This window comes from Microbacterium sp. NPDC007973, from assembly GCF_042958465.1.
Taxonomy (GTDB): domain Bacteria; phylum Actinomycetota; class Actinomycetes; order Actinomycetales; family Microbacteriaceae; genus Microbacterium; species Microbacterium galbum.
The window spans coordinates 599,413-657,083 of record NZ_JBIBJJ010000001.1; the positions used below are offsets into that span (position 1 = coordinate 599,413).

Annotated in this window: 47 protein-coding genes (1 of these 47 running past the window's edge); 26 read left to right on the top strand and 21 right to left on the bottom strand. The window is 70.6% G+C overall.

What is annotated here, in order from left to right; all coding sequences use genetic code 11:
- Positions 1-135: 135 nt before the first annotated feature.
- The 8 genes from ACFZA2_RS03035 to ACFZA2_RS03070 form a co-directional block, all read right to left on the bottom strand.
- Positions 136-1,248, bottom strand: a complete 1,113-nt coding sequence (locus ACFZA2_RS03035) for an adenosine deaminase (protein ID WP_391400427.1) — start codon at positions 1,246-1,248, stop codon at positions 136-138.
- Positions 1,249-1,274: 26 nt separating this feature from the next.
- A complete protein-coding gene (locus ACFZA2_RS03040) occupies positions 1,275-2,576 on the bottom strand; it encodes a thymidine phosphorylase (protein ID WP_391400430.1) in 1,302 nt (433 codons plus the stop codon).
- A complete protein-coding gene (locus ACFZA2_RS03045) occupies positions 2,573-2,974 on the bottom strand; it encodes a cytidine deaminase (protein WP_058231121.1) in 402 nt (133 codons plus the stop codon). Before ACFZA2_RS03045 ends, ACFZA2_RS03040 begins: the two co-directional genes overlap by 4 nt.
- 43 nt (positions 2,975-3,017) lie before the next feature.
- A complete protein-coding gene (locus tag ACFZA2_RS03050) occupies positions 3,018-4,313 on the bottom strand; it encodes an ABC transporter permease (protein WP_391400434.1) in 1,296 nt (431 codons plus the stop codon).
- On the bottom strand, positions 4,310-5,674 hold the full coding sequence (locus ACFZA2_RS03055; protein WP_391400437.1) for an ABC transporter permease: 1,365 nt from the start codon (positions 5,672-5,674) through the stop codon (positions 4,310-4,312). Before ACFZA2_RS03055 ends, ACFZA2_RS03050 begins: the two co-directional genes overlap by 4 nt.
- Positions 5,671-7,191, bottom strand: coding sequence for an ABC transporter ATP-binding protein (locus ACFZA2_RS03060; protein ID WP_391400440.1), 1,521 nt, complete (start codon positions 7,189-7,191; stop codon positions 5,671-5,673). The genes ACFZA2_RS03055 and ACFZA2_RS03060 overlap by 4 nt, the downstream gene beginning before the upstream one ends.
- Before the next feature lie 163 nt (positions 7,192-7,354).
- Positions 7,355-8,461 (bottom strand): BMP family ABC transporter substrate-binding protein, encoded by a 1,107-nt coding sequence (locus tag ACFZA2_RS03065; RefSeq protein ID WP_315993378.1) that lies wholly within the window; start codon positions 8,459-8,461, stop codon positions 7,355-7,357.
- 210 nt (positions 8,462-8,671) lie between these two features.
- Positions 8,672-9,790, bottom strand: coding sequence for a mannose-1-phosphate guanylyltransferase (locus tag ACFZA2_RS03070; RefSeq protein ID WP_076674157.1), 1,119 nt, complete (start codon positions 9,788-9,790; stop codon positions 8,672-8,674).
- A 227-nt stretch (positions 9,791-10,017) separates the two neighbouring features.
- On the opposite strand from ACFZA2_RS03070, the gene sdhC reads away from it, so the two are divergent.
- The 15 genes from sdhC (at position 10,018) to ACFZA2_RS03145 (ending at position 26,221) form a co-directional block, all read left to right on the top strand.
- On the top strand, positions 10,018-10,452 hold the full coding sequence (sdhC, locus tag ACFZA2_RS03075; RefSeq protein ID WP_074615813.1) for a succinate dehydrogenase, cytochrome b556 subunit: 435 nt from the start codon (positions 10,018-10,020) through the stop codon (positions 10,450-10,452).
- Positions 10,452-10,910 (top strand): succinate dehydrogenase hydrophobic membrane anchor subunit, encoded by a 459-nt coding sequence (locus ACFZA2_RS03080; protein ID WP_391400445.1) that lies wholly within the window; start codon positions 10,452-10,454, stop codon positions 10,908-10,910. The genes sdhC and ACFZA2_RS03080 overlap by 1 nt, the downstream gene beginning before the upstream one ends.
- A 46-nt stretch (positions 10,911-10,956) precedes the next feature.
- A complete protein-coding gene (gene sdhA / locus ACFZA2_RS03085) occupies positions 10,957-12,786 on the top strand; it encodes a succinate dehydrogenase flavoprotein subunit (protein ID WP_391400448.1) in 1,830 nt (609 codons plus the stop codon).
- Between the two features lies 1 nt (position 12,787).
- Entirely contained in the window at positions 12,788-13,573 is a 786-nt protein-coding gene (locus ACFZA2_RS03090) for a succinate dehydrogenase iron-sulfur subunit (RefSeq protein ID WP_391400450.1), read from the top strand.
- Between the two features lie 201 nt (positions 13,574-13,774).
- The gene (locus ACFZA2_RS03095) at positions 13,775-14,974 is read left to right on the top strand and encodes a YihY/virulence factor BrkB family protein (RefSeq protein ID WP_391400451.1); all 1,200 of its coding nucleotides are present in this window, start codon (positions 13,775-13,777) and stop codon (positions 14,972-14,974) included.
- A 68-nt stretch (positions 14,975-15,042) separates the two neighbouring features.
- Complete coding sequence (locus ACFZA2_RS03100; protein ID WP_391400453.1) at positions 15,043-15,891, top strand: exodeoxyribonuclease III; 849 nt, start codon at positions 15,043-15,045, stop codon at positions 15,889-15,891.
- Positions 15,892-15,934: 43 nt separating this feature from the next.
- Positions 15,935-16,939, top strand: coding sequence for a tryptophan--tRNA ligase (gene trpS, locus ACFZA2_RS03105; protein ID WP_391400456.1), 1,005 nt, complete (start codon positions 15,935-15,937; stop codon positions 16,937-16,939).
- Positions 16,940-17,120: 181 nt separating this feature from the next.
- Positions 17,121-17,984, top strand: a complete 864-nt coding sequence (locus tag ACFZA2_RS03110; protein WP_391400459.1) for an Fpg/Nei family DNA glycosylase — start codon at positions 17,121-17,123, stop codon at positions 17,982-17,984.
- A 420-nt stretch (positions 17,985-18,404) separates the two neighbouring features.
- Complete coding sequence (ribD, locus tag ACFZA2_RS03115; protein WP_391400462.1) at positions 18,405-19,478, top strand: bifunctional diaminohydroxyphosphoribosylaminopyrimidine deaminase/5-amino-6-(5-phosphoribosylamino)uracil reductase RibD; 1,074 nt, start codon at positions 18,405-18,407, stop codon at positions 19,476-19,478.
- Complete coding sequence (locus ACFZA2_RS03120; protein WP_391400465.1) at positions 19,478-20,134, top strand: riboflavin synthase; 657 nt, start codon at positions 19,478-19,480, stop codon at positions 20,132-20,134. Before ribD ends, ACFZA2_RS03120 begins: the two co-directional genes overlap by 1 nt.
- A complete protein-coding gene (gene ribA / locus ACFZA2_RS03125; protein WP_391400468.1) occupies positions 20,131-21,399 on the top strand; it encodes a GTP cyclohydrolase II in 1,269 nt (422 codons plus the stop codon). The genes ACFZA2_RS03120 and ribA overlap by 4 nt, the downstream gene beginning before the upstream one ends.
- Entirely contained in the window at positions 21,399-21,872 is a 474-nt protein-coding gene (ribH, locus tag ACFZA2_RS03130) for a 6,7-dimethyl-8-ribityllumazine synthase (protein WP_391400472.1), read from the top strand. Before ribA ends, ribH begins: the two co-directional genes overlap by 1 nt.
- A gap of 156 nt (positions 21,873-22,028) precedes the next feature.
- A complete protein-coding gene (locus ACFZA2_RS03135) occupies positions 22,029-22,382 on the top strand; it encodes a Fe-S protein (protein WP_391400474.1) in 354 nt (117 codons plus the stop codon).
- A gap of 204 nt (positions 22,383-22,586) precedes the next feature.
- A complete protein-coding gene (locus tag ACFZA2_RS03140; RefSeq protein ID WP_391400477.1) occupies positions 22,587-24,038 on the top strand; it encodes an MFS transporter in 1,452 nt (483 codons plus the stop codon).
- Between the two features lie 308 nt (positions 24,039-24,346).
- Positions 24,347-26,221, top strand: a complete 1,875-nt coding sequence (locus tag ACFZA2_RS03145; RefSeq protein ID WP_391400480.1) for an ABC transporter ATP-binding protein — start codon at positions 24,347-24,349, stop codon at positions 26,219-26,221.
- A 139-nt stretch (positions 26,222-26,360) separates the two neighbouring features.
- Here the strand turns inward: ACFZA2_RS03145 and ACFZA2_RS03150 are convergent, their stop codons facing one another.
- On the bottom strand, positions 26,361-28,250 hold the full coding sequence (locus tag ACFZA2_RS03150) for a phosphoenolpyruvate carboxykinase (GTP) (protein WP_391400483.1): 1,890 nt from the start codon (positions 28,248-28,250) through the stop codon (positions 26,361-26,363).
- A 116-nt stretch (positions 28,251-28,366) separates the two neighbouring features.
- Here ACFZA2_RS03150 and ACFZA2_RS03155 point away from each other — a divergent pair, with 116 nt between their 5' ends.
- Complete coding sequence (locus ACFZA2_RS03155; protein WP_391400486.1) at positions 28,367-29,806, top strand: helix-turn-helix domain-containing protein; 1,440 nt, start codon at positions 28,367-28,369, stop codon at positions 29,804-29,806.
- Between the two features lie 294 nt (positions 29,807-30,100).
- Here the strand turns inward: ACFZA2_RS03155 and ACFZA2_RS03160 are convergent, their stop codons facing one another.
- Positions 30,101-31,573 carry an NAD-dependent succinate-semialdehyde dehydrogenase gene (locus ACFZA2_RS03160; protein ID WP_391400489.1) on the bottom strand — a complete coding sequence of 491 codons (1,473 nt, stop codon included), beginning with the start codon at positions 31,571-31,573 and terminating at the stop codon, positions 30,101-30,103.
- Positions 31,574-31,828: 255 nt separating this feature from the next.
- Complete coding sequence (locus tag ACFZA2_RS03165) at positions 31,829-33,667, bottom strand: FAD-dependent monooxygenase (protein WP_391400492.1); 1,839 nt, start codon at positions 33,665-33,667, stop codon at positions 31,829-31,831.
- A gap of 97 nt (positions 33,668-33,764) precedes the next feature.
- Here ACFZA2_RS03165 and ACFZA2_RS03170 point away from each other — a divergent pair, with 97 nt between their 5' ends.
- The 4 genes from ACFZA2_RS03170 (at position 33,765) to ACFZA2_RS03185 (ending at position 38,548) form a co-directional block, all read left to right on the top strand.
- Positions 33,765-34,469 (top strand): IclR family transcriptional regulator, encoded by a 705-nt coding sequence (locus ACFZA2_RS03170; protein ID WP_391400495.1) that lies wholly within the window; start codon positions 33,765-33,767, stop codon positions 34,467-34,469.
- 100 nt (positions 34,470-34,569) lie between these two features.
- Complete coding sequence (locus ACFZA2_RS03175) at positions 34,570-36,591, top strand: primary-amine oxidase (protein WP_391400497.1); 2,022 nt, start codon at positions 34,570-34,572, stop codon at positions 36,589-36,591.
- A gap of 291 nt (positions 36,592-36,882) precedes the next feature.
- The gene (locus tag ACFZA2_RS03180) at positions 36,883-37,476 is read left to right on the top strand and encodes a TetR/AcrR family transcriptional regulator (RefSeq protein WP_391400500.1); all 594 of its coding nucleotides are present in this window, start codon (positions 36,883-36,885) and stop codon (positions 37,474-37,476) included.
- Between the two features lie 115 nt (positions 37,477-37,591).
- Positions 37,592-38,548: a helix-turn-helix domain-containing protein gene (locus ACFZA2_RS03185; protein WP_391400503.1), complete on the top strand. Its 957-nt coding sequence runs from the start codon at positions 37,592-37,594 to the stop codon at positions 38,546-38,548.
- Position 38,549: 1 nt separating this feature from the next.
- Here the strand turns inward: ACFZA2_RS03185 and ACFZA2_RS03190 are convergent, their stop codons facing one another.
- Both ACFZA2_RS03190 and ACFZA2_RS03195 read right to left on the bottom strand, forming a co-directional pair.
- A complete protein-coding gene (locus ACFZA2_RS03190; protein WP_391400506.1) occupies positions 38,550-39,353 on the bottom strand; it encodes an SDR family NAD(P)-dependent oxidoreductase in 804 nt (267 codons plus the stop codon).
- A 44-nt stretch (positions 39,354-39,397) separates the two neighbouring features.
- Positions 39,398-40,129, bottom strand: a complete 732-nt coding sequence (locus tag ACFZA2_RS03195) for an SDR family NAD(P)-dependent oxidoreductase (RefSeq protein WP_391400510.1) — start codon at positions 40,127-40,129, stop codon at positions 39,398-39,400.
- Between the two features lie 157 nt (positions 40,130-40,286).
- On the opposite strand from ACFZA2_RS03195, the gene ACFZA2_RS03200 reads away from it, so the two are divergent.
- Both ACFZA2_RS03200 and ACFZA2_RS03205 read left to right on the top strand, forming a co-directional pair.
- A complete protein-coding gene (locus tag ACFZA2_RS03200) occupies positions 40,287-41,768 on the top strand; it encodes an APC family permease (protein ID WP_391400513.1) in 1,482 nt (493 codons plus the stop codon).
- An 80-nt stretch (positions 41,769-41,848) separates the two neighbouring features.
- Positions 41,849-42,667 (top strand): MoaF C-terminal domain-containing protein, encoded by an 819-nt coding sequence (locus ACFZA2_RS03205; RefSeq protein ID WP_391400516.1) that lies wholly within the window; start codon positions 41,849-41,851, stop codon positions 42,665-42,667.
- A gap of 458 nt (positions 42,668-43,125) precedes the next feature.
- Here ACFZA2_RS03205 and ACFZA2_RS03210 read toward each other — a convergent pair whose 3' ends face one another.
- The 7 genes from ACFZA2_RS03210 to ACFZA2_RS03240 form a co-directional block, all read right to left on the bottom strand.
- Positions 43,126-44,130 carry an ABC transporter permease gene (locus ACFZA2_RS03210; protein ID WP_391400519.1) on the bottom strand — a complete coding sequence of 335 codons (1,005 nt, stop codon included), beginning with the start codon at positions 44,128-44,130 and terminating at the stop codon, positions 43,126-43,128.
- Complete coding sequence (locus ACFZA2_RS03215) at positions 44,127-45,644, bottom strand: sugar ABC transporter ATP-binding protein (RefSeq protein WP_391400522.1); 1,518 nt, start codon at positions 45,642-45,644, stop codon at positions 44,127-44,129. Before ACFZA2_RS03215 ends, ACFZA2_RS03210 begins: the two co-directional genes overlap by 4 nt.
- Positions 45,645-45,701: 57 nt before the next feature.
- Complete coding sequence (locus tag ACFZA2_RS03220) at positions 45,702-46,706, bottom strand: sugar ABC transporter substrate-binding protein (protein WP_391400525.1); 1,005 nt, start codon at positions 46,704-46,706, stop codon at positions 45,702-45,704.
- Positions 46,707-46,814: 108 nt separating this feature from the next.
- On the bottom strand, positions 46,815-48,464 hold the full coding sequence (locus ACFZA2_RS03225) for an amidohydrolase (protein ID WP_391400528.1): 1,650 nt from the start codon (positions 48,462-48,464) through the stop codon (positions 46,815-46,817).
- A 205-nt stretch (positions 48,465-48,669) separates the two neighbouring features.
- A complete protein-coding gene (locus ACFZA2_RS03230; RefSeq protein WP_391400531.1) occupies positions 48,670-50,145 on the bottom strand; it encodes an aldehyde dehydrogenase family protein in 1,476 nt (491 codons plus the stop codon).
- Positions 50,146-50,279: 134 nt separating this feature from the next.
- Positions 50,280-50,792 carry an RNA polymerase sigma factor gene (locus ACFZA2_RS03235; protein WP_391400534.1) on the bottom strand — a complete coding sequence of 171 codons (513 nt, stop codon included), beginning with the start codon at positions 50,790-50,792 and terminating at the stop codon, positions 50,280-50,282.
- Positions 50,786-51,493, bottom strand: a complete 708-nt coding sequence (locus tag ACFZA2_RS03240; RefSeq protein ID WP_391400537.1) for a hypothetical protein — start codon at positions 51,491-51,493, stop codon at positions 50,786-50,788. The genes ACFZA2_RS03235 and ACFZA2_RS03240 overlap by 7 nt, the downstream gene beginning before the upstream one ends.
- A gap of 235 nt (positions 51,494-51,728) precedes the next feature.
- Here ACFZA2_RS03240 and ACFZA2_RS03245 point away from each other — a divergent pair, with 235 nt between their 5' ends.
- The 3 genes from ACFZA2_RS03245 to ACFZA2_RS03255 all read left to right on the top strand — a co-directional run bounded on the left by ACFZA2_RS03245 (position 51,729) and on the right by ACFZA2_RS03255 (position 55,533).
- Positions 51,729-53,381, top strand: coding sequence for a thiamine pyrophosphate-binding protein (locus tag ACFZA2_RS03245; protein WP_391400540.1), 1,653 nt, complete (start codon positions 51,729-51,731; stop codon positions 53,379-53,381).
- The gene (locus tag ACFZA2_RS03250) at positions 53,378-54,847 is read left to right on the top strand and encodes an FAD-binding oxidoreductase (RefSeq protein WP_391400543.1); all 1,470 of its coding nucleotides are present in this window, start codon (positions 53,378-53,380) and stop codon (positions 54,845-54,847) included. Before ACFZA2_RS03245 ends, ACFZA2_RS03250 begins: the two co-directional genes overlap by 4 nt.
- A 185-nt stretch (positions 54,848-55,032) precedes the next feature.
- Positions 55,033-55,533 (top strand): hypothetical protein, encoded by a 501-nt coding sequence (locus ACFZA2_RS03255; RefSeq protein ID WP_391400546.1) that lies wholly within the window; start codon positions 55,033-55,035, stop codon positions 55,531-55,533.
- A gap of 71 nt (positions 55,534-55,604) precedes the next feature.
- Here the strand turns inward: ACFZA2_RS03255 and ACFZA2_RS03260 are convergent, their stop codons facing one another.
- Entirely contained in the window at positions 55,605-56,987 is a 1,383-nt protein-coding gene (locus tag ACFZA2_RS03260; RefSeq protein ID WP_391400549.1) for an MFS transporter, read from the bottom strand.
- Positions 56,988-57,105: 118 nt separating this feature from the next.
- On the opposite strand from ACFZA2_RS03260, the gene ACFZA2_RS03265 reads away from it, so the two are divergent.
- A protein-coding gene (locus tag ACFZA2_RS03265; RefSeq protein ID WP_391400552.1) for a fumarylacetoacetate hydrolase family protein crosses the window boundary here: on the top strand, positions 57,106-57,671 show its 5' portion. The gene runs 982 nt beyond the window's last position; the window shows 566 of its 1,548 coding nt (coding positions 1-566); the start codon lies at positions 57,106-57,108; the stop codon falls past the right edge of the window.

The window sequence follows — 57,671 nt, forward strand, 5'->3', positions numbered from 1 at the left end:
GCGCCGGCGGCGCCTCCCCCGGCCCCCCCCCCCCCCCCCCCGCCCCCCCCCCCCCCCGGGGGGGGGGGGGGGGGGGAGGGCGCCGCAGGACGACGTGGCGCGCACCCGCGGGTACGCGCCACTCGACGCCGCGACTCAGCGCTGGAAGCCGTCCGAGATGATCTCGATGAGCTCCTCGCGCTCCTCCACCGGGAGGAACGCCCCGGCAGCGGCGTTCAGCTGGAAGGCCTCGAGATCGTCGAGGCCGTACTCGAACGCCTCCGCCAGCAGCCCCAGCTCGCGCGTGAGCGTCGTCGCACTCATCAGGCGGTTGTCGACGTTCACCGTGACCGAGAAGTCGAGCTGGTACAGCAGGTCGAAGGGGTGGGCGTCCATGGTGTCGCCCCAGGCTTTGACGGCACCCGACTGCAGGTTCGACGTCGGCGACAGCTCGAGCGTGATCTCGCGGTCGCGCACCCAGCGCGCCAGGTCGCCGAATGTGACCTGCACGTCTTCTCCCTCGCGGGACACGACGTCGAGGTCGTTGGCGATGCGCACACCGTGGCCGAGGCGGAGGGCGCGCCCGTCGATCAGTGCGGAGCGGATGGATGCCAGGCCGGCGCCCTCCCCCGCGTGCACGGTGGTCGGGAAGAACTGCTCGGCGAGGTAGTCGAACGCGGCACGGTGGCGGCTGGGGAGGAACCCGTCCTCCGCCCCCGCGAGGTCGAACCCGACCACGCCCCGCCCGCGCCACGCGACGGCGAGCTCGGCGATCTCGCGCGAATTGTCGGTGTGGCGCATCGCGGTGAGGAGCTGACCGACGCGGATGTCGTGTCCGCGGGCGTCTGCGGCATCCTCTCCCTCCTCGATGCCCTCCTGCACGGCGTCCACGACGTCGTCGAGGCTGAGACCGCGGGTCAGGTGCTGCTCGGGCGCCCAGCGCACCTCGCCGTACACGACGCCGTCGGCGGCGAGGTCTTCGACGAACTCCTTCGCGACGCGCACGAGACCCTCGCGCGTCTGCATGACGCCTACGGTGACGTCGAACTTCTCGAGGTAGTCCTCGAGCGAGCCGCCGTCGATGTGGTCGCTGAACCAGGCCTTCAAGCCCTTCGCATCGTCGGCGGGGAGGTCGAGGTCGATCTCGTCCGCGAGCTCGAGCACGGTCTGCGGACGCAGTCCCCCGTCGAGATGATCGTGCAGCGACACCTTCGGGAGGTTCTTCACCTTCACGCCGTCGACGCGGAAGTCCTCGGTGGCTGTGCCCATGGGGGTGCTCCTCTTGCTGGATGCCATCACGCGGTGATGCGTTCGCGCACGATCGACGTCGCCGCCGGGGCGGTGTCGCCGATCTCCCACGCACCGTCGACCGCGTCGAGGGCGCGCGCGAAGCGCGTCTCATCGTCGGCCGACAGGGTGAACAGCGGCTGGCCGGCGGCGATGGACTGGCCCACCGTCACGTGCAGGTCGATACCCGCCGCGTGCACGACGGCATCCTCCGCCCGCGCGCGACCCGCGCCCAGACGCCAGGCCCCGATGCCGAAGGGCAGGGCGTCGACGCGCGTGACGACACCGGAGCGATCGGCGACGACCGTGTGCGTCTCGCGCGGGGTGGGGAGGGCCGCATCGGGGTCGCCGTCCTGGGCGCGGATCATGCGCTTCCATACGTCCATCGCGCGACCGTCGCGCAGCGCCGCCTCGACGTCGGCGTCGGGCCGGCCCGCCAGCGTGAGCATCTCGCGGGCGAGGGCCACGGTCAGCTCGACCACGTCGGCGGGTCCGCCTCCCGCCAGCACCTCGACCGACTCGCGCACCTCGTTGGCGTTGCCGATGGCGAGGCCCAGCGGGGTGTTCATGTCGGTGAGCAGCGCGGTGGTGTTCACACCCGAGTCGGTGCCGAGCGCGACCATCGTCTCGGCGAGCTCGCGCGCGCGGTCGATGTCCTGCATGAAGGCACCCGAGCCGAACTTCACGTCGAGCACGAGCGAGTCGGTGCCCTCGGCGATCTTCTTCGACATGATGCTGGAGGCGATGAGCGGAATGGCCTCCACTGTGCCGGTGACGTCGCGAAGCGCGTAGAGCTTCTTGTCGGCGGGCGCGAGGCCCGTGCCCGCGGCGCAGATGACCGCGCCCACGTCACGCAGCTGGGCCATGATCTCGTCGTTCGACAGCGCCGCACGCCAGCCGGGGATCGACTCGAGCTTGTCGAGAGTGCCACCGGTGTGGCCGAGCCCCCGGCCCGAGAGCTGCGGCACGGCGACGCCGAAGGCTGCCACCAGCGGCGCGAGCGGCAGGGTGATCTTGTCGCCCACGCCTCCCGTCGAGTGCTTGTCGACGGTCACCTTGCCGAGGGAGGAGAAGTCCATGCGCTCGCCCGACGCGATCATGGCGTCGGTGAGCACGCGGATCTGGTCGCGACCGAGGCCGTTCAGCAGCACCGCCATCGTGAACGCCGACATCTGCGCGTCCATGACGTAGCCGCGCGTGTAGGCGTCGACGAGCCAGCGGATCTCGCCCTCGGTGATCGCGCGTCCGTCGCGCTGAGCGCGGATGATGTCGACGGCGTCGTACGACTCCACCGATCCCTGAGCGCTCATCGCGCCGCCTCCTCGAGGTCGCGGGGCCCGAACGCGTCGGGCAGCACCTCGTCGATCGTCCGGATGCCGCTGACCGTTTCGAGCAGCATCCCGGGGATCGCGTGTTCGAAGAGCAGCTGACGGCAGCGACCGCACGGCATGAGGGTGCGTCCCTCGCCGTCGACGCACACGAAGGCCACCAGCTGACCGCCGCCCGACATGTGCAGCTCGGAGACCAGGCCGCACTCGGCGCACAGCGTCACGCCGTACGAGGCGTTCTCGACGTTGCATCCCGAGACGATGCGCCCGTCGGCGACGAGCGCCGCGGCGCCCACCTTGAAGCGGGAGTAGGGCGCGTAGGCGCGATGCATGGCGTCCGTCGCGGCGGAACGGAGTTCGTCCCAATCGATGTCGGTCATCGTGGTGCGGAGGGTCCTCTCGTGAAGGGGGAAGCGGGCTGGGTCAGCCCTTGATGTACGGTTTGCCGGCGGCCGCGGGTCCGCGGACCTTTCCGACGAGACCGGCGACGGCGAAGATCGTCACGACGTACGGCAGCATGAGCATGAACTCGCTGGGCACGGGCGATCCGATCACGCCGAGGGTGTTCTGCAGGTTCGATGCGAAGCCGAACAGCAGAGCCGCGAGCGTCGCCCGGATCGGGTCCCACTGGCCGAAGATGACCGCGGCGAGGGCGATGTAACCGGCACCCGCCGTCATCTCCTTGTTGAAGGCGCCGACCGAGCCGAGCGTGAAGAACGCGCCGCCGAGGCCCGCGATGGCCCCGCCCAGCGAGACGTTCCAGAAGCGCGTCTTGGCGATGTTGATGCCGACGGTGTCGGCAGCCTGCGGGTGCTCGCCCACCGCGCGAAGGCGCAGGCCCCAGCGCGTGTGGAACAGCCCGAGGTAGACCAAGGCGACCGTGACGTACATCAGGTAGACGATGACCGTCTGGTTGAACAGCATCGGTCCGATGATCGGGATGTCGGCCAGGAAGGGGATGGGCAGACGCGGGAAGCGGGGCGGCGAGTTCAGCGTCGCGGCGTTGGGCGCGAGGACCTGGGAGAACAGGAAGCTCGTCAGGCCCACCACGAGCACGTTGAGCACGACACCGACGATGACCTGGTCGACGAAGTACTTGATCGCGAAGGCCGCCAGCACGAACGATACGAGCACGCCGGAGACTCCGGCCGCGAGCAGCCCGATGAACGGGTTGCCCGTCGCGGTGGCCACGATCGCGGAGGTGAACGCCCCCGCGAGCAGCTGGCCCTCGATGGCGATGTTCACGACGCCGACGCGCTCGCTGAGCACACCCGCCATGGCACCGAAGATGAGCGGAACCGACAGGCTGAGTCCACCGGCCAGCAGACCGGTCAGCGGGATCACCGAGGTGGTCGCCCCCGCGGCCGCCCAGGTGAGGAAGCCGACCATGAAGACGAGGGCGAAGATCACGGCGAGCCAGATCGGGGGGCGACGGTGCGCCCGCACCATCATCGCGCTCGCGAGCGTGACCACGGCGAGCAGCACCGTGCAGACGATGCCTGTGACGACGCCGCCGAGGACGACCTCGGGCAGTTGCAGGAACTCACCGGGACTCGAGATGCGGAAGACGGCATCGCCGTCCTGACGGGCGACGATGAACAGCACGGCGGCCAGCACCGTGATGACGCCGTAGACAATGGGCGCCTTCCAGCTGACGACGACAGCGGTGTCGAGCGCCTCCGGAGCCGTGGCCTCGGGGTGTGCGGCGGTGGTGCTCACCGGGCCGCCTCCTTCTTCTTGGCGGCGCGCACCTTGGGCTGGCGCGCCCCGGGGGCCGGCAGACGGAAGATCGCGCGCACCAGCGGCGGCGCCGCGATGAAGAGCACGATGAGCGACTGCACGACCAGGACGATGTCGACCGGAACGCCGTTGGCCGCCTGCATGGCGAAGCCGCCGGCCTTGAACGCGCCGAACAGGATGCCGGCGACCAGCACGCCGACGGGGGTGGAACGACCGAGCAGGGCCACGGTGATGGCGTCGAAGCCGATACCGGCGTCGATGCCGCTCGAGAAGCCGGTGGTCACCGTGCCGAGCACCTGGTCGACGCCCGCGAGGCCCACGAGGGCTCCCGAGATGAGCATCGCGTAGACGTACATCGACTTCACGTTGATGCCGGCCACGCGCGCCGCGTTCGGGTTCAGGCCCACGGCGCGGAAGCGGAAGCCGAGCGACGAGCGCTCGAGGATCCACCAGACCACCGCGACGGCGACGAGCGAGAGCACGAAACCGAAGTGCAGGTTGTACCCGGAGCCGAAGAGGTCGGGGAACACCGCGGTGTCCTTCATCGGAGGGGTCGTGGGGTTGTTCGATCCCGGTGCCTGCAGCAGCCCGGGGGTGCGCAGGAGGTAGTACACGATGTAGAACGCGACGTAGTTCAGCATGATCGTCACGATCACCTCGTGCGCTCCGGTGCGCGCCTTGAGCACACCGGCGATACCGGCCCAGACGGCTCCCGCGACGACACCCGCGACGAGGGCGACGATCATGTGGATGCCCCACGGCAGGTCGAACGCGAAGGCGACCCATCCGCCGGCAGCGGCGGCGACGAGCATCTGGCCGCGGCCACCGATGTTGAACATGCCGACGCGGAAGGCAAGGGCGACACCGAGACCGGCCGCGATGAGCGGCGTGGCGAAGGTGAGCGTCTCGGTCAACGGCCGGATGCCGGTGGCGAACTCCGGACGACGGAAGTTGTAGATCGCGCCCTGGAAGAACGACGAGTACGCACCGGAGACCGACTGCCAGATGGCGGCGAGGGTGTCGCCCGGTCGCGCGAAGAAGTACCCCGCTGCGGCCTGCACGTTCTCGTCGGTGGCGGCGATCATGATGGCGCCGACGAGCAGGGCCAGGATGACGGCCAGCACCGAGATGATGGCGTTGCCGGTGGCGATCTCGCGGAGCGCCCGCCGCCAGCGGTTCTCGTCGTCCGCCGGTTCGGGGGCGACCACGCGTGCCTCCGTGGCGGGATCGATGCGGGATTCGCCCTCGAGGGCGAGGTCGGCCTGACCGGCCTCGGCGACCTCCGCGGCGCGCTCGGCGCGCGCGGCGGTCGGGTCGTGCGGGCTGTGCGGATCGCTCACGCCGCGACTCCTTCGTTCTGGGGCGCTTCGCCGGCCATCATGAGGCCCAGCACGTCGCGCGAGGTGTCGCCGGGGACGATGCCCACGACGCGACCGCGGTACATCACCATGATGCGGTCGGCGAGGGCGGTCACCTCGTCGAGCTCGGTGGAGACCACGATGACGGGGACTCCGGCGTCGCGCGTCTCGATGACGCGCTTGTGGATGAATTCGATGGAGCCGACGTCGACGCCACGGGTCGGCTGGGCCGCGACGAACAGGCGCAGGTCACGGCTCAACTCGCGCGCCAGCACGACCTTCTGCTGGTTGCCGCCCGACAGACGCCCCACGGGGGTCTCGATCGAGGGAGTGCGCACATCGAACTCGGTGACCTTCTCGCGCGCGAAGTCGGCGAGGGCGGACAGCTGGATCGCGCCGCCCTTGACGAACGGCGCGCCGTCGGCGCGGTCGAGCATGAGGTTCTCGGCGATGGAGAACTCCCCCACCAGGCCGTCTTCCTTGCGGTCTTCGGGGACGAAGCCCACTCCCGCGTCGAGGACCGCGCGCACGCTCCGTCCGTTCAGCTCCGTCCCGTCGAGAACGACGGAACCCTCGACGCGCTCCTGCAGCCCGAGCAGCGCCTCGGTGAGCTCGGTCTGACCGTTGCCCTGCACACCGGCGATGGCGAGCACCTCGCCCCGACGCACGTCGAAGCTGACGTCGTTGACGACGAGCTGTCCGATGGGGTCGACGACCGTGAGGTTCGACACCGAGAGGCCGACGTCGCCGAGCGTCGGCTCCTCCTTCTGCACGGTGAGCTCGACCGCGCGGCCGACCATGAGCGAGGCCAGCTCGGCGTTCGAGGCGCGCGGGTCGGCCTCGCCCACGACCTTGCCGAGGCGGATGACCGTGATGCGGTCTGCGACCTCGCGTACCTCGCGGAGCTTGTGGGTGATGAAGACGATCGAGGTCCCCGCGGCCTTGAGCTGGCGCATGATCGCCATCAGCTCGTCGGTCTCCTGCGGGGTGAGCACGGCCGTGGGCTCGTCGAAGACGAGCACCTTGGCATCCCGGGAGAGGGCCTTGATGATCTCGACGCGCTGCTGCACGCCGACGGGCAGGTCGTCGACGAGGGCGTCGGGGTCGACGTCGAACCCGAAGCGATCGGAGATCTCGCGCACTTTCGCGCGGGCGGCCGTGAGGTCGAGGCGACCGCCGACCTTGGTGGGCTCGTGGCCGAGCATGACGTTCTCGGCCACCGTGAAGACGGGGATGAGCATGAAGTGCTGGTGCACCATGCCGATTCCCGCGCGCATCGCGTCGCCGGGACCGGAGAAATGCTGGACGGCGTCGTCGAGCAGGATCTCTCCCCCGTCGGCCTGGTAGAGGCCGTAGAGGACGTTCATCAGGGTGGACTTGCCGGCACCGTTCTCGCCGAGCAGGCAGTGGATCTCTCCGGCCTCGACGGTGAGGTCGATGTGATCGTTCGCCACCAGGGACCCGAAGGTTTTCGTGATCCCGCGGAGTTCGAGCTTCATGTTCCCGATCCTAAGTTCTGTGGCATCGGACGAGGGAGGCGTCCGACGAGACCGACCCGCCTCGTGAGCGGATCGGCGTCTGGGGAGGAGGGGCGCAGGGCGCCCGCTCCATGAGGAGGGGAGGCCGGCATCGCGCCGGCCTCCCCTGGAGAGTGGAGTTCTCTCAGCCGGCCAGGTAGGACTCGACCTTGATCTTCCCGCTGATGACGTCGGCCTTCAGCGCGTCGACCTTCGACGACAGGTCGGCCGGGACACGGTCGGACCAGTCGTGGAACGGGGCCAGGCCCACGCCGTCGTTCTCGAGCGTGCCGACGAACGGGGCGGTGTCGAACGAGCCCTCGCCCGCGGCGACGATCGCGTCCTTGGTGCCCACGTCGATGCCCTTGAGGATCGAGGTCAGCAGCAGGTCGCCGATGCCGGGGTCGGTCTCGTACACGTCGGCGTCCACGCCGACGAGCGCGATCTCGCGGCCGGAGTCCTGGATGGCGACGGCGGCCGACTGGTAGATCGGGCCACCGACGGGCAGCAGCACGTCGACGTTCTGGTCGATGATCGCCTGCGCGGTCTGGCGCGCGGTGTCGTTGGCCTCGAAGCCACCGGTGAACGAGCCGTCCTTGGCGGTGCGGTCCCACCCGACGACGCGCACGGACGCGTTGTTGTCGGTGTTGTACTTCTCGACGCCCTGGGCGAAGCCGTCCATGAAGATCGTCACGGTCGGGATGTTCATGCCGCCGAAGGTGCCGACGACGCCGGTCTTCGACGTGCCCGCGGCCAGGTAGCCGGCGAGGTACGCCGCCTGAGCGGTGTCGAAGATGATCGGCTTGATGTTCGGGGCGTCGGTGGTGCCGTCGAAGTTCTGGTCGACGGTGTCGTCGATCGAGACGTACTGCAGGTCGGGGTTCGCCGTGGCGGACTCCAGTGCGGCGGGGGCGAGCAGGAAGCCGACGGTGATGATGGTGTTGCAGCCCTGGTCGACGAGGTTCTGCAGGTTCGACGCGAAGTCGGTCTCGGACTGCGACTGCACCTCGATGGGCTTCTTCGAGCCGAGCTCGGAAGCGGCGGCGTCGAGGCCCTCCTTGCCGAGCTGGTTGAACGACTTGTCGTCGAATCCACCCGAGTCGGACACCATGCAGGGCAGGTAGTCGCTGGCGCCGGCGGCGGCACCACCGGATGCGCCGTTGCTCTCGGGTGCGGCGCCGCAACCGGCGAGCAGCGCCGCGGCGCCGATCATGGCGAGGCCGCTGACGACGGCCTTCTTCGTGGTCTTCACGAATGGTCCTCCAAGACGGATGCCCCCAACGGGTTCGGGGGACGATCCCGTCACGTTACCTACTGTGTCGGCGGGCTTGCGTCCACGAGAGCCCCGCGCGCATCAATGGTTACAAAGACGCAATCTCGCGTCACGCGACCGCCACACGCCGCAGCGAGCTAGACACTGGATGCCACGCGGCACGGCATCCGGTGTCAACGGCATCCGCTGTCAGAGGACGTCGCCGCGGCCGGTGAGCTTGAGGGCGTCGACGACGCCCTTCACGCGCTGCGCGTTCTCGCTCGTGGTCACCAGGAGCGCGTCGGGGGTGTCGACCACGACGATGTCGCGCACGCCGATGAGGCTGATCACGCGCTTGGTCTGCGAGACCACGATGCCGCTGGAGGCGTCGGAGAGCACGCGGGCGTCCTCACCCAGGATCGCCAGCTCGTTGCGTCCGCCCGAGGAGTTCAGTTTCGACAGGCTCGCGAAGTCGCCCACGTCGTCCCAATCGAAGTGCCCCGGGATGACCGCCAGGCGCCCCTTCTCGGCGGCCGGCTCGGCGACGGAGTAGTCGATGGCGATCTTCTTCAATCCCGGCCAGATGCGGTCGACCGCGGGGCCGCGACGATCGCGGTCGTCCCACGCCTCGGCGAGCTCGAGCAGCCCCGCATGCAGTTCGGGCTCGTTGACGGCGAGCTCGGCGAGCAGCACGTCGGCGCGGGTGATGAACATGCCCGCGTTCCAGAGGTACGCGCGGTCCGAGAAGTACTCCTTCGCGGTGTCAAGGTCGGGCTTCTCGACGAAGCGCTCGACCATGTACGCCTCGGGAGCGTCGTCGACGATGAGCTCGTCGGACTGCTTGATGTAGCCGAAGCCGACGGAGGGCTCGCTCGGCTGGATGCCGATGGTGCAGATGTATCCGGCCCGTGCGACGGCCACGGCCTGACGAACGGCGAAGTCGAACTGACGCGTCTGGCGGATGACGTGGTCGGCGGCGAACGAGCCGATGATGACGTCGGGCTCGCGGCGCACGAGGATGGCGGCGGCGAGACCGATCGCCGCGGAGGAGTCGCGCGGCTCCGATTCGAGGAAGACGTTGTGGTCGGGGACGCCGGGGAGCTCGCGTTCGACGGCCGCGCGGTGGGCACGGCCCGTCACGACGGCGATGCGGTCGGCACCCGAGAGCGGGGCGAGGCGATCCCACGTGTCGCGCAGCAGCGTCTGGCCCGACCCGGTGAGGTCGTGGAGGAACTTGGGGGCGTCGGCGCGCGACAGCGGCCACAGGCGGCTGCCGATCCCACCGGCGGGGATAACGGCGTAGAAGTCGTCGATAGCGATGTCGGCCATGGCTCCGACCCTACTGCCCGCGCGCACGCGTGCTTTTCCGCGCGGTGACGGGTGATCGACGGCACCGGAACGCGACGTCGGCGGCCTCCGAAGATATCTCGATGTCGAGAGAGTCTTAGGCGGCCCTAATCCCCGCCGTTCATAGGCCGGACGTAGTATTCGATGGCGCCCGTGTGACGCTCGGACCCGCGTGGGTCCCACACCGTGTTCGATCAGGGAGGACGACCGTGTCAGCACCAGCACGTGCCACGCCGTCGGTGAAAGAGACCACTTCGAAGAGGCCTCGCGGCACTCTCTACCGCGGCCGTGAGGGCATGTGGTCGTGGGTCCTTCATCGCATCACCGGGGTGGCGATCTTCTTCTTCCTCCTCGTGCACATCCTCGACACGGCGCTCATCCGCGTTTCGCCCGAGGCCTACGACGCCGTCATCGGCACCTACAAGAACCCGGTCATGGGTCTCGGCGAGGTGGCTCTGGTCGGCGCGATCGCCTACCACGCGTTCAACGGCCTGCGCATCATCCTGGTCGACTTCTGGCCGTGGGCCACGCGCCACCAGCGTCAGCTGTGGTGGGGCGTGCTCGGCCTCTGGGTCGTCACCATGCTGGGATTCACCCCGCGCCACCTGATCAACGTCTTCAGCGCCGTCACCGGGAGCCACTGATGTCCGTCGCCCAAGAAGCCGCCACGATCCCCGCGCCCCGCACTCCTGCCGTGCGCAAGAAGGGCACCAACCTCGAGAAGTGGGGCTGGATCTACATGCGCGCCTCCGGCGTGCTGCTGATCGTCCTGATCTTCGGCCACCTCTTCGTCAACCTCATGACGGGCGAGGGCATCCACCAGATCGACTTCGCGTTCGTCGCGGGCAAGCTCGCCTCGCCGTTCTGGCAGTGGTGGGACGTGCTGATGCTCTGGCTGGCCCTCATCCACGGCGCCAACGGCATGCGCACGATCGTGAACGACTACGTCACGAACGCCCGCATCCGCACGATCCTCGTGGGCTCGCTGTGGGTGTCGGCCGGGTTCCTCATCCTGCTCGGCACGCTCGTCGTCTTCACCTTCGACCCCTGCCTCGGCGTGACCGAGAGCAGCTCCCTGTGGGACGTGTGCCAGGCGGCCTGAGCCGACGGCATCCCTTCTTTCCCCTGACAGCAGAGGTATCGCACACGTGAGCACTCAGACCAGCTCGGACTCGATCGTCAAAGACGGCGTCCACTACCACCAGTTCGACGTCGTCATCGTCGGCGCGGGCGGCGCAGGAATGCGCGCGGCCATCGAGGCCGGCCCCGGCGCGAAGACCGCCGTCATCTCGAAGCTCTACCCCACGCGCTCGCACACCGGTGCGGCGCAGGGCGGCATGGCCGCGGCGCTCGCGAACGTCGAAGAGGACTCCTGGGAGTGGCACACCTTCGACACCATCAAGGGCGGCGACTACCTCGTCGACCAGGATGCCGCGGAGATCCTCGCCAAAGAGGCCATCGACGCCGTCATCGACCTCGAGAACATGGGCCTGCCCTTCAACCGCACGCCCGAGGGCAAGATCGACCAGCGCCGCTTCGGCGGTCACACGGCCGATCACGGCAAGACCCCCGTGCGCCGCGCGTGCTACGCCGCCGACCGCACCGGCCACATGATCCTGCAGACGCTCTTCCAGAACTGCGTCAAGCTCGGCATCAACTTCTTCAACGAGTTCTATGTGCTCGACCTCATCACGGTGAAGGATGCCGCCGGCAAGACGCAGATCGCCGGCGTCGTGGCCTACGACCTCGCGACGGGCGAGCTGCACGTCTTCCAGTCCAAGGCCGTGGTGTTCGCGACCGGCGGCTTCGGCAAGATCTTCAAGACCACCTCCAACGCGCACACCCTCACCGGTGACGGCGTCGGCATCGTGTGGCGCAAGGGCCTGCCGCTCGAGGACATGGAGTTCTTCCAGTTCCACCCCACCGGCCTCGCCGGTCTCGGCATCCTCCTCACCGAGGGCGCCCGCGGTGAGGGCGCCATCCTGCGCAACGCCAGCGGCGAGCGCTTCATGGAGCGCTACGCCCCCACCATCAAGGACCTCGCTCCCCGCGACATCGTCGCCCGCTGCATGGTCCAGGAGGTGGCCGAGGGCCGCGGCGCCGGTCCCCACCGCGACTACGTGCTGCTGGACTGCACGCACCTGGGTGCCGAGGTGCTCGAGACCAAGCTCCCCGACATCACCGAGTTCGCCCGTACCTACCTGGGGGTCGACCCGGTCGTCGAGCCGGTGCCCGTCATGCCGACCGCGCACTACGCGATGGGCGGCATCCCGACCAACATCAAGGCCGAAGTGCTCGCCGACAACGACACCGTCGTCCCGGGCCTGTACGCGGCCGGCGAGTGCGCGTGCGTCTCGGTGCACGGCTCGAACCGTCTGGGCACCAACTCGCTGCTCGACATCAACGTCTTCGGCAAGCGCGCCGGCCGCAACGCCGTCGAGTACGTCAAGACCGCCGAGTTCGTGCCGCTGCCCGAAGACCCCGCCGCCGAGGTGCGCGGCCTGATCGAGGGCCTGCGCAGCAACAGCGGGACCGAGCGCATCGCGGTGCTGCGCAAGACGCTGCAGGACGAGATGGACAAGGGCGCGCAGGTGTTCCGCACGCACGAGTCCCTCGCGCACGTCATGGATGTGATCGCGGACCTCCGCGAGCGCTACAAGAACATCCACGTCGACGACAAGGGCAAGCGCTTCAACACCGACCTGCTCGAGGCGGTCGAGCTCGGGTTCCTGCTCGACCTCGCCGAGGTCGTCGTCTACTCGGCGCAGAACCGCGAGGAGAGCCGCGGCGGTCACATGCGCGACGACTTCCCCACGCGCGACGACGAGAACTACATGCAGCACACCATGGCGTACCTGTCGGGCGACCCCCACTCGTCGCACCCCGCCGACCACATCGAACTCGGCTGGAAGCCCGTGGTCTTCACCAAGAACGAGGCCGGGGAGCTGCGCTACCCGCCGCTGGAGAGGAAGTACTGAGATGGCATCCACCGTCATCGAGCAGGTCGACACCTCGGAAGAGGTCGAGCAGACTCCTGAGGACACCGGCATCCAGTCGTTCCTCGTCACCTTCAACATCCGCCGCTTCGACCCCGAGGTCGACGACGAGCCCCGTTGGGTCGACTACGACGTGGAGCTGTACTCCACCGACCGCGTGCTCGACGCCCTGCACAAGATCAAGTGGGAGGTCGACGGTTCGCTGTCGTTCCGCCGCTCGTGCGCGCACGGCATCTGCGGATCGGATGCCATGCGCATCAACGGTCGCAACCGTCTCGCCTGCAAGACCCTGATCAAGGATCTCGACATCTCGCAGCCGATCTACGTCGAGGCGATCAAGGGCCTGCCCCTCGAGAAGGACCTCATCGTCGACATGGAGCCGTTCTTCGCCTCCTACCGCGAGGTGCAGCCCTTCCTCATCTCGAACTCGAAGCCCGAGGCGGGCAAGGAGCGCATCCAGTCGATCGTCGACCGCGAGGTCTTCGACGACACGACCAAGTGCATCCTCTGCGCCGCGTGCACCTCGTCGTGCCCCGTGTTCTGGACGGACGGGCAGTACTTCGGCCCCGCTGCGATCGTCAACGCGCACCGCTTCATCTTCGACTCGCGCGACGACGCGGGCGACGTGCGCCTCGACATCCTCAACGACAAAGAGGGCGTGTGGCGCTGCCGCACCACCTTCAACTGCACCGAGGCGTGCCCCCGTGGCATCGAGGTCACCAAGGCCATCGCCGAGGTCAAGCAGGCCGTCCTCCGCGGCGGTCGCTGACCCCTCCCCTCTCGAACGGCGGGTGCGCGCAGGCGGACCCGCCGTTCGGCGTTCGTGGCGCCCCTCTCTCGCGTGTTTCGCCGGAAGTCGTCGCGTCGATGCCCGCGGAAGCGACAGACCCTGTCGACTCACGCAGGGGCGGGCGGATGACGTGGCCCGGGGGACGCCGAGGCCTCGGCATCCCTTCAGTAGGCTCGACGGGTGACCGAGACGCACGCCGACCCGCGACCGCTGCCCGCGGTGCGCGGCGACGACCCGTCACTGCGCAACAGGTTCGAAGCGGCGCAGGTCGCCGTGCGGGAGCGGCTCGATCAGCCGATCGCGCGCGCGGCGAAGATCGCGCAGTGGTTCCCGATCCGGGTGTGGCGGCACTTCCTCCAGCACAACGGCTTCCTGCTCGCCGCGGGGATGAGCTACCAGGGGTTGTTCGCCGTCTTCTCGGCTCTGTACCTCGCATTCGCAGGGGTCGGGATCTGGTTGGGCGGAAGCAAAGCCGCGATCGACGGTCTCATCCGCATCATCAACAGCTACATCCCGGGGCTGATCAGCGAGAACGGTCTCGTCGACCGCGATCAGGTCGAGTTGGCCGCTCAGGACAGCGGGCGTCTCCTGACCATCACCGGGATCGTCGCCGTCGTCGTCGTGGTGTGGACGGCCATCGGCTTCGTCACGTTCACGCGACGCGCGGTGCGCGACACGTTCGGCCTGCCCTTCGACATGCGCAACTACGTGATGCTCAAAGCCCGCGATTTCGTCGCCTCGGTGCTCTTCGGGATATCCCTGCTCATCGGAGCGCTGCTCGGCTCCATCACCACGGGTGCCGTGGATCTGGTGTTCGGGCTGATCGGCTGGGACAAGGAGACCCTCGGGTGGTCGGTCGGGGCCCGGCTGATCTCGCTGATCGTGGCCTTCGGGATCAACACCGTCGCCCTCGCCGCGCTGTTCCGCTTTCTCACCGGGACGACCCTCAGCTGGCGGCGGACCTGGCCGGGTGCGATCGTCGGGGCGACGGGCATGGTCGTCCTCCAGATCGGAGCGGGCTTCCTCTTCGTCTACACCCCGTCGAATCCGCTCCTGTCGACGTTCACGGTGCTCATCGGCTTCCTGCTGTGGTTCCGGTTCATCGGCATCGTGATCCTCGTGTCGGCCGCCTGGATCGCCGTCGCCGCGGGTGATCGCGACGTCCCCCTGCGCTCCCCCGAGGACCGCCGGGCGATGGAGCAGGCGGCGCTCGTCATCGCCGCGCAGGTGGGGGTGCGCGAGGCCGAGAAGGCGCTCTCCCTGTCGCGCTGGCCGTGGCGATGGCGCGCACGTCGGCGCCTCGCGGCGGCGGAGAAGGTGCTCGCCCGTGCCGAGGCGGACGTGCCCGCGCCGCGGCGCACCTCGCTCATCCTCGACTGAGGGCCTGCGTGGTCGCGCGGTGCTGTCCAGCCCGGGGCGATGTCGGAGGTCGCGGTTAGGCTCGTCGGGTGGCTCGTTCCGTGCGTATCGTCTCCGTCAACGTCAATGGCATCCGTGCCGCCGTCCGCAAGGGCATGGTCGAGTGGCTCGACGCCTCCGGCGCCGACATCGTCACCCTGCAAGAGGTCCGCGCCTCCGCCGAGCAACTCGCCGAGGCTCTTCCCGGCTGGGAGATCGTCAACGACGAGGCGCTCGCGAAGGGGCGCGCCGGCGTCGCGATCATCAGCCGCCTCCCCGGCGTCGAGACCCGCACGCACCTCGGTCCCGAGCCGCTCGACGCGTCGGGCCGCTGGATCGAGACCGACTTCGACATCGACGGCGAGACCCTCACCATCGTCAGCGCCTACGTGCACAGCGGCGAGGTCGACACCCCGAAGCAAGACGCCAAGTGGTTGTTCCTGGATGCCATGGAGCAGCGTCTCGCGGCGCTGAAGGCCGAGCGCGAACTGGCTCTCGTCACCGGCGACCTGAATGTCGGCCACCGCGAGCTCGACATCAAGAACTGGCGGGGCAACCGGAAGAACGCCGGATTCCTCCCGCGCGAGCGCGCGTACTTCGATCGGTTCTTCGGCCCCGCGGGCGAGCAGGTCGAGGGCGTCGACGGATCGACCGGCACGGGCCTGGGGTGGATTGACGTCGGCCGCCGCGTCATGGGGGAGGTCGATGGCCCCTACACGTTCTGGTCGATGCGCGGGAAGGCGTTCGACACCGACAGCGGCTGGCGCATCGATTACCACGTCGCCACCCCTGCGCTCGCCGAGCGGGTCACGGCGTACCGCGTCGACCGCGCGCCGTCGTACGACACGCGGTGGAGCGACCACTCCCCCGTGGTCGTGGACTACACGCTCGGGCGCTGAGGCGACGACCACCGCCGCGCGGCGCGCCGCCTAGGATCGTACGGTGACCACCGAGCGCCTCTACTCCGGAATGCAGCCCTCCGCCGACAGCCTCCAGATCGGCAACTACATCGGGGCCCTGCTGCAGTGGCGCGACCTGCAGGACGAGTACGACGCGTTCTTCTCCGTCGTCGACCTGCACGCCCTCACCCAGCCCGGCGACCCCGCCGAGCGTCGGGAGAAGACCCGCCGCACCGCCGCCCAGTACATCGCCGCGGGCATCGAGCCCTCCCGCTCGACGCTGTACGTGCAGTCGCACGTGCCCGCCCACGCGGAGCTGCAGTGGGTGCTCTCGACGCTCACCGGCTTCGGCGAGGCCGGGCGCATGACGCAGTTCAAGGACAAGTCGGCGCGCTACGGCACGGATGCCACCAACGTCGGCCTCTTCACCTATCCGGTGCTGATGGCCGCCGACATCCTGCTCTACCAGACCGACGTCGTGCCCGTCGGCGACGACCAGAAGCAGCACATCGAGCTCACGCGCGACCTCGCCGAGCGCTTCAACCAGCGCTTCGGCGAGACGTTCACGGTGCCCAAGCCGGTGATCCGGCGCGAGACGGCGCGCATCTACGACCTGCAGAACCCGACGTCGAAGATGTCGAAGTCCGCCGAGTCCGACGCGGGCGTGCTGTGGCTGCTCGACGACCCCAAGGTCAGCGCGAAGAAGATCATGCGCGCCGTCACCGACTCCGAGGGTGCGGTGCGCTTCGACCGCGACGAGAAGCCGGGCGTCTCGAATCTGCTCGTGATCTACTCGGCTCTGACCGGCCGCGAGATCACCGCGATCGAGGACGAGTACGCCGGCCGCGGGTACGGCGACTTCAAGAAGGGCCTGGCCGAGGTGGTCGTGAACGAGTTCGAGCCGGTTCGCACGCGCGCCCTCGAGCTGCTCGACGACCCCGCCGAGCTCGACCGCGTGCTGGCCGTCAACGCCGGGAAGGCGGCATCCGTCGCCGAGAAGACCCTCTCCGACGTGTACGACCGCATCGGCCTGCTCCGCCGCGGCTGATCCGTTCCGTTCGACGCCCGTGCGACTCTCCGCGAGTCGTGCGGGCGTCGTGGTTCCGCGCGGGTGCTGCCGACCCGGGCGAGCTGTCGCACGACGACGCCCCCCGCCGCGGCCGTGGCCGGCGCTCGGCGAGGGCGCAAGGCCCGGCCCCGATGTCGGAGGTGCGTGGCAGCATGGGCGCATGCCGGAGATGCCTGAGGTCGAGGGACTCGTCGAGTTCCTGGGGGGTCGCATCACGAGGCTGCGCATCGACAAGGCCACCGTGTCGGCGATCAACGCGCTGAAGACGTTCGACCCGCCGCTGTCGGCGCTCGTGGGCTCCGCGGTGATCGACGCCCGGCGGCACGGCAAGTTCGTCGACCTCACGACCGATGCCGGCATCCACCTCGTCTTCCATCTCGCCAAGGCGGGATGGCTGCGGTGGTACGACACGCTTCCGGCGACGATCATCAAGCCCGGCAAGACCCCGATCGCCCTGCGCGTCGGCTTCGACGACGGGTCGGGCTTCGACCTCACCGAGGCGGGCACGAAGAAGTCGCTGGCCGTGTACGCGGTCCGCTCCCCCGACGAGGTCCCGGGTATCGCCCGTCTCGGCCCCGACCCGCTGAGCGAAGGCTTCGACCGCCAGGCCTTCGGCGCGCTCCTCGTCGGCCGCCGCACGCAGATCAAGGGCGTGCTGCGCGACCAGTCGATCATCGCGGGCATCGGCAACGCGTACTCCGACGAGATCCTGCACGCGGCGAAGATGTCGCCCTACGCGCTCGCGGCGACCCTCGCGGACGACGAGGTGGATCGCCTCTTCGCCGCGATGACGACGACGCTCACAGAAGCGGTCGAGGCCGCGCGCGGCAAGCCGCCGGCCGAATTGAAGGATGCCAAGCGGCGGGGCATGCGCGTGCACGGGCGGCGCGGCGAGGCGTGCCCCGTGTGCGGCGACGAGGTGCGCAGCGTCTTCTTCGCCGACAACTCGCTCGAGTACTGCCCAACCTGTCAGACCGGCGGCAAACTGCTCGCCGACCGGCGGTTGTCGCGCCTGCTGAAGTGAGACCGCGGCGCGAGTGCCGCCTACCGGAGCGCACCCGCGGGCGCGATGCCACTCCGGGGCTTTCACGACGCTGCCCGCGCGCGCAACGCCGGTGCCACCGCGATCGAGGTCCGCGCATCCGCCCTGTCATCGCCGCGTGGATACCAGAAAACGTCATCAGAAGTCGGGGAATGAAACCGTAAACGCCGCGTTGACTACACTTCGAAGAGCAAACAACGTGCTCCGGGGTCGGTGAGAATCCGAACCGGCGGTGACAGTCCGCGAACCCTTCCGCCCATGGCGGTGGGGCCGATCCGGTGGAATTCCGGGACCGACGGTGATGCGGGGGTCTCCCCTCGCTAGTCCGGATAGGAGGCAGCACGGACGGCGCGTCGCGCCTTCCCGCTGGCCCTGCCCCGACGGCGCGGGAAGGACAGGGAAATGGCATCCGCCGTCGAGATCGACGCCATGCGGCGAGCGCTTCAGCTCGCCCGGCGCGGCCCGCGCGGGCTCAACCCGCAGGTGGGTGCCGTCATCCTCTCCCCCGCCGGCGAGATCCTCGCGGAAGGCTTCCATCGCGGCGCCGGCACGGCGCACGCCGAAGTCGACGCCCTCTCCCAGCTCGCGCCCGGCGCCGCCCGCGGCGCCACCGCCGTCGTGACCCTCGAACCGTGCAATCACACGGGTCGCACGGGGCCGTGCGCCCTCGCTCTCATCGAGGCGGGCGTCTCTCGCGTGGTGTACGCGCTCGACGACCCGACCGATGCCGCGTCCGGAGGAGCCGACCGGCTGCGTACGGCCGGCGTGGACGTCGAGTCGGGACCCGAGGCGGATGCCGCCGAGGCGCTCGTGCGCGACTGGACCCACCTGCAGCGCACCGGCCGCCCGCGCGTCACGGTCAAGTGGGCGCAGAGCCTCGACGGCCGCGCCGCGGCCGACGACGGTACGAGCCAGTGGATCACCGGGCCCGCCGCCCGCCGCGACGTGCACGCCCGCCGCGCGGCGGCCGACGCGATCGTCGCCGGAACCGGCACCGTGCGCACCGACGACCCCGCCCTGACCGCCCGGGACGACGACGGTTCGCTCCTCGCGGATCAGCCGATGCCGGTCATCATCGGTGAGAGCGAGACGGATCCGGATGCCGCCGTGCGCCGCCATCCGCGAGACCCCTTGTTCTACACGACGCACGATCTGCACGCGGTGCTCGCCGATCTCGCCGAGCGGGGCGTGCAGCGCGTCTTCGTCGAGGGCGGACCGACCCTCGCGAGCGCGTTCGTGCGCGAGGGTCTCGCCGATGAGCTGCTCGTCTACGTCGCCCCCGTGCTGCTCGGCGGCTCGCGCCTGGCGCTGGGCGATGTGGGAGTGCCGAGCATCGGCGCGGCCAAACGGCTGATGGTGGCATCCGTCACCCCCGTCGGCGACGATCTGCTCATCGTCGCCCGCCCGGCCGAGGCCGGACCCCGAAGCCCCGAGACTGTGCCCGCGGCCGCGGGCGAGAACGAAGGAGACGCCTGATGTTCACCGGAATCGTCGAAGAGATCGGCGCCGTCACCGCCGTCGAGCCGTCGGGCGACGGCGTGCGTCTGACCCTGCGCGCCCCCCTGTCGGTGTCGGACGCCGGTCACGGCGACTCGATCTCGGTCAGCGGCGTGTGCCTCACCGTCGTCGACCAGGGCGACGACTGGTTCACCGCCGATGTGATGAAGCAGACCCTCGACATGTCGACCCTCGCCGATGTGGCCCCCGGTCGCGCCGTGAACCTCGAGCGGGCCACCGCCGCCCACGGTCGCCTGGGCGGGCACATCGTGCAGGGCCACATCGACGGCACGGGCGTCGTGCGAGAGGTGCGACCCGGCGCGCAGTGGAGCGTCGTACGCATCGGCATCCCGGCCCCCCTCGCCCCGCTCGTCGTCGACAAGGGCTCGATCGCGATCGACGGCGTCTCGCTGACCGTCAGCGCCGTGAGCGCGGCCTCCGAGCCCGAGCCGTGGCTGGAGGTCTCGCTCATCCCCGAGACCCTCGAGGCCACGACCCTCGGACGCGCCGGGGCCGGAACGCCCGTCAACCTCGAGACCGACATCCTGGCCCGTCATGTGCAGCGCATGCTCGCCTTCCGCACGACAGAGAACCCCGCGGCGACCGCCGCACAGACCGAGAGGGGCTCCGAATGAGCCTGTCCACCATCCCCGAGGCCCTGGAGGCTCTCCGTCAGGGCCGACCGATCCTGGTCGCCGACGACGAGAACCGCGAGAACGAGGGCGACGTCATCATCTCGGCCCAGCTCGCGACCCCCGAGTGGCTCGCCTGGACCGTCCGCTGGTCGAGCGGCTACGTCTGCGCGCCCATGCCCGCCGAGTGGGCCGACCGCCTCGACCTGCCCCCGATGGTCGAGGTCAACCAGGACGCCCGCGGCACCGCCTACACGGTCAGCGTCGACGCGGCATCCGGGGTCACCACCGGCATCAGCGCCGCCGACCGCGCGCGCACCCTGAACGTGCTGGCCGCACCCGACTCGCAGCCGTCGAGCCTGATCCGGCCCGGACACGTGCTCCCCCTGCGCGCGGTGGACGGCGGCGTGCGCGAGCGCGCGGGGCACACGGAGGCCGCCGTCGATCTCATGCGCCTCGCGGGGCTCGAGCCCGTCGGTGCGATCGCCGAGGTCGTCGCCGAGGACGGCAGCATGATGCGCCTGCCCGGACTGTTCGAGCTCGGCGAGCGCGACGGCATCCCGGTCATCACGATCGAGCAGCTCATCGCCCACCTGAACGAGACCGACCCGCTGCCCGCCACGGCGGCGCCGAGGCGTCGCGTGAGCCTGCGCGCCGAATCCAATGTGCCCACCTCGCACGGCACGTTCCGCTTCCTCGCGTACAAGGACCGCGTCACCGGCACCGACCACCTGGCTGTCGTCTCGGGCGACCTGACGGAAGAGGCGCCCCTCGTGCGCGTGCACTCGGAGTGCCTGACCGGCGAGGCGTTCGGCTCGCTGAAGTGCGAGTGCGGACCGCAACTCGAGGCGGCACTCGACACGATCGATCGCGACGGCGGCATCGTCATCTACATGCGCGGTCACGAGGGTCGCGGCATCGGCCTCATCAACAAGCTGCGCGCGTACAACCTGCAGGAGCGCGGCATGGATACGGTGGATGCCAACCTCGCCCTGGGCCTCCCCGCCGACGCGCGCGACTACGCCGCCGCCGCCGGCATCCTGACCGACCTCGGCGTCGAGAAGGTGCGCCTGCTGACGAACAACACCGACAAGGTCGCACAGCTGCGCGGCTTCGGCCTCGACGTCGTCGAGCAGGTCCCCCTGCTCGTGGGCGTCGGCCCCAACAACCACCAGTACCTCGAGACGAAGCGCGACCGGATGGGTCACATCATCGCCGAGGACGACCTGCGCGACGCCCTCGCGCACATGAAGGAAGAGAGCGCCTGATGGCCGGCAGTGGAGCACCCGAGACCGGCGGCGTCGACGCGTCGGGACTGAACGTCGTCGTCATCGCCGGCGCCTGGCACGAGATCATCACGAACGGCCTCATCGCCGGAGCGGAGCGCGTGCTGGATGCCACCGGCGCGACCTACCGCGTCGTGCGCGTGCCGGGGTCGTTCGAGCTGCCCGTGGCCGCCAAGGCGGCCCTCGACGCCGGGGCGGATGCCGTGGTCGCGCTGGGCGTGATCATCCGCGGCGGGACCCCGCACTTCGATTTCGTCTCGTCGGCCGCGACCGACGGGCTGACGCGCGTCGCGCTCGACACGGGCAAGCCCGTCGGTTTCGGCGTGCTCACCCTCGACGACGAGCAGCAGGGGCTGGATCGCGCGGGGCTCGAGGGCTCCAAGGAGGACAAGGGCGAGGAGGCCGCGGATGCGGCGATCCGCACCGCCCTCGTGCTGCGGGAGCTGCGCGGCTGAGACGGTCGGATCACGGGCCCGGCGACCAACTGCGGTCGCCGGGCCCGTTCTCGTTCGCGAGGCTCACGGGCCACGCGCAGGGCTCGGTCAGGACCGCGCGCGGGGGGAGGACCGCCTTGCTGGCGGCGCACCCGCGCCGTCCCTACCCTGACGGGTATGGAGATCCTGCGGAACGTCGTCGTCCTCGTCCACCTCGTCGGCTTCGCGATCCTCTTCGGGGCCTGGGTCGTCGAGGCGGTCTCCCGCCGCGTGCGCGTGACGCCGCTGATGAACTACGCGCTCGTGATCTCCCTCGTCACGGGCCTCGCCCTGTCGGCGCCGTGGGGCCTGGACCACGACCTCAATTACGCCAAGATCGGCATCAAGCTCGTCGTCCTGCTCGTGATCGGCGCGCTGCTGGGCATCGGGTCCGCACGTCAGAAGCGCACGGGCTCGCTCTCCCCCGCGATCTTCTGGCCCATCGGCATCCTGGCTCTGCTCAACGCGGGCCTCGCGGTCATCTGGCGCTGACGACTGCCGCGGTCTCGCGCGACCTGCCTGAGGGACGGGGCACGTTCAGCGCGCGCATAGACTGGAGGGTCTAGACGCCCCTCACTAGGGGACGTCGCCGGTGCCCCCGCCCGCGCGCTCTCTCACCACCACCCCCGTGACCGCTGCGTGCCACCGCTGCGCCCCACCCCGGACGCGAACGAAGAATCTTCCCGTCAGGCAGTCATGACCACGTCATCCCCCTCCACCCGTTCGGCCTCGGCCCCGGCCAATCCGCGTTCGCGCGTCATCACCGCGAGCCTCATCGGCACCACGATCGAGTTCTACGACTTCTACGCGTACGCGACCGCGGCCGTGCTCGTCTTCCCGATCCTCTTCTTCCCGACCGGCAACGAGACCACCTCGCTGCTGCTGTCGTTCAGCGTCTTCGGCGCCGCCATGGTCGCGCGTCCCCTCGGTGCCGTCGTCTTCGGCCACTTCGGCGACCGCTTCGGCCGCAAGGCGACCCTCGTGGCATCCCTGCTGACGATGGGCGTCGCGACCTTCCTCATCGGTCTGCTGCCGACCTTCAACGAGATCGGTGTGTGGGCGGCGATCCTGCTGCTGATCATGCGTCTCGCGCAGGGCTTCGCCCTCGGCGGCGAGTGGTCGGGCGCGGCGCTCGTGGCGACCGAGAACGCCCCGAAGGGCAAGCGCGCCCTGTTCGGCACGTTCCCGCAGTTGGGCGCCCCCATCGGCTTCATCATCGCCAACGGCATCTTCCTCATCATCAACTTCGCCCTGCCGCACCCCGACGGCACGGCGCAGCGCTCCGCGGAGTTCCTCGCGTGGGGCTGGCGCGTGCCGTTCCTCTTCTCGGCCGTCATGGTCATCGTGGGCCTGTGGGTGCGCCTCAAGCTCGTCGAGAGCGAGTCGTTCTCGAAGGCGGAGAAGAGCGGCGTGATCCGCAAATTCCCGCTCGGCGAGGTCATCCGCCGCAACTGGAAGCAGTTGATCCTCGGCACGTTCATCATGCTGGCGACCTACGTGCTCTTCTACCTCATGACCAGCTTCACGCTGTCATACGGCACCAAGCCGACCGCCGAGGGCGCGGCGGCCGCCGCGGAGAAGGCCGGAACCGCCTTCGACGCCGCCGCCTACGTTCCGGGCCTGGGCTTCGGCTACACCGACTTCGTCATCATGCAGATCATCGGCGTGGTGTTCTTCGGCGTCTTCACGATGCTGTCCGGGCCGCTCGCCGACCGCTTCGGTCGCAAGCGCCTGCTCATCGTGGTGACCGCGGCGATCATCGTGTTCGGTCTGACCTTCGCGTTCTTCCTGCTCCCGCAGGCCGACGCGACGCTGACCCACGTGTACGTGCAGGCGTTCCTCATCATCGGGTTCCTGCTCATGGGCTCGACGTTCGGCCCCATGGGTGCCGTGCTGCCCGAGCTGTTCCCCACGAACACGCGCTACACGGGTTCGGCCATCTCGTACAACGTCTCGTCGATCCTGGGCGCGGCGCTCGCACCCATCGTCGCCGTCGCGCTGTGGGCCGCCGGTGACGGCAACCCCTGGCTGGTGGGCGTCTACCTGTCGGCGATGGGTGTGCTGACCCTCGTCGCCCTCGTGCTCTCGCCCGAGACGAAGGACGTCGACTACGACGACAACATCGCCGCCGGAGCGACCGCACCGTAACGCGGAGTTCTCGACGACGGATGCCACGGGGCCTCGGCCTCGTGGCATCCGTCGTTCCCGGCGCGGGACTCCTGCTCATCCGGCACCGATGGGTCGCGACGGGCCGGAGGGGTCGCCTTCGCCGGAGGTGTGCGCCGAAGGACTGTTCCGCCGCGATGAGTTCTCCGCCTCGTCGACGCGGACGGGCGCAGCACTCCTCCCCACCCGGGGCCCCCACCGAGTTCTCCCCCATCACGCCTCGCGGGGGCGAAGCGCACAGCCGCGGAAGGTACGGTCGAAGTATCCCGATCCCTTTCCCGAGGATGAGCATGTCTTCACCCGCTCTCGCGCGCGGTCGGCGCGGCCGCCGCACCCCCGAAGGTCCGCGCGCGTCGTTCCGTCAGCTGCTGCCATTCCTGCTCGAGCACAAGCGCACGCTCGCCGTGGTCGCGGTCCTCAGCGTCCTCGGGGCGGGGGCGACGCTCGCCCAGCCGCTGCTGGTCGGTCAGGTCATCACGCGCGTGCAGAACAGCATCCCGCTCGGCGCCCTCGTCTGGCTGCTGGTCGCGTTCGTCGTGCTGTCGTCGGTGATCTCGGGCTTCCAGCACTATCTGCTCCAGCGCACCGGTACCGCGGTGGTGTACTCCTCGCGGCGCCGGCTGATCGCGCGCATCCTGCGCCTGCCCATCAGCGAGTTCGACGCGCGTCGCACGGGCGACCTCGTCTCGCGCGTGGGCACCGACACCACGCTCCTGTACGCCGTGCTGACGCAGGGCTTCGCGGATGCCGTGGGCAACGCGCTGATCCTGCTCGGCGCCGTCATCGCGATGGCGTTCATCGACCCCCTGCTGCTGGTGCTCATCGTCGTGGTCGTCGGGGCGTCGCTCGGCATCGTGGTGCTCCTCAGCACGCGCATCCGCGCGGCATCCGCGATCCAGCAGGAGAAGGTCGGCGAGCTGTCGTCCGGTGTCGAGCGCGCGGTCGGGTCGATCCGCACCATCCGCGCATCCGGCGCGACCGAGCGTGAGACCACCGCCGTGACGGAGAGCGCGACCGCCGCCTACGACGCGGGAGTGCGCATCGCCCGCGTGTCGGCGCTGATCGTGCCGATCGCCTTCGTCGCCCTGCAGGTGTCGTTGCTCGTCGTGCTCGGTGTCGGCGGGTACCGCGTGGCATCCGGGGCCATCGACGTCGCCTCGCTGGTGACGTTCGTGATCTTCCTGTTCCTGCTCGTGCAGCCGCTCGCCTCGGCGATCGGAGCCATCACGTCGGTGAACCAGGCCCTCGGCGCGCTGGGGCGTATCCAGGAGGTGCTCGACCTTCCGCTCGAAGACGACGGCGATCGACCGACGTCGGCGGCGACGGTTCCGGATGCCGCGGCGATCGCGTTCCGCGACGTGCGGTTCCGCTATCCCGACCACGTCGTCCGGGCGCGGGAGGCGGCGGCGAAGGAGGCCCGATCGGTGCTCGCCGAGGTGCACCTGGACGCCGCCCCGAGCGATGCGCCGGCCCCCGAGACCGACCGCGACGTGCTGCGCGGAGTGTCGTTCACCGTGCCGCGCGGCGCGCGCGTCGCTCTGGTCGGGCCGTCGGGGGCGGGCAAGAGCACGATCCTCTCGCTCGTCGAGCGCTTCTACGACCCCACGGACGGGGCGATCCTCGTCGACGGCATCGACGCCCGCGACCTTCCGCGCGACGACCTGCGCGGCCGCTTCGGCTACGTCGAGCAGGACGCCCCGACCCTGGCCGGAACGATCGCCGACAACCTGCGTCTGGCCTCTCCCGACGCGACCGACGCCGACTGCGAGCGCGTGCTGCACGCCGTGAACCTCGGCGAGGTGCTCGAGCGCAACCCGCTCGGCGTCGACGCCCCCGTCGGCGAAGACGGCGTGATGCTGTCGGGCGGAGAACGTCAGCGCCTCGCGATCGCCCGTGCGCTGCTCGCCGCTCCCCCGGTCCTGCTGCTGGACGAGTCGACGTCGTCACTCGACGGCGTGAACGAACAGCGTATGCGCGAGGCGATCGACGCCGTGGCCACCGGGCGCACGCTGCTCGTCATCGCGCACCGCCTGTCGACGGTCGTGGACAGCGACCTCATCGTGGTGCTCGAGAACGGCCGCGTCGTCGGCCAGGGCACGCACAGCGAGCTGGTGGCATCCACTCCCCTGTACCGCGACCTGGCGAAGCACCAGCTGCTCGTGTGAGCAGCGGCGTGGGGCCGCGGCTCCCTCGAACGCACCGACGCCCCTCCCGCGCGCCAAGAACGGGAGGGGCGTCGATTCCAGGGCTCGCCCCGCGGCGCGGCACGGGTCAGGACCGTGCGGCGCGGCGGGCGAGCCGGTCTCAGGAGCGCTGCAGGCGGTAGCGCAGCGACGCGAGCTCGGCACGCAGCGCGGCCGGCAGGTGCGCGCCGAAGGTGTCGTAGAACTCCTCGGTCAGCTCGGCTTCCGCCAGCCACGAGTCGCGGTCGATCGCGAACAGTTCGGCGAGGTCGGCGGCGGGCAGGTCCAGGCCCGACAAGTCGAGGTCTTCGGTGCGGGGCAGGCGTCCGATCGGGCTGTCCACGGCATCCACCTGTCCGTCGACGCGACGGATGATCCAGTCGATCACGCGGGCATTGTCGCCGAAGCCGGGCCAGAGGAAGCGGCCGTCGTCGCCCTTGCGGAACCAGTTGACCTGGAAGATGCGCGGTGCGCGGTCGAAGCGCAGCTTCTCGCCGACTTTGAGCCAGTGGCCGAAGTAGTCGCCCATGTTGTAGCCGCAGAACGGGAGCATGGCGAACGGGTCGCGGCGGAGCTCCCCGACGGTGCCCTCCTGCGCGGCCGTCTTCTCGCTCGAGACGGTCGAGCCCAGGAAGACGCCGTGCGACCAATCGGTGGCCTCGAGCACGAGCGGGACATTCGTCGCGCGACGACCACCGAACAGGATGACGTCGAGCGGCACGCCCTCGGGGGTCTCCCAGTCCTCCGCGATCTGCGGGCACTGCGCCGCGCCGACGGTGAAGCGCGAGTTGGGGTGGGCGGCGGGGCGGCCCGACGCGGGCGTCCAGGGGTTGCCCTCCCAGTCGATGAGGTGCGGGGGCGCCTCGTCGGTCAGCCCCTCCCACCAGACGTCGCCGTCGGGACGCAGGGCGACGTTCGTGAAGATCGTGTTGCCCCACAGCGTCTCGATCGCGGTGACGTTGGTGGACTCGCCGGTGCCGGGTGCGACACCGAAGAAACCGGCCTCGGGGTTGATCGCCCAGAGGCGTCCGTCCTCACCGGGGCGGATCCATGTGATGTCGTCGCCGAGCGTTTCGACGCGCCACCCCGGGATGGTCGGGCGCAGCATCGCCAGGTTGGTCTTGCCGCAGGCCGAGGGGAATGCGGCCGCGACGTGGTACGCCTTGCCCGTCGGATCGATCACGCGGATGAGCAGCATGTGCTCGGCGAGCCAGCCCTCGTCGCGACCGATGACCGACGCGATGCGCAGGGCGAAGCACTTCTTGGCGAGGATCGCGTTGCCGCCGTATCCCGATCCGAACGACCAGACCTCGAGGGTGTCGGGGAAGTGCACGATGTACTTCTCGTCGTTGCAGGGCCACGCCACATCGGCCTGGCCCGGGGCCAGAGGGGCACCGACCGAGTGCACGGTCTTGACCCACGGCGCGCCCTGGGCGATCTGCTCCGTGACGGCCGTGCCGACGCGGGTCATGACGCCGATGGATGCCACGGCGTAAGCGCTGTCGGTGATCTGCACGCCGATGTGGCTGAGGGGGCCGCCGACGGCGCCCATCGAGAACGGCACCACGTACATCGTGCGACCGCGCATCGAGCCCTCGAAGACGCCATTCAGCGTCTCGCGGATCTCGGCCGGCGCGATCCAGTTGTTGGTGGGGCCGGCGTCCTCTTCGCTCTCGGAGGCGATGTAGGTGCGCGACTCGAGGCGCGCGACGTCGCCGGGGTGCGAGCGGGCGAGGTAGGAGCCGGGGCGCCACTCGGGGTTCAGCTTGATGAGCTTGCCCTCGTCGACCATCTCGCGCAGCAGCGCGTCGTTCTCGGCGGCGGAGCCGTCGACCCAGTGGATGCGGTCGGGCTTCGTGAGGGCCGCGACCTGGTCGACCCACGCGGTGAGGGCGGCGAGGCCGGGACCGTCGACGGCCGGCTTCACGCCGTATCCGGGGCGGGCGGGGGCGGCGGCGACCGCGGCGGCGCGGCCGGTGGAGCGGGAAGCGAAGATGTCGGCGAGAGCCATGTCGTTCTCCTCGGTTGAGAGCGAATTCGGTGTTATCCCCATCTTGACGACCTGGTCGCTGGTCTTTCGAGGAAGATTGCGTGTAAGAAACTCACTTCTTTCGATATGGTCAAGGAATGGCCTCGTCCTTCGAACTCACCACGCTCGGTCACCGCATCCGCCATCATCGACTCGCGCGCGGGTACACCCTCGACGAGCTCGGCGCACTGGTGGGCGTGGCCGGCAGCCAGCTGAGCCTCATCGAGAACGGCAAGCGCGAGCCGAAGCTCTCGCTGCTGCAGGAGATCGCGCGCGCGACCGAGACCGAGGTGACCGAGCTCCTCTCCCGCGAACCTCCGAACCGTCGCGCGGCCCTGGAGATCGAGCTCGAACGGGCGCAGACCAGTCCGTTCTTCCGCCAGCTCGGCATCCCGCCCGTCAAGGTCTCCAAGGGCACCAGCGACGAGACCATCGAGGCGGTCCTCGGCCTGCACCGCGAACTGCTGCGGCGCGAGCGCGCGACGATCGCGAGCCCCGAGGAAGCCCGTCGAGCCAACACCGAGCTGCGCCTGCGGATGCGCGAGACCGCCAATCACCTGCCCGAGATCGAGCGCCTCGCCGAGAAGCAGCTCAAGGCGGCGGGCCACTCGACCGGCGCTCTCACCCACCGCACGGTGAGCATCATGGCCGAGCAACTGGGCTTCGAGCTCATCTACGTCGCCGACCTCCCGCACTCGGCTCGATCGGTCACCGACCTCGAGCACGGCCGCATCTACCTGCCCCCCGCGTCGATTCCGGGCGGCCACGGCCTCCGTTCCATGGCGCTGCAGGCGATGGCGCACCGGCTCCTCGGACACCGTCCTCCCACCGACTACGCCGACTTCCTCCAGCAGCGGCTCGAGATCAACTACTACGCCGCCTGCTGCCTCATGCCCGAGACCAGCGCGGTGGCGTTCCTCGCGCAGGCGAAGAAGGACCGCAACCTCGCGGTCGAGGACTTCCGCGACGCGTTCGGCGTCACCCACGAAGCCGCCGCGATGCGCATGACCAATCTGATGACCACGCACCTCGGCATCCATCTGCACTTCCTGCGCGTCGACGGCGACGGGGCGATCTCGCGCGTGTACGAGAACGACGGACTGCCGCTGCCCGCCGACGTCACGGGCAGCGTCGAGGGCCAGGTCGTGTGCAAGAAGTTCTCGGCGCGCTCCGCATTCGCCGAGCACAACCGCACGACGGAGCATTACCAGTACACCGATACCCCCGCCGGGACCTTCTGGTGCTCGACGCAGACGGGGAGCACCAGCGACGGGGACTTCTCGATCACCGTCGGCGTGCCCTTCGACGACGCGCGGTGGTTCCGCGGTCGCGACACCGCCAAGCGCGGCGTCTCGCACTGCCCCGACGAGTCGTGCTGCCGACGCCCCGACGCCGAGGCCGCGGAGCGCTGGCAGGGCAAGGCCTGGCCGAGCGCGCGCGTGCACCGCCACATGTTCTCACCGCTGCCGCGGGGCATGTTCCCCGGCGTCGACGACGCCGAGGTGTTCGCGTTCCTCGACCGTCACGCGGACGGCTGATCGCCCGCGGAGCGGGCACGAGTCCTGCAGGATCCGCCGGATCGCGGCCGGAGACGGTGCGAACGGACGGCATTGCGGGAGTTGTGCACCGACGACGGCCGAGGAGACCCCGGATGCCGGGACCTCGCGAAGCCGGAGACGCGGCGAACCCGCAGCACACCTCCTGCAGGAGCGGCGGTACCGGGGCGGACTGAGGTCGAACCGACGGATCCGCAGGAGCTGTGCACGGACGACCGCGCGCATGCCACGACCCCGGGCCCTCGCGGGGCACCGGGGTCGTGGCATCGAAACGTGTTAGGCGTAGGGGTTCGCCGTCAGCGTGTACTTCGTCTGCAGGTACTCGTGGATGCCCTCGTCGCCGCCCTCGCGGCCGAGGCCCGACTGCTTCCAGCCGCCGAAGGGAGCGGCGGCGTTGGAGACGACCCCGACGTTGAGGCCCATCATCCCGGTCTCGAGCTTGTCGATCATGCGCTGACCGCGCGCGAGCGATTCGGTGAAGACGTACGAGACGAGACCGTACTCGGTGTCGTTGGCGAGGCGCACGGCGTCGTCCTCGTCGTCGAAGGGGATGATCGCGAGCACCGGCCCGAAGATCTCTTCTCGGAGGATGTCGCTGCCCGGCTTCACGTCGGACACGACGGTCGGCTCGAAGAACGTGCCGGGGCCGTCGATGGGCGAACCGCCGACGGTGACGGTCGCGCCGCGCTCGACGGCATCCCCCACCAGGGTCTTCGCCTTGTCGACGGCGCGGTCGTCGATCAGGGGTCCGATCTGCACGCCGTCCTCGGTGCCGCGGCCGATCTTCATGCCCTGCACGCGCTCGGTGACGCGTCGGGTGAACTCCTCGACGACGCTGCGCTGCACGATGAAGCGGTTGGCCGCGGTGCAGGCCTGGCCGATGTTGCGGAACTTCGCGAGCATCGCCCCCTCGACCGCCTTGTCGAGGTCGGCGTCGTCGAACACGACGAAGGGGGCGTTGCCGCCGAGCTCCATCGAGGTGCGCAGCACGCCGGGGGCCGCCTGCTGCAGCAGCTTCACGCCGACAGGGGTCGAGCCGGTGAACGAGAGCTTGCGCAGGCGGGGGTCGGAGATGATGCGCTCCGACACGGGGCCGGTGTTCGTGGTGGTGACGACGTTCACGACGCCGGCGGGGAGCCCGGCATCCTGCAGGATCTGCGCGAAGAAGAGCGTCGTCAGCGGCGTGAGGGTGGCCGGCTTGATGACGACCGTGCAGCCGGCGGCGAGCGCGGGGGCGATCTTGCGGGTGGCCATCGCGAGGGGGAAGTTCCAGGGGGTGATGAGGTAGCAGGGACCCACGGGGTGCTGCGAGACGATCATGCGACCCGTGCCCTCGGGGTTCGCGCCGTAACGGCCCTGGGTGTGGGCGGTGACCTCGCTGAACCAGCGGAGGAACTCCCCGCCGTAGCCGACCTCGCCGCGCGCCTCGGCGAGCGGCTTGCCCATCTCGAGCGTCATCAGTAGCGCGATGTCCTCCTTGCGCTCCTGCAGCAGGTCGAACGCCCGGCGGAGGATCTCGGCACGCTCACGCGACGGAGTGGCCGCCCACGACGGGAACGCCTCGGCCGCGGCATCCATCGCCGCGACGCCGTCGTCGATGGACGCGTCGGCGATCTCGAGCAGGACGTCACCGGTGGCGGGATCGTTCACCGCCACGGTCTTGCCGGCCTCGGCTGTGCGCCACTCCCCGTTGATCAAGAGGCCGGTGGGTACGGATGCCAGCAGTTCGCTCTCGCGCGAATCGGTCATGAATCCTCCTGGATCGGGGCGGGGTGTCCCGCCCATTCTCGTCAGCCCGCGAAGCGGTGCCGATATACGTCGTGTACAAACCGGATGATGCGGTGGCCTCAGTGGACATGCGGAGGGAGCGGACCGGTGAATACCGCGACACGTGGCCCGAGCGTCTCCTCCCGGGTCGCCCCACGCACGCTGCGCGCGTGAACGCCCCGCACCAGGAGGAACGCCATGTCACCGCGTCTCGCCCTCGGCGGAGCGTTCACAGGGTCAACCCGCCGTCGCCGACTGCGCCATCGCCCCGGCGAGGAAGCGCTCGAGGCCGGCCGGGTCGGTCAGCGGCAGCACGTGCGCCACGTACTGGTCGGGGCGCACGAGCACCACCGCCCCCTCCGCACCGATGCCGCGCTCTGCGAAGATGTCGGCGGTCGTCCAGGCCGACGGCGCGGCGGCGAAGACCTTCTCGAGATCGGTCAGGCCCAGCGGCCCCGAGCGCGGGCGGAAGAGCGCGGGCACGTCGACGACGTCCTCCCATCGGCCGGGGAGCACCGCCTTCACGTCGAACACCGCGTCGAGGTCGGCCCCCGTGGGCGTGAACCGCTCGACGATCTCCTGCGCGGCGTCGGCCCAGGCGCGCAGGGCCGAGCCGTCGGCATCTGCGAAGGCGTACACGCGCCACCGGCCATCGGCCTTCGCGTGATGGCCGAGGTGCACGGCGTTGCCGTCGCACACCCGTACGACCTCGACGCTCTTGAAGCGCTTGCCGACCGGGAATCCGGATGCCAGGTCCTGAGCGGGCGCCTCGGAGGTGATCGCCGAGGGGGCGTACTGCGTCATGAATCCCGAGGGGAACTCGGCCGTGGCCAGGTAGTAGGTCGATAGCTCCGCGGGGTCGGTGATCTCGCCGGGCTTGCGCGCCATGAGCGATGACCACTCGCGATCGAAGTCGATGAGCTGCTGGGCCACCGGGCGCCGCTCATCGTCATATGTGCGCAGCAGGTCGGCGGGAGCCAGGCCGGTCAGCACGTGACCGAGCTTCCAGCCGAGATTGAACCCGTCCTGCATCGACACGTTCATGCCCTGTCCCGCCTTGGCGCTGTGGGTGTGACAGGCATCGCCGGCGAGGAAGACGCGCGGCGCGTCGAGGTCGTCGACGAACCGGTCGGTCACCCGGTGCCCCACCTCGTACACGCTGTGCCACGCGACCTGCTTCACGTCGATCGAGTAGGGGTGCAGGATCTCGTTCGCCCGCCGGATGACCTCTTCGATCGGTGTCTGACGCACGCGGTGGTCGTCGTCGGCCGCGACCTCGCCGAGGTCGATGTACATGCGGCTGAGATAGCCGCCCTCGCGCGGGATGTGCAGGATGTTCCCCGCCGCCGCGTTGATGGCGCACTTGATGCGCCAGTCGGGGAAATCGGTCTCGACGAGCACGTCCATCACTCCCCACGCGTGACGGGCGGCGGCCCCGACGTGGGTGCGGCCGATCGCCTGGCGCACGCCGCTTCGGGCACCGTCGCACCCCACGACGTACCGCGCGCGGATGGTCCGCTCGCCCGCGGCATCCGCCACGCGCACCTCGACGCCGTCGTCGACGACCGTCAGACCGCGGAACTCCACGCCGTAGTCGGGAACGATCCGCGCGGGACCCTGCGCGGCCGCCTCGGCGAAGTAGTCGAGCACGCGCGCCTGGTTGACGATGAGGTGAGGGAACTCGCTGATCTTCAGGCCGTAGTCCTCGGTGCGCGTCGTCCGCACGATGCGGTCGGGATTCTCGGGGTCGGGCGCCCAGAAGTTCATCCAGCCGATGTTGTACGCCTCGGCGGTGATGCGGTCGGCGAAGCCGAAGGCCTGGAAGGTCTCGACGCTGCGGGGTTGGATGCCGTCGGCCTGACCGAGCGCGAGACGACCATCGCGTTTCTCGATGAGGCGCGTGGTGATCTGGGGGAACTGCGACAGCTGCGCCGCGAGCAGCATCCCCGCGGGGCCCGAGCCCACGATGAGCACGTCGACCTCGTCGGGCACCGCCGCGGGGCGGTCGACGCCGGTGCCGGCGGCGTTCTGCACGCGCGGATCGCCCGAGACGTAGCCGTGGTGGTGGAACTGCATCGTTTCTCCTGACGTCGATGTCGGGTTGCGGCCCCCCTCGTCACTGTTCTATATTCGAACGCAACGTTCCGCTATCGAACGAGAGGCTATCCGACCGATGCCGCCACGGCAAGACGCCGCTCCCGCCTCGCAGACGCTGAGCCGCGGCATCCGCCTGCTCGAAGAGCTCGCCGACGCACGGTCGCCGCTCTCGATCGACGATCTCGCGGCGCGCGTCGACCTGCATCGCTCCGTCGCGTATCGATTGCTGCGGACGCTCGAGGACCACGGTCTGGTGAGCCGGGATGCCGCGGGGGCCGTGCGCCTGGGGACGGGCCTGGCGGCGCTGGCCGCCGGGGTCGCCGCCGACCTGCAGGCCGAGGCGCTGCCCGAACTCACCGCGGCCGCCAACGATCTCGGCATGACGTGCTTCCTCGTGGTGCTCGATCACGACGAGTGCGTGACCCTCGCGAGCGTCGAACCCCGGCACACGGTGACGGCGGTGGCGCAGCGGCCCGGGTCGCGGCATCCGGTCACACGAGGTGCCCCCGGGCGCGCGATCCTCGCGCAGCTCCCGCCACGCCGCTGGCCCGACGAGGTCGACGCACGGCTGGCGTCGGAGGTGGCGGAAGCCGCGGAGCGCGGCTGGGCGACGAGTCATGACGAGGTGATCCCGTCGCTGCACGCCGTGGCGGTCCCCCTGCAGGTTCAGGGCCGCGAGCCCGCGGCGATCGCCGCGGTGCACGTGGCGACCGACCTCGATGAGGCGGCGATCGCCGCGCGGCTCGGGGGCGCGGCATCCGCGATCCGGGGGGCGCTGTAGGTCGGTCGCACACAGGCCGCACGCGCTGACATCGGCCGTGCACGCGCAGACAACCTGCCCCGAGCCCGGGCGACGAGGGTGGACGGTGGAGGAGACACACATGCACGAACACGCTCACCCCGCCGTCGATCAGGCGATGGAGAACCCCGACCTCGAGCCCGCGACGAGCGCCCGGCCGGCGACGCATCCCCTCGACCCGCTGAGCGCGGAGGAGATCGAGCGCACGCGCGACATCCTGGTCGCGGCGGGCCTGCTCGGCGAGACCGTGCGGGTGCCCATGCTGCTGCCCGCCGAACCCGAGAAGAAGGCCGTGGCCGCGTGGCATCCGGGAGCCGCCCTCGACCGCCGCGCCGCCGTCACCCTGCTCGACACCGCGACCGGAGAAGTGACCGAGGCGATCGTCGCGATCACCGGGGGCGAAGTGGTGAGCAGCCGCCGGTACCCCTCCGACACGGCGCCCTACGGACAGCCGCAGTACCTGTTCGAGGAGTACGAGCGCGCCGCCGAACTGGTCAAGGCCTCCCCCGACTGGCGGGCCGCGATGGAGCGTCGCGGGCTCGCCGATCGCATCGACCTGGCATTCTGCACGCCTCTCGCCCCCGGCTTCGTCGGGCGGGACAACGAGGTCGGGCGCCGCGTCATCCGCTCGCTCACCTTCCTCCGCGACAGCGAGGACGACATCGCGTGGGCGCACCCCGTCGAGGGTCTGATCGTGCACATCGATCTCACCGCGAATCGGGTGATCGGCATCGAGGACGAGGGCGATTCGCCCGTGCCCTCCGGCAGCGGCCGGTACGACAGCGCCGCGACCGGGTCGGCGCGAACGACCCTCAAGCCGATCGAGATCACCCAGCCCGAGGGGCCGAGCTTCCACGTCGACGGCTCGCACGTGCAGTGGGAGAACTGGACGCTGCGCGTCGACTTCAACGCCCGCGAAGGACTCGTCCTGCACGACGTCCGCTTCGACGACCGGCCCGTGCTCTCGCGCGCGAGCGTGCCCGAAATGGTCGTGCCCTACGGCGACACGAGTAACACGCGCTTCTGGATCAGCTACTTCGACGCCGGCGAGTACCTGCTCGGCAAGAACGCCAACCACCTCGAGCTCGGCTGCGACTGCCTCGGCGTCATCCACTACTTCGACGGCCACGTCGCCGACGACCACGGGCACGCGATGCGCATCCCCAACGCCGTCTGCATGCACGAGGAGGACTACGGAGTGCTGTGGAAGCACACCGAGCCCGGCCCGGTCGGCTCGCACGTGCGACGTTCGCGGCGTCTGGTGGTGTCGTACTTCGCCACGATCGGCAACTACGACTACGGCTTCTTCTGGTACTTCTACCTCGACGGGTCGATCCAGGTCGAGGCGAAGGCCACCGGAATCGTGTTCGTGGGCGGCGGCGAGCCCGGCTCGACCAATCGGCACGCCCCCGAGATCGCACCCGGAGTCTTCGCGCCCGTACACCAGCACCTCTTTTCGGCACGGCTCGACATGGCGATCGACGGCGACGAGAACCGCCTGTTCGAGGTCGATGCCGTGCGGATCCCGATGGGCGACGACAACCCGTTCGGCAACGCCTTCACCTGGTTGCACACGCCGCTGCGCACCGAGCAGGAGGCGCAGCGCGAGGCTGACACCTCGGTCGCCCGCGTGTGGGAGGTGCAGTCGACCACCCGCACGAACCACGTCGGCAAGCCCACCGCGTACCACCTCATCCCCGAGCCGACGGCCCTGCTGATGGCGGATCCGGCCTCGACGGTCGCCGCGCGAGCGGCCTTCGCGACCAAGCACCTGTGGGGAACCGCGTACCACCCCGACGAGCGCTGGCCCGCCGGTCGCTACCCCAACGCCCACGCGGGCGGCGCGGGGCTTCCGGCCTACACCGCCGACGACCGCTCGATCGACGGCGCCGACCTCGTGCTCTGGCACACGTTCGGCCTCACCCACGTGCCACGACCCGAGGACTGGCCGATCATGCCCGTCGACTACGCCGGATTCTGGCTCAAGCCCTACGGCTTCCTCGACCGCAACCCCGCGCTGGATCTGCCCGAGTCGTCGCAGGCTCACGCGGCCGGCGGCGATGGATGCTGCGGAGGCGGCGCGGTCTGCAGCTGCGGGCACTGAGGGGCGCCGCGCACCCTCGGCACCTCGACCCGAGGTCTCCGGATGCCACCGGAATGTGCGGATCACGGCGAACACGCCGCCGCGCGTGCGGGCGCGCCGGCGCATGACCTCGGTGATCTGCACAACCTCAGCCGGAAGATCCCGGATGCCGCTGAGGCTGCGCAGATCACGGAGGTTGCGACCGCGGGCGCCGGCGACGGGGCGCCGACCGGCCGGCCCCGACCCGCCGGATAGGGTGAGCCGGTCGAGCCGATGCTCCACGGCAACCGGACATGAGGAAAGAGGACGCGCGTGCCCCGACTGGTCGACCACGAGGCCCGCCGACACGACATCGTGCTGGCGACCTGGCGCCTGATCGCCGAGCGCGGTATCGAGGCCACGACCATGCGCGAGCTCGCGCGCCAACTGGGCCTGGCCAACGGCAGCGTCACGCACTACTTCCCCGACAAGAGCGCGATCCTCACCGCGGCCTTCGCCCACGTGTTCGCCGCGACCAACGCGCGGGTCGCCGCACACCGCGCGGCGTCCGGGTCGACGGGACTCGCGGCGCTCCGGGCGTTCCTGCTCGAGGCCGCGCCCATCGACGAGGAGCGCGCTCTCGAGGCGCGCATCGTCATCGCCTTTCTCGAGTACGCGGCCGCCGATCCCGCGTTGGCGACGATGTTCCGCGATCTCATGCGCGAGTGGCAGCAGGCGTTCGCCGAGATGGTCGTCGAGGCGCAGGCCCAGGGCGAGGTGCGAGACGGCCTGGATGTGCAGGCCGTGAGCGATGCGATCCTGCATGCGGTCAACGGGATGCAGGCCAATGGCATCCTGCTGCCCGAGACCGCGCGCGAGGAGCGCATGCGCGCCACGGTCGATGCGCTCGTCGACATGCTCCGCTGAGAAAGCGCTCGCGGGAGTCGATACAGAGAGGTAATATTCGGGAAACTTTGGCTCTACAAGCGTCGGATAAAAATGACGTGGGAGCTGAACGTCGAGGGAAACGAGGAGGTCTCCCATGTCGATCGTCACGACCCGGCCCGGATCGGGTGTCACCGCCATCCACGCCGCCGACCTGGCCGCGTTCCGCGCCGCCGTCGACGACAGCTTCGTGCCTTTGCACGTCACCGCCGACGACCCTGATCACTTCCGCGGGAGCATCCGCGCGGCCTCGGCCGACGGCATCCACGTCTCCACCGTCGCCGCTTCGGCGCACGTGGTCGAGCGCACGCCCGACCTCATCGCGCGCGCCGATGGCCCGGCCGTCAAGATGAGCCTCATGCTCGCGGGCTCCGGCCTGCTCATCCAGGACGGCCGTGAAGCCCTCCTGCGACCGGGCGACTTCGCCGTGTACGACACCTCGCGGCCGTACACGCTGGCTTTCAGCGGGGACTTCCGCACAATCGTCACGATGTTCTCCCCCAGCGCGCTGCCCCTGCCCTCGTCGGCCCTGGCGCAACTGACCGCCGTGCGCATCGCCGGCGACGGAGGACTCGGTGGGGTTGTGGCGCCGTTCCTCGCGCAGCTTGGCACGCACCTCGACCAGGTCGCGAGCCCCTCCGGATCGCGCCTCGTGCACACCGCCCTCGACCTGCTGACCACCGTCTACGCGCACGAGCTCGGCAGCGGCATCGACGCGACCGACCCGCACGCGGGTCTGCGCCGCCGGGTCGAGGAGTACATCGACGCCCACCTCGACTCGGCTGACCTGGCCCCCGGCGCGATCGCCGCGGCGCACTACATCTCGACGCGACACCTGCACGCGCTGTTCCAGGGCCGCGACACGACGGTCGCCGCGCTCATCCGCTCGCGCCGGCTCGAGCGCTGCCGCCGCGACCTGACCGACCCGCTGCTCGCGGATCAGTCGGTGTCGGCGATCGGTGCGCGGTGGGGGTTCCCGGATGCCGCGCACTTCAGCCGCACATTCAAGACGGCGTTCGGTTTCTCGCCGAGCGAGTGCCGGGCGGGGCGCTGACTCATATCCCCGCGTGATCGAAGGCGATCGTGGGGACGTCGACGATGTGCGCCCCGCCGTCGACGATGATCGTCGCGCCGGTGATGTACGACGACTCGCTCGAGGCGAGGAAGCGCACGACGGAAGCGATCTCGTCGGGCCGGGCGGGGCGGGCGAGCGGGACGTCGCGCGTCACGGTCGCGTAAGCCACGTCGCGGTCGGTCAACCCGGCCGCCGCGGCGAACGCATCCGTCTCGTCGTCGGCCATGGGCGTCGCCACCCATCCGGGGCACACGGTGTTCACGCGCACGCCCCGGCGGCCGTAGTCGCGGGCGAGCGAGCGGGTGAGCCCGATCAGCGCGTGCTTGCCGACGGTGTAGCCGGCGACGGAGGGACCCGCGGCGAGCCCCGCGATCGACGACATCACGACCACGCGCCCCCGCGCGGCGATCAGGGCGGGAAGCGCCGCGCGCACGACGACGAACGCCGTGGTGACGTTGGCACGCAGCGCGTTCTCCCAGGCGGCGTCGTCGGTGTCGGCCACCGTGGCGAAGCCGTGCCCTCCGGCGTTGGCGACCACGACGTCGAGCCGGCCGTGCTCCTCGAGCACGCGGGCGACGAGAGCGGCGGCGTCTGCCGAGTCCGCGGCATCCGAGGCGATCGCCGTTCCCCCGATGTCGGCCGCGACCCGCTCGAGGGGCCCCGCCCGGCGGCCCGTCACGACGACGTGCGCGCCCTCGCGGGCGAACCGCCGTGCGACGGCTTCGCCGATGCCCGTGCCTCCGCCGGTGACGAGGACCACGTGACCGTTCAGGTCGGTATCCATTCGTTCCTCCTCCGGCCCGGGCTCGCACCGGGCGTCTCGTGCGCTCACGCCGGAAAGCCGGACCGCGCACTCACACCGAAATCAGATACCCAGGTCGCCGCAGACACCGGTCGTAGCCGCGGTGAAGCCAGCAGCACGATCTGATCCGCGACCTCAGCCGCCGTCTGCACGGGATATCCCGCGTCGCCGAACCCGTCGGGAAGCTCGAGATCACCGCGGCTCATCGGGGTGTCGACGATCGAGGGGCACACCGCGTTGACCCGGATGCCGTGCGGCGCCAGCTCCACGGATGCGGCCCGCGCGAGCTGCAGCAGCGCCGCCTTGGACGCGCCGTATGGCACCATTCCCGCCGTGGCGACCAGGGCCGAATCACTCGCGACGACGACGACCGAGGCGGCCTCAGACGCGCGCAACCACGGCAGCGCAGCCCGGAGGGCGAGGAAGGCGCCCGTGACGTTGACGGCGAACACGCGCTCCCAGTCGGCGAGCGCGGTCTGCTCGAGCGCGGTGCCGACGGGACCCGAGACGCCGGCGGCCAGCACGAGCACGTCGAGCCCACCCAACGCCCGCGCGCAGTCTTCGACGGCGGAGGTCGCGGCATCCGCGTCGGTGAGATCGGCGACGGATGCCGTGGCAGTGACCTCCCGCACGCGCGGGTCGCGGTCCACGGCGGCGACGTACGCGCCCTCCCCCGCCAGCGCCTGCACCGCCGCGCGGCCGATGCCGCCCGCCGCACCCGTGACGAGTGCGCGGCGCGAGGTCAGTCCAAGCTCCATGCGCTCATCCTGATCGCGCGCCCCGGGCACGGTATCCGTCCCTGCGCGCACGCAACAGTCCCCCTCACCGGCGGTCAAGTCGGTCGTTCGCCGGCGGAGCAAGATCGCTGCAACGGGCCGACGCGCCCGCTCGCACCCGAACCCCCGAAGGACTGCCATGACCGATTCGCCTTCCCCCGGCTCCTCGACCGCGTTGCAGCGCGGTGCGCTGGGCGTCGCCGGCATCGTCTTCCTCGTGCTGGCCGCCGTGGCGCCGCTCACCGGGATCGTCGTGGTCGCCTCACTCGCGATCGCGCTCGGCAACGGCGGCGGCACCCCTGCGTCGTTCCTCATCATCGCGGTGATCCTGCTGCTGTTCGCGGTCGGCTATGCGCAGATGTCGAAGCAGCTGGTCAACGCCGGCGGGTTCTACGCCTTCGTCGTGAAGGGACTCGGCCGCACCGGCGGACTCATCGCGGGGCTCATCGCCACCCTCGGCTACAACTTCTTCGTCGTCGGCACGATCGGCACGAGCGGATTCTTCATGCAGTCGATCATCGCGGGGCTCACCGGCTTCGACATGCACTGGTACCTCTGGGGTCTGCTGTCGATCATCGTGTGCTTCATGATGGCCCGCACCGGCGTCGACTTCTCGTCGAAGGTGCTCGGCGTCGCCCTCGTGCTCGAGGTGCTCATGCTCGTCGTCTTCGACGTGTCGGTGCTGGTGCAGACCGGCTACGACCTCGGCACCTTCTCGCCCGAGGCGGTGTTCTCGGGCTCGCTGCCGATCGGCCTGCTGCTCGCGGCGACCGGGTTCCTCGGCTTCGAGGCGACCGCCCTGTTCGGCGAAGAGGCGCGCAATCCGCTGAAGACCATCCCCCGCGCCACCTACACCGCGATCATCGCGATCGGAGTGATCCTCGGCGTGACCACCTGGGCCGTCGTCAGCGCGACGGGCGTCGCCGAGGCGCAGGGCACCGCGCAGGAGCACCTCGCCACCGGCGACCTCATCTTCAGCCTCGCCGCGACCTACCTCGGCCCGCAGTTGACCGTCGTGATGGAGATTCTGCTGCTGGTGAGCCTGTTCGCCGCGATGCTCGCATTCCACAACTCTGCGACCCGTTACCTCTACGCCCTCGGCCGCGCCCGCGTGCTGCCCTTCGCGCTCGCCCGCACCCGCGCCTCGGGCGCCCCGCAGATCGCCGGAATCGTGCAGGCCGCGTTCGCCGCGATCGTGGCCGGACTCTTCGCCCTCGCCGGCCTCGACCCGATCCTCAACCTCGTGCCCGCGATGCTCGGCTTCGGCACGCTCGCGGTCATCGTCCTCCAGGCCCTCGCGGCGCTGTCGATCGTGGTGTTCTTCCGCCGCCGCGGAGACCGCCGCTGGTGGAGCACGCTGATCGCCCCCGGCATCGGTTTCGTCGCCCTCGCGGTGATCGTCGTGCTCGCCGTGGCGAACTTCGATGTCGTCGCCGGCTCCAACGAGCCCGCGATCCGCGCGATGCCCCTGCTGCTGCTCGCGGCCGTCATCGGCGGCATCGGCTACGGCGCGTTCCTGCGCCGCCGCAAGCCCGCCGTGTACGCCGCCCTCAGCGACGACCTCGAATCCTTCAACATCGCCCCGGCGGAGAAGGGCAAAGACCCCGTGCCGGGACTCTGACTCCGGATGCCGCGACCCCACGGCCGCGCCGGGTCTCGGCATCCGCCCGCTTTTCGCCTCCCTCCAGAGAAAGAGATCGCATGACCACCGACACCCTGAACCTGTCCGACACCCGCACCTGGCTGCCGCTCGACGGGCTCGCGCCCGGCTTCGACGCCGCGAAGGCCGACCTGAGCACCGACCTTGCTGGCCGCACATTCACGACCGTCGACGAGGCGGGCGCACGGACCGTGTACCGGTTCGAGGCGGATGCCGTGTCGTGGGAGCGCGACGGCGAGACCGGCCGCGACGACGTAGAGGTCATCGCGGTCGACGAGGAGCTCTACTACGCCCAGTTCACGCCAGCCGCCCACCCCGGCGAAGCCGTCACGCTCATCCTGGATCTGCGCAGCGGTCACGCTCTGACCGTGCGGAGCCTGCTCGGAACCGCCGCTCCTGGGCGCACCGCCGTCCAGATGAGCTTCTCCCCCGCCCACATCGCCGAGCTCGAGGTGCGCGGAGACGCCCCGGCCCCCACCGACGAACTGATCGGCCGTCGTGTGCTGTGGGTCTATTCGGGCGTCCACGCCTACGAGCACGTGTACCTCTCGCCGCACTGGTACACCTGGCAGTGCCTCGCCGGCCCCGAGCAGGGCCTCGCCGACACCGACGAGAACACCGTGTGGCGCGTACGACGGGGCATCTATGTGTTCAGCTGGCGCGAGAAGGTCATCCCCTGCGGCTCTGTCACGATCGCCGACCACCGCGACCAGAAGGCGCTGCGCGCCCACGGCGTGCTGTTCGGCACCGACGAGTCGGGCTCCGGAGCCACGCACTTCACCTTCGGCGCGCACGGTCGACTGCTGTCCAACACGGTGCACCCCGCCGAGTACGACCCGGCGCGTCCGCTGGAGCGCTGAGCGGTCGGTTCGGGCGAGAGCCGCGTCCCTCTGGGGGCGCGGCTCTCCGCGTGTGCGGTGGGGGCTTTGGAGCGCGACAGAATCGGATGCAGATGATGGAATCGGATGCCGCGGCGGCATCCGTACGAATAAGACGCGCTGGATCCGCGTCGGTGGCGCGTCGCGCGGCCCACGTTCGAACAACACCGCACGCGCGAGCCGCGACGCGGGCGATCGCATGGACCGCACCGAGATCAGAGAACCGCACAGGATCGGATGCCGCCACGGCGGCGCATCCGATTCCGGCGCGATCCTCCGATTCCGCGACGGTCCCCGGCAGGGCCCCTGCCCGGCAGGGGCCCGCCAGGCAGGGGCCCGCCAAGCAGGGGGCCCGCCCGGCGCGGCGACCCAGGCAGACCCGCGACCCGCGTGAAAGCCGCGCCCCCGTGGGGGCGCGGCTTCGCGAGCAGGACCTCGGTTCAGGCGGCGAGCGCCACCAGCTTCCGCGCCCGCGCCGTCGCCAACCGCACCCGCAGCACGTGGGTGAGGGCGCTGAGTCCGATCGCGGCGACGAGGGCGAGGCCGCTCGCGACCGCCTGCCAGAACGTGGTGACGCCGAGCAGTACGAGCGAGTTGTTCAGTGCCCCGTAGAAAAGCACGCCGACCACGACACCGAAGATGGTGCCCTCGCCGCCGGTGAGGGCCACCCCTCCCAGCAGCACCGCGGTGAGCACGACGAGCTCGAAGCCGGCGCCGATCTGTCCCGCCGGGGCGCTGTTCAGGCGTGCCACGACGATGGTGCCGGCGAAGCCCGACATCGCCCCCGACAGCACGAACAATGAGAAGGGCAGGCGCCGCACGGGGACGCCCGACAGGTACGCGGCCTGTCGGTTCACCCCCACTGCGTAGACGTGGCGTCCGGTCGGGGTGAGCGCGAGGAAGACCCCGGCCACGATGAGCAGCACCGCGGCGATCCACACCGAGATCGGCACCCCTGCGACGGTGCCGACACCCAGCAGACCGAACTGCGCACCGAAGTTGTTCTTCGGCGTCGGGCTGATGAGCTGCGCGACGCCGCGGACCGCGGTGAGCGTGCCCAGCGTGGTGATGAACGAGTTGAGCCCCAAGACGGTGACGACCACGGCGTTGACGAGCCCGACCACGGCCCCGGCCAAGATCGCGAGCGCGATCGCGACGGCGGGCTGACCTGCTCCCTTGTCCATGACCAGGGATGCCACGACTCCGCCCAGCGCGAGGCTCGACCCGACCGACAGGTCGATGTAACCCGCGATCAGCAGCATCGCCACGGGGATCGCCACGATCGCGATCACCGCGCTGTCCTGCAGGATGCCGCGAATGTTCTGCCACCCGAAAAAGGAGTCGGTGGCCAGCTGCACGCCGACGACCATGATGATCAACACGACGAGTAGCGGGGTGCGCACGACGCCCTCGACGGCGGCGCGGAGGAAGCGGTTCTCGGTCACGGGTGGGTCCCTTCGGTAAGGGCGACGGGAGCGGTGTGCACGGCCGAGAGCAGGCCGTCGGCCGTGGTTTCGGCGACGTTGAGCTCATCGACCACGGCCCCGCGCGAGAAGATCAGGCAGCGGTGCGCGAGGTCGACGACCTCTTCGGGTTCGTTGGTGGCGACGATCACCCCCAGCCCCTTCTCGGCGGCGAGAGTCTTGATCGCGTCGTAGATGTCTTTACGGGCGCCGACGTCAACGCCCTGGGTCGGGTCGTCGAGCAGGATCACGCGCGTGCGGGCGGCGTCGTTGACCCAGCGCCCGAGCAGGATCTTCTGCTGATTTCCGCCGCTGAAACGCCCGGCGGGCAGGTCGGCCGCGCGCGGGCGCAGGGCGAGCCCGTCGGCGAAGCGGTCGAACACGCCGCGCTCGGCGCGCACCGAGCGCAGCCCCCACGAGCCGAGGCGGCGCATCGCGTCGATCACGGTGTTGTCTTGCGCAGGCAGGGCGGCGAACAGTCCCTCGCGCGCGCGGTCGGCGGGCACGAGTGCGATCCCCGCACGCAGGCCCTGGGCCGGCGACCGCGTCTTGCGCGTGACGCCGTCGATCGCGAGCGTGCCGCCGGTGCGCGGGATGCGGCCGAACACGGTGCTGAGAAAGCGCGTGCGCCCGGAGCCGACGAGTCCGTAGCAGGCCACGATCTCGCCCGGGGCGACGACGAGGTCGACGGGGCGCAGGCCGGGGGCGGTGAGTCTGCGCACCTCGAGCACGGGCGTCTCGTCGCGGCGCGGTGGAGCGGGCCGGTCGTTGGTGGCTCCGTGGCCGTCGCTGATGGCGGCGACGAGGGCCTCCCGGGTGATCTCGGCACCCTCGGCCGACCAGACGGCCCGTCCGTTGCGCATGACGGTCGCCGCGTCGGCGAGCGCGAGAACCTCGCCGAGCAGATGGGTGACGTAGAGGATCGCGATGCCCCGGTCCGCGAGGTCGCGCACGAGCGCCCCGAGCCGCGTCGCCTCGGCGCGCGAGAGGGCGGCGGTGGGCTCGTCGAAGACGATGAGCTTCGCGTCGCGTCGCACGACCTTGGCGATCTCGACCAGCTGCCGCTGGCCGATGGGTAGGGTCGCCACGCGAACGTCAGGGTCGATGGCCCCTGCCCCCACGGCGTCGAGCGCCTCACGGGCGAGGCGGCGCTGCTCACCGCGTCGGATGATCCCGGCGGCGGTGCGCTCCTGGCCGATGAAGAGGTTCTCGGCGACCGTCATGTTCTCGAGCAGGCTGAGATGCTGGTAGATCACGGCGACGCCGGCCGCGATCGAGGTGCGCGGGGTGAGCGCGTCATGGGTGGCGCCGTCGATCTCGATCGTGCCGGCCGTGGGGGTCACGCCGCCGCCGAGGCAGGCGATGAGCGTGGACTTGCCCGCGCCGTTGTGACCGAGCAGCGCATGGATGCGCCCGCCGGGGATGTCGAGGGTGACGTCGTCGAGAGCGAGCGTCGCGCCGTACCGCTTCGTCAGACCGCGCACGGTGACAGTCATGTCTTCTCCGTTCTCCGGGAAGGGGCGGGAGCGGGTCTCCCCGCCCCCGCCGAGCGGTCAGCCGCCGAGCTCGGTGATGTAGCTGGAGAGGTTCGGGTCGTCGACGGTGACCACCGTGACGGGCAGGTCGACACTGGCATCCGTCTTGCCCTCGCCGAGGGCGATCGGGATGTCGATGACGTTGTCGACGAGGTCCTTGAGCGAGAAGTAGGTCGCGGCCCGGAAGAAGCCGCCCTCCTTCATCTTCTGCAGCAGGAACAGGTTCGGGTCGAGCCCGCCGACGTAGGTCTTCGAATCGGTCTCGGATCGGCCCGAGGCGACGAGCGCCTGGTACGCGCCCTGCGCGGCGTCGCCGACGGCCGAGACCACGACGTTCGCGTCGGGGTGCTGCGCGAGCAGCGTCGTGGTGACCGACAGCCCGTCGTCGGGCGTGACCGCCTGCTGCTCACCGACGATCTGCAGGTCGGGACCGGCCGCCTCGAGGCCATCGAGCAGGCCCTGCGTGCGCTCCTGCCCGATCTGCCGTTCGGTCTCGCTGAGCACGATGACCTTCGCATTCGGACCGACGTTCTTCAGCGCCCACTCGGCGGCGTTCTTTCCGAGGTCGACGCCCGACTGGTAGAAGCTGAACTGCAGCGTCGCGTCTTGGTTGGTCATGTCGCCGCCGTACGTCACCCAGTACTTGCCGCCGTCGCGGTATTGCTGCGCGACCGATTCGAGGCTCGCCGGGTCGACGGGGAACGACACGACCGCGTCGGCATCGCTGGTGAGGTTCGACGTGAGCTGGCTGACCTGCTTCTGCAGGTCCATCTCGTCGTTCGTGAAGGTGACCTCGACACCCTTCTCCGCAGCGCGCGCCTCGACGATGTTGACGATCGCGCCGTAGACGGGGAGTGCGGTGAAGGGGTAGTCGAACAGGATCTTCTTGACCGGGCCGCGCTCGGCCGGGGCCGCGCTCGACCCCGATCCGGCGTCGTCGGCGGTGGTGGTGCTGCAGGCGGAGAGGGCGAGACCGGCGATGACGACCGAGGCCATCGCGGCTAGGCGGAGGCGACGCTTCATGATGCTCCTTGCGGGTGAGAGAGGACGGAACGGGCGGGTGCGGGTGGTGCAAGGGATTGCCGAGGGCCGCTCCCCGGTATCCGAGGGGCGGATGGAGCTGTGCCGCGGTCAGGCGGTGAAGACCCGGCGACCGGCGAACCACGTCTCGACCGCGCGCGTGTGCACGACGCGTTCGATATCAACGGCGAAGGGGTCCTGATCGAGCACGACGAAGTCGGCGGATTTGCCGACGCTGAGCGAACCGGTCACCTCGCCGAGGCCCATTGCGGTGGCGGCGTTGACGGTGAAGACCTCGAACGCCTCGTCGAGGGTGAGCGCCTGCTCGGGCCAGAGCGTGCCGGGCGCACGGCCGAGCGGGTCCGCGCGGGTGACCAGACCCTGGATGCCCTCCCACGGGTTGGGCGAGACGCTGACCGGCCAGTCCGACCCGCCCGCGACCAGCACGCCCCGGTCGACGAGGTCGCGATTGGGCTGGAGGTGCGCGGCCTCGGGCTGCGGACGCACCTGGGCGATGGCATCCGGAATCACTCCGGGAAACCACAGGAAGGGCGAGATATCGGCCGAGACGTCGAGCTCGACGAAGCGCTGCCGGTCGTCGGGGTGCACGAACTGGCCGTGGGCGATCTGGTAGCGCGTGGCTGTGTCGCCGCCGGCGCGGACGACGGCGATCGCATCGAGGGCGGCGCGCACCGCGGCGTCTCCCGTGCAGTGGATCTTGGCGCCCAGTCCGTGCGCCGCGGTGCGGACGAGCCAGTCTGTGAGGTGCGCGGGGTCCATGGTGGTGACGCCGCAGTGCGCGTGCCCGTGGTCGGGGCTCGGCAGGTAGGGGGTGAGGAAGGCGCCCGTGTAGGTCGGGGGCACGCCGTCGAGGGCGATCTTGACGAAGTCGGGCCGGTGGTGGGTGGTGCGGAACTCCTCGCGCCGCGCGACGAGCTCGTCGCCGACCGGCGTGTTGGCGAAGAGGAACTCGCTCGACAGCAGCGACGACACCACCCAGGCGTGCAGATCGCCATCGTCGTCGAGGTCGTGCAGGGCCCCCATGATCTCGACGGTGGCCGCGGCATCCTGGAACGCGGTGATACCGAACGAGTGCAGGATCTCGATCGCCCGGGCGCTGGCCCGACGGTAGCGCTCGGGCGTCCGCGCGAGGTTGTGGTCAAGGGCCTCGGTCACGGCGAGGGTCGCCGCCTCCATGAGCAAGCCCGTGGGCTCCCCCGTCTCGGCGTCGCGCACGATGCGTCCCTGCGCCGGATCGGGGGTGTCGGAGCGGATGCCGGCGGCCTCGAGCGCCGCGGAATTCGCGAAGCGGTTGTGATGGCTGTCGTCGGTGAGTACGACCGGACGTCCGCCCGCGGCCTCGTCGAACCGGGCGCGGGTCGAAGCCGTCGAGAACTCGTCGAGCAGGACGCTACCGAACGCCTCGCCCACCACCCACTCGCCGGGGCCGAGGCCGGCGGCGTAGGCGCGCACCGCCTCGAGCACGTCGTCAAGGCCTGCAGTGGGCGGGAACGCGAGCTGGAAGAGCTCGGCCTCGCCCGCCATGAGGTGGTGGTTGTGCACGTCGACCAGTCCGGGGACGACGGCCGCTCCGCCGAGGTCGCGCACTTCGGTGTCGGGACCGACCAAGGCGAGAACGTCGGCGTCGTCGCCGACGGCGATGAGGCGTCCGTCCGCGACGGCGAGCGCGGTAGCGTGCGGGCGCGATCGGTCCGCCGTGCGCACGACGGCGCCGTGCAGGATGAGGTCGGCGACGGTCATGGGGCTCCCGGGTGTTCGGCGGCGTCGGGGCGACGGCGGTAGGGGTGGAACGGACCCGGCTGACGGATGTCAGGGTGCCGGGGTGGAGCGGGTGAGTACATCATCTGCGTCGGGGGCCCGCTCTGCTTGACCAGGGATGCCCCCGAGTTGACGCAGGACGCACGACCCGCGGCCCGGGCGGGAGCCGACCCCCGCCCGGGCGGGATCAGCCGTTGATGACCTGCGGCACGCCGAGCGCCTTCAGGCCCTCGACGCCGAACTCGAGGCCGTAGCCCGAGCCCTTCACCCCACCGAAGGGAATGAGGGGGTGCACGCCGCCGTGGGAGTTGATCCACACGGTGCCCGCCTGCAGACGCGCGGCCACGCGTCGTGCGGCGTCGCGGTCGCCCGACCACACCGAGGCACCGAGACCGACGTCGAGGCCGTTCGCGCTCGCGACGGCATCGTCGACCTCGGTGTAGCGGATGACAGGGAGCACCGGCCCGAACTGCTCCTCGTCGACCAGTGCGACCCCGTCGGCCACGTCGGCCACGATCGTGGTGCGAAAGAACAGCTCGCCCAGGTCGGTGGCCGGCTCGCCGCCGAGCACGACGCGCCCGCCCGCGGCCTTCGCGTCGTCGACGAGACGGTCGACGATGTCGAACTGCTGCTTGTTCTGCAGCGGGCCGAGAACGGTGCCCTCGTCGAGACCACGACCCATGGGCACCTGCGCGGCGTAACCGGCGAGCGCCTCGACGACCGCGTCGTAGACGGATTCGTGCACGTACAGGCGCTTGAGGGCGGCGCACGTCTGACCGGTGTTGATGAAGGCGCCCCAGAACAGTCCCTCCGCGATGGCCACCGGGTCGACGTCGGGCAGCACGATGCCGGCGTCGTTGCCGCCGAGTTCGAGCGTGAGGCGGGCGAGGTTGCCCGCGGAGCTCTCGATGATCTTGCGGCCGGTCGCCGTGGAGCCGGTGAACATCACCTTGTCGATGTCGGGGTGGGCGACCAGCCGTGCGCCGGCGTCGCGGTCGCCCGCCACGGCGATCAGCACGTCGTCGGGTAGCACCTCGTTGATCACGTCGACGAGGGCGAGCACGCTGAGCGGCGTGTACTCGCTCGGCTTGACCACGACGGTGTTGCCCATGCGCAGCGCCGGGGCGATCTGCCACACGGTGATCATCATCGGCCAGTTCCACGGCCCGACCGCGGCGACGACGCCGAGCGCGCGGTAGTGCAACTCGGCGTACACCTGGCCGTCGTCCACGACCACCTCGGGCTCGAGCACGGTCGCGGCGGCGGTGCGCAGCCACGCGGCGCAGGCACCCACCTCGAAGCGCGCGTTGGGGCCGTCGAGGGGCTTGCCCTGCTCGCGTGAGAGCAGGCGCGCGAGGGTTTCGGCGTTCGCCTCGATCCGGTCGGCGGCGGCCATCAGCAGTCCTCTGCGCTCTTCGTGCCCCCGGGCGTCCCACGCGGGCTGCGCGGCGCGGGCGCGACCCACGGCGGCGTCGACGTCGGCCACGGTGTGCACCGGGGCTCGGCCGATCACCTCGCGAGTAGCGGCATCCGGGATCTCCCGCCCCTGCCCCTCGGGAGCCTCCACGCGCGCGAGCAGCGCGGCGTCGTCGGCGTTGGGCGCGGCGGCGGGCGCGGCCGCGCCGATCTCGGGGTCGGCCAGGGCAGGGGTGGGATCGGACATCTCGGCTCCTTCGGTTCACGTCCCGGGCCGTGGTGCGCGCTGCCCGTCCCGTCAGCCTCCGCCGGTGGCCCGCGCGGCGCTTGACCGCGCGTGCGCGGGCCATGACCGGGCGTGCCCGCTTGCCCGGCCGTTCGTCATGACACGAGCGCCGCCCCGATCTCGTCGAACGCCGTCCGCAGACGCGCCCGCGCCCGTTCGTACCTCTTGCGCGCCGCCGCCGGCCGCACTCCCAGGAGGGCCCCCGCCTCGGCGATGCCGAAACCGTCCCAGAGCACCAGCCGCAGCAGCTCCTGATCGGCGGATGCCAGCACCCCCAGCGCCTCGAGGGCGACGAGCCCGTGATCCGACACGTCGGCGTCGGCCGCGGGTTCGCGCGCGAGGGCGTCGTCGATCTCCGCGCGGCGGGTGCGCTTGCGGGTGTGGTTGGCGAGCACGCGTCGAGCCGTGCCGAAGGCCCACATCCGCTGCTCTTCGGCCGCGTGCGGCAGGCGGGAGCGATGCCGCCACAGCACGAGCGCCGTCTCCGACACACAGTCGTCGGCGTCGGCGCGCGGCTCGACTCGTCGCACGAAGTACCGCAGCAGGTCGGGCATCAGGGGGGCGACGGCCTCTTCGAAGCGCCGGCGATCGGCATCCGGGGTCACCACGAAAGTCCCTCGAGCATCTCGCTGCACCAGGCGTCGGCGGCCTCGACACCCGCGCGATCGCCCGCGGTCGCCGCGCTGGCGACAAACTTTTCCTCGTCGACGATCCCTCCGCCGTCGGTCGCGACCGTTGCGGGCCAGGTCGCCGCGGTTGTCAGCGTCTGCGCCGCTGCCTGGGCGCGAGCGGTGTCGCCGAGGGCGTCGGCATCCAGCCACTCCGCCCGCCAGGCGCAGCGCGCGTGCTGCTCGAACTCGGAACGGATGCCGGTGACCTGCCGCAGCCCTTCGCCCTGCGCCGCCGTCCGCTCGGCGATCGAGGTCGCGAAGAGCGTGGTGTCGGAGCCGGGCGGCAGGATCGCCTGCGCGGGCCAGAACTCGACCGCGACCTCGACGTAGTCCGGCGCGCCGATGTCGATCCATTCGCTGCCGTCGGCCTCGGTGCCGATCGGCTGCGTACCCTGGGGTGAGTCGGGATTGGGCGAGCCGAACCAGCCGGTGCGGGCGAGATATCCGGATGCCGCGGCCACCCCGGGCACCCCGATCGCGAACACCGCGACGATCGCGGCCGTGGGGACGATCCAACGGCGCCTGCGCGGAGGGCGTTCGATCGCGGTGCGCACGAGTCGGCGCGCGTCGTCGGGGCTCAGCGTGACGTCACGTGCGGGGTCGGCGGCGGCGAGCGCCGCGAGGGGATCGGGGTTCATCGGGTGTCCTTCCTCATTCTCTTCACCCCGTACATGTCGCCGCAGCGCGCGAGTGTGACACCCCACGCGGACATCCGTCCGCAGGCTCGCACCCACAGCCCGCGCGATCGTATATGATCGCTCCCGTCAGGCGCACGAGGTCGTGCGTCGCTGCTCGAAAAAGGGGCACGTAGCGCGAGACCCGCGCGAGACACATACGGCTCATTCCCGTTCCTGTTTCGCGAAAGGCTTCCGCATGCCCATCGTCTCCGCCCACGTCGCCCACACCCTCGGCCGCCACCTCGATCACGTCTTCGGCGTGATGGGCAACGGCAATGCGTACTTCCTCGACGCCCTGCACCGGCACACCGATGCCGTCTTCACCGCGATGCGGCACGAGGCCGGCGGGGTCGTCGCCGCCGACGCGCACTATCGCGCGTCGGGTCGCATCGCCGCAGCCACCGCCACCTACGGCGCCGGCTTCACCAACACCCTGACCGCTCTTGCCGAGTCGGCGCAGGCGCGCATCCCCCTGCTGCTCGTGGTCGGCGACGAGCCCACCTCGGGCCCGCGCCCGTGGGGCGTCGACCAGGTCGCGCTCGCCTCGGCCGTGGGCGTGCGCACGTACACCGTCGGCGACCGCGACGCCTCGGCCACCGTGCTCATCGCGCTCGAGCACGCGCTGACGTATCGCGTCCCCGTCGTGCTGGCGATCCCCTACGACGTGGTCACCCGCGAGGCCGGGGAGCTGACGGATGCCGGGACGGTGACGATCCCCGCTCCCCTGGCCCCGCAGGGCCCCTCCGCGAGTGCCGCGCTCGACCGCATCGCCGATGCCCTTGCCGGAGCCGAGCGGCCGTTCCTGCTCGCCGGCCGCGGAGCCTGGCTCGCCGACGCCGGCCCCGCGCTCGGGCGCCTCGCCGAGACGACCGGGGCGATCACGGCATCCACCGCCCTCGGTCGGGGCATCTTCCCCGCATCCGAGCACGACCTCGGCGTCACGGGGGGCTTCGGCGCCGCGGGAGCGATGAAGCTCGTGCGCGAAGCCGACGTCGCCGTGGTCTTCGGCGCGGGGCTCAACCAGTTCACGATGCGCTTCGGCGAGCTCTTCGCCCCGGGCACCCAGGTCTTCCAGGTCGACGTGGCGACCACCGCGACCCACGCCCAGGTGGGGGGATTCGTGCGGGCGGATGCCGCGGTGGCGGCCGAGGAGATCACCAGCCGCCTGCGCTCCCGCGGCGCGGTGTCGTCGGGCTGGCGCGATCGCATCGACGTCGCCCCGCTGCGCGAGCAGGAGGCGGGCGAGGGACTCGCGCCGGATGGCCGACTCGACCCCCGCTCCGCCGCCGCACGGATCGGTGAGCTGCTGCCCGAGGACCGTGTCGTCGTCTCGGACGGCGGACACTTCCTCGGCTGGTCGAACATGTACTGGCCCGTCGCCTCCCCCGATCGCGTGATGATGGTCGGCACCGCGTACCAGTCGATCGGCCTCGGCTTCCCCTCGGTCGCGGGAGCGATCGCCGCCCGCCCCGACGCGACGGTCGTTCTCACCACCGGCGACGGCGGTGGCCTCATGGCGATCGCCGACCTCGAGAGCGCCGTGCGCACGGCCGCCGGCCGGGGCATCGCGGTGGTGTGGAACGACGCCGCCTACGGCGCCGAGATCAACCTCTACGGGCTGAAGGGTCTCGCCCGCGGGCCGATGCTCATCCCCGAGGTCGACTTCGCCGCCGTCGCACGCGGCTTCGGCGCCGAGGGAGTGGTCGTGCGCGAGGTCGCCGACCTCGAGGCGCTGGCCGAATGGACCCGCCGCGACCCCGCCGAACGGCCCTTCCTGCTGCTCGACCTGCGCATCAGCGGCACCGTGATCGCGCCGTATCAGCGCGAGATCATCACGGTGAACTCGTGAGCGAGCCCGCGGCGGGGGCCGGCCCCGTACCGGGCTTCGCGGGCACCGCCGGACACAGGCCCACGGGTGCTGCCGGCGCAGGGCACGACGCCTCGACCGCGTCCGCGACGGACACCCCGACCGACACCCTCGACGACCTCCGCACCGCCCTCGGCGACCGCCTCCTCACCGACGCGGACAGCCTCGCCGCCTACGCCGTCGACAGTTCGCGCCCGCAACCCGAGGGGCTGCCCCTCGCCGTCGTGCGGGCGACCTCGACCGGCGACGTGTCGACGGCTCTCGCGTGGGCGCACGCCCGCGGCATCCGGGTCTCCGTCCGCGGAGCCGGCACCGGACTCTCCGGCGGGGCCGTGGCGTACGCCGGCGGTCTGGTCGTCTCGCTCGAGGCGATGACCCGCATCGTCGACATCGACGTCGACAACCGTCTCGCCGATGTCGAGGCGGGCGTGATCACCGCGGACCTGGATGCCGCAGCCCTGGCCCACGGCCTGTTCTTCCCGCCCGACCCGGCGAGTGCGCAGTGGTCGACGATCGGCGGCAACATCGCCACGAACGCCGGCGGCCTGCGCTGCGTCGCGCACGGCGTCACGACCGATGTCGTCGCGGCGCTGGAAGTGGTGCTCGCCGACGGCCGTGTCCTGCGCACCGGCGCCCGCACGCGCAAGAACACCACCGGCTACGACCTCGCGAGCTTGTTCACCGGCTCCGAGGGCACCCTCGGAGTGATCACCGCGGCAACCGTGCGCCTCAAGCCCGTGCCGCCCGGGCAGCCGCGGACCTTCCGGGCGAGCTTCGACGACATCGAGGATGCCGGACGCGCGGTCACCGCGATCGTCTCGGGACCGGCCGCCCCTGAAGTGCTCGAGCTGATCGATGCGCGCAGCGTCGAGATCATCGAGGCGTTCCACCCGAGCGGCCTCCCCTCCCCCGGCGCCGCGATGCTCGTCGGCCAGACCGTGGGACTCGCCGCGCCCGAGACCGCGGAGGCCATCGCGGAGATCTGCCGGACGCACGGCGCAGTCGAGACCGAGATCAGCGATTCCGACAGCCTGCTCGAGGCCCGCCGCCTGGCGAACCCCGCGCTCACCGCGCAGGGATTGCGCGTCTCGTGCGACGTCGGCGTGCCGGTCGCGCAGCTCGCGACCGTGTTCCGCGGCATCGGTGAGCTGGCCGAGCGCCACGGCCGACGCATCGCCGTGGTCGCGCACGCGGGCGACGGCAACCTCCACCCCACGGTCGAAGCGGGAGACACCCCCGACGAGTACGCCGCGGCCGAGCTCGTGATCGACGACATCACGCGCCTCGCCCTCTCGCTCGGCGGGACCATCTCGGGCGAGCACGGCATCGGATCGGTCAAGCGCCACGAACTCCCCTGGCAGCAGGATGCCGTGGCTCTCGACGTGCAGCGGGCGATCAAGGCCGCGCTGGACCCGCGCGGCATCCTGACGCCCGACCGCTCGATCTGAGGTCCGGCCCGGGCTGGCGGTGCAGCGCGACTCGCTCACCCGCGCACGCGACTGTGCTGCGCGCGCACGATGGATGCCGGGCTCTGTCGCGTGCGGCGGCGCTCTTCGTACGCTCGCGTCATGCGTTCGATCCGGCAGCGACGACCCCTGGCGGAGCCGTCGGGCGTGGGCGCGGAGGGCCGGCGATGACGCTGGACCTGGCGGCCCACGGCGCCGCCCTCGTCTGCTCGGGGGTTGCTTCGTGCTGCGCGCGCTCCGGTCCCGCCGACGGGCGCCGGGAGCGGATCGTCGCGTCGATGTTGATGACCGCCGCGATGCTCGATGCTGCCGCTCTCCATCTCGCGGCGCCGATCGTCTGGGCGGCGGCCCTCCTCGCCGCCGCAATGGTCTCGAGCGTGACGCGACGGTGGCGCGCAGGGCGAGGCGGACACGGCGTCTATGTCCCGGCGGGCCTCGTGGTCATGGCCGCGCTGATCGCGTCGTCGATGCACGGCGACCCGTTCTCGACCGCCGCTGCGACGCACGCCCACAGCGGGCCGGCCCTGACCGGGATCTGCGCTGCTCTCGCGGTCGGGTACACCGCGGCATCCGCGTATCGGATGCGCCGAGGGTCGCCCACCGACCGCGCGCACCACGCCGCGATGGGCGGCTCGACGGCGCTGATGGCGCTGGGAGCTTTGCTGTGAGCGCCGGGCAGGCGCCGCGCAACGCCGAACGACCCCACCGCGCCGGAGCGCGACAGGGCCGTTCGATCGGGTCAGACCTTGGACAGCCCGCGGATCGGGCTCACCTCCTGCTCGGCCTCGTGATCAGGACCCAACGGGATGCCGCTGCGGTCGCGCAGCAGCAGCGTCGCGACGAGACCGAGCACGGCCATGATCGCCAGGTACACCGTGACCGACACGGTCGTCCCCGTCGCATCCACGAGCGCCGTCGCGATCGTCGGGGCGAACGCGCCGCCCAGGATCGCGCCGATGGCGTAGGCGATCGACACCCCCGAGAAGCGGATGGATGCCGGGAACAGCTCGGCGTACAGCGCCGCCTGGGGCCCGTAGGTCAGGCCGAGGCCGACGGTGAGCAGCATGAGGCCGACCGCCAGCAGCACGATGCTGCCGGAGTTGACCAGCGGGAACAGCGCCACGATCGCGACGAGCATCGAGATCCAGCCGATGATGTAGGTGTTGCGGCGCCCGATCTTGTCGCCGAGCCACCCGCCCAGCCACGTGAAGATCAGCCACGTCACAGCCGAGAGCGTCACGGCGCCGAGCACGTCAGCGGTCGCGAGCCCCAGGGGGCCGTCGGGGTTGGTCGCGTAGCGCTGGATGTAGCCGCCGGTGGTCATGTAGCCCACGGCGTTGTTGCCGGCGAAGACGAACGCGGCGATGATCACGAGCAGCGAGTGCTTGCGGAACAGCTGCACGATCGGCATCCGGGTCTGCTCCTTGCGCTCGGCGAGCTCGACGAACACCGGGCTCTCCTCGACCTTCTTGCGCACGTAGTAGCCGACCAGGATCAGCACGAACGACAGCAGGAACGGCACGCGCCAGCCCCACGCGAGGAAGGCGTCACCCGGGGCGATCAGCGCCATGAGCGCGAGCATGCCGCTCGCGAGCAGAAGACCGAGGGGCACGCCGAGCTGCGGCGAAGCGCCGAAGAGGCTGCGCTTGGTCTTCGGCGCATGCTCGACGGCCATGAGCACTGCGCCACCCCACTCGCCACCGGCCGAGATGCCCTGCAGCACGCGCAGGAGGATGAGCAGCACGGGGGCGGCGACGCCGATGACCTCATAGGTCGGCAGCACGCCGATGAGCGTGGTCGACGCGCCCATCATGATGAGCGTCAGCATGAGCACGACGCGACGACCGTATTTGTCGCCGAGGTGCCCGGCGAGGAAGGCCCCGAGCGGACGGAACAGGAAGCTCAGACCCACCGTGAGGAATGACAGGATCTGCGCGATCCCGGGGCCGGCGGGCGCGAAGAACAGCTGACCGAACACGAGACCGGCAGCCGAGGCGTACAGGAAGAAGTCGTACCACTCGACGGTGGTGCCGACGACCGTGGCGAAGACCACCCGACGGCGGTCCGTGGACGTGGAGATGGTGCCGGTGGGGGTGAACCCCGGCGATTGCGAGCGGGACATGGAACTCCTTCGAGACGTCATCGTCAGATCCCCGGACGTCGTCGTCGGCGACGAGGCGTGGTGTTGCTGGGGTGGGCAACATCGTATACGATTTCGAATACGACGCAAGGGAGCCTCCATGACCGACACCGACCCCCGGTTCACCGTCCTCGGCGCGCGCCCCGGCAAGATCGTGGCCGTCCACCTGTCGTACGGCTCGCGCGCCGATCAGCGCGGTCGCCGCCCGGCCGCCCCGTCGTACTTCTTCAAGCCGTCGAGCTCGCTCGCCCCCTCGGGCGCCGAGATCGTCCGCCCGGTCGGTACCGAGCTCCTCGCGTTCGAGGGGGAGATCGCGCTCGTCATCGGCGAGCCCGCGCGCTGGGTGACCCCGGATGCCGCGTGGTCGCACGTGGCATCCGTCACCGCCGCGAACGACTTCGGCCTGTACGACCTCCGCGCGAACGACAAGGGCTCGAATGTGCGGTCGAAGGGCGGCGACGGCTACACCCCGCTCGGCCCCGCGATGATCGACGCTCGCGAGGTCGATCCCACCGCCCTGCGCCTACGCACCTGGGTGAACGGCGACCTCGTCCAGGACGACACCACGGCGGGCCTCATCTTCCCGCTCGCCCAAATCGTCGCCGACCTCTCGCAGCACTTCACCCTCGAGACCGGCGACGTCATCCTCACCGGCACCCCCGCGGG

What these genes read in the sequence shown, in the direction of transcription:
- ACFZA2_RS03035 (WP_391400427.1), bottom strand. Translation starts at nt 1,248, where the DNA reads ATGGGCACAGCCACCGAGGACTTCCGCGTCGACGGCGTGAAGGTGAAG.
- ACFZA2_RS03040 (WP_391400430.1), bottom strand. Translation starts at nt 2,576, where the DNA reads ATGAGCGCTCAGGGATCGGTGGAGTCGTACGACGCCGTCGACATCATC.
- ACFZA2_RS03045 (WP_058231121.1), bottom strand. Translation starts at nt 2,974, where the DNA reads ATGACCGACATCGATTGGGACGAACTCCGTTCCGCCGCGACGGACGCC.
- ACFZA2_RS03060 (WP_391400440.1), bottom strand. Translation starts at nt 7,191, where the DNA reads ATGAAGCTCGAACTCCGCGGGATCACGAAAACCTTCGGGTCCCTGGTG.
- ACFZA2_RS03070 (WP_076674157.1), bottom strand. Translation starts at nt 9,790, where the DNA reads ATGGCCGACATCGCTATCGACGACTTCTACGCCGTTATCCCCGCCGGT.
- ACFZA2_RS03080 (WP_391400445.1), top strand. Translation starts at nt 10,452, where the DNA reads ATGTCCGTCGCCCAAGAAGCCGCCACGATCCCCGCGCCCCGCACTCCT.
- ACFZA2_RS03090 (WP_391400450.1), top strand. Translation starts at nt 12,788, where the DNA reads ATGGCATCCACCGTCATCGAGCAGGTCGACACCTCGGAAGAGGTCGAG.
- ACFZA2_RS03110 (WP_391400459.1), top strand. Translation starts at nt 17,121, where the DNA reads ATGCCGGAGATGCCTGAGGTCGAGGGACTCGTCGAGTTCCTGGGGGGT.
- ribD (WP_391400462.1), top strand. Translation starts at nt 18,405, where the DNA reads ATGGCATCCGCCGTCGAGATCGACGCCATGCGGCGAGCGCTTCAGCTC.
- ACFZA2_RS03120 (WP_391400465.1), top strand. Translation starts at nt 19,478, where the DNA reads ATGTTCACCGGAATCGTCGAAGAGATCGGCGCCGTCACCGCCGTCGAG.
- ribA (WP_391400468.1), top strand. Translation starts at nt 20,131, where the DNA reads ATGAGCCTGTCCACCATCCCCGAGGCCCTGGAGGCTCTCCGTCAGGGC.
- ribH (WP_391400472.1), top strand. Translation starts at nt 21,399, where the DNA reads ATGGCCGGCAGTGGAGCACCCGAGACCGGCGGCGTCGACGCGTCGGGA.
- ACFZA2_RS03135 (WP_391400474.1), top strand. Translation starts at nt 22,029, where the DNA reads ATGGAGATCCTGCGGAACGTCGTCGTCCTCGTCCACCTCGTCGGCTTC.
- ACFZA2_RS03140 (WP_391400477.1), top strand. Translation starts at nt 22,587, where the DNA reads ATGACCACGTCATCCCCCTCCACCCGTTCGGCCTCGGCCCCGGCCAAT.
- ACFZA2_RS03145 (WP_391400480.1), top strand. Translation starts at nt 24,347, where the DNA reads ATGTCTTCACCCGCTCTCGCGCGCGGTCGGCGCGGCCGCCGCACCCCC.
- ACFZA2_RS03150 (WP_391400483.1), bottom strand. Translation starts at nt 28,250, where the DNA reads ATGGCTCTCGCCGACATCTTCGCTTCCCGCTCCACCGGCCGCGCCGCC.
- ACFZA2_RS03155 (WP_391400486.1), top strand. Translation starts at nt 28,367, where the DNA reads ATGGCCTCGTCCTTCGAACTCACCACGCTCGGTCACCGCATCCGCCAT.
- ACFZA2_RS03160 (WP_391400489.1), bottom strand. Translation starts at nt 31,573, where the DNA reads ATGACCGATTCGCGCGAGAGCGAACTGCTGGCATCCGTACCCACCGGC.
- ACFZA2_RS03165 (WP_391400492.1), bottom strand. Translation starts at nt 33,667, where the DNA reads ATGCAGTTCCACCACCACGGCTACGTCTCGGGCGATCCGCGCGTGCAG.
- ACFZA2_RS03170 (WP_391400495.1), top strand. Translation starts at nt 33,765, where the DNA reads ATGCCGCCACGGCAAGACGCCGCTCCCGCCTCGCAGACGCTGAGCCGC.
- ACFZA2_RS03175 (WP_391400497.1), top strand. Translation starts at nt 34,570, where the DNA reads ATGCACGAACACGCTCACCCCGCCGTCGATCAGGCGATGGAGAACCCC.
- ACFZA2_RS03185 (WP_391400503.1), top strand. Translation starts at nt 37,592, where the DNA reads ATGTCGATCGTCACGACCCGGCCCGGATCGGGTGTCACCGCCATCCAC.
- ACFZA2_RS03190 (WP_391400506.1), bottom strand. Translation starts at nt 39,353, where the DNA reads ATGGATACCGACCTGAACGGTCACGTGGTCCTCGTCACCGGCGGAGGC.
- ACFZA2_RS03195 (WP_391400510.1), bottom strand. Translation starts at nt 40,129, where the DNA reads ATGGAGCTTGGACTGACCTCGCGCCGCGCACTCGTCACGGGTGCGGCG.
- ACFZA2_RS03200 (WP_391400513.1), top strand. Translation starts at nt 40,287, where the DNA reads ATGACCGATTCGCCTTCCCCCGGCTCCTCGACCGCGTTGCAGCGCGGT.
- ACFZA2_RS03205 (WP_391400516.1), top strand. Translation starts at nt 41,849, where the DNA reads ATGACCACCGACACCCTGAACCTGTCCGACACCCGCACCTGGCTGCCG.
- ACFZA2_RS03215 (WP_391400522.1), bottom strand. Translation starts at nt 45,644, where the DNA reads ATGACTGTCACCGTGCGCGGTCTGACGAAGCGGTACGGCGCGACGCTC.
- ACFZA2_RS03220 (WP_391400525.1), bottom strand. Translation starts at nt 46,706, where the DNA reads ATGAAGCGTCGCCTCCGCCTAGCCGCGATGGCCTCGGTCGTCATCGCC.
- ACFZA2_RS03225 (WP_391400528.1), bottom strand. Translation starts at nt 48,464, where the DNA reads ATGACCGTCGCCGACCTCATCCTGCACGGCGCCGTCGTGCGCACGGCG.
- ACFZA2_RS03230 (WP_391400531.1), bottom strand. Translation starts at nt 50,145, where the DNA reads ATGTCCGATCCCACCCCTGCCCTGGCCGACCCCGAGATCGGCGCGGCC.
- ACFZA2_RS03240 (WP_391400537.1), bottom strand. Translation starts at nt 51,493, where the DNA reads ATGAACCCCGATCCCCTCGCGGCGCTCGCCGCCGCCGACCCCGCACGT.
- ACFZA2_RS03245 (WP_391400540.1), top strand. Translation starts at nt 51,729, where the DNA reads ATGCCCATCGTCTCCGCCCACGTCGCCCACACCCTCGGCCGCCACCTC.
- ACFZA2_RS03255 (WP_391400546.1), top strand. Translation starts at nt 55,033, where the DNA reads ATGACGCTGGACCTGGCGGCCCACGGCGCCGCCCTCGTCTGCTCGGGG.
- ACFZA2_RS03260 (WP_391400549.1), bottom strand. Translation starts at nt 56,987, where the DNA reads ATGTCCCGCTCGCAATCGCCGGGGTTCACCCCCACCGGCACCATCTCC.